Raw genomic sequence first — 57,671 nt, 5'->3', positions numbered from 1 at the left:
ACGTACTTGTTCTTTAGGGCTCAAATTCGCTTCCGGATAAAAATAAATCAATAGTGTTTTTTGACCCGATATTGCATTCATTTCTTCAACTAAAATAGGCAGGATTTTCTCAAGCCTCACTATTAATCGATCATAATCTTCACAAATTTCATAATGAAATTCCAATAATTTTATAAAGGCTTTAAAATCAAACTTTTTTATACAAATAGGCAATTCACTTTTAATCAATGACAAAACATCCTCGTGTAATGCATTGATAGAATTGAAATAACTACCAATTTCTATATGATTTCCTAAATTCCTTAAAATCTTTTTTGTTAAAATAGCATTACTAGCCAATCCATGTTCTCTTTCTACTAATTCGTGATTTAGTATCCAACTTTGATAGGAAGCATAAGACACCGTTTCTTGATTCATATCATCAAAGATAATGACTTCATTTTTATTAGAATTCCTCTTTTGAAAATAATCATTAATGACTTGAAGGATGTCCTCTTCTTTAGTGTCATGTTCATTATAAATTGAAGTATAATGACCGATATTTAAAGATACCCGGTCTAAATCATTACACTTAATGTCCCAAATCATTTCATTCATCGGTTCTGTCCTCCTAGAACAATATCGTCCGATTATCACCTAATAATGCGATGTTTTGATCCTCTTCACCTAATAATATTTGCATTTTTTCATATTGCTTTTCAGTAATGATTAAAACACGTACATGACCGTCTGATGGCAAAAACTGCTTTACTTGATTAACACTAAAATGTGCCGCATCTTTATTAGCAACACTCTTTATATATATTGAATACTGCATCATTAAAAAACCATTTTCGAGTAATCTTTTCCTGAACTTACTATAAATGCGCCTTTGTTGCTTAGTTTCCACTGGCAAATCGAACATCAAAATGACACGCATAAATCTATAACTCATAAAACTCGTATTTGCGAAGCTCAGGAAATTTAATTAAATGAGGTTGTCCTTCTCGAAAATATTCGATTATCGATTGAACCATGATATCAATCGCTCGTATAACTGTTTGCATTTTACCATCAATATACACACGAGCATGTAATAAATTCACTAAATTTAATCGATACTGTTTAGTCATAAAATCATCAGGTGGATTTTTTAATAAATATAAATCTACAATTGGTCGAAACGGTTCAATTAAGTCCGATGCTAAATTAAAATGATTACGTCCACCAATGTGGTGTATCCCCATAGCAGGCATTAATCCCTTAGCAACAATCGTACGTGCAATCGCTGAATTTAAAATAGTGTATCCATAATTTAATACAGCATTTTCCAATAAATCATCGTTATCTCTTGTAAAATTGGTAAAGAAGCTATTGAAGTAGTATTTAGCCGCCTGCCCCTCTATATTTTCACGATCAAATAATTTAACTGAAGATTTGAGTTGTAACATTTTTTCAGTTCTTTCTTTATCAATACCATTATGTTCCATACATGCAACTTGATTTTTGATCTTTTGTTGAACAATCATTTTCCATAAGGCATCTTTTTCAGATTGTCCCCATGATAGTTGCTCTTTCATTTGACCATACTGACTATAATGACCTGATATTGGTTGTAACATACATTCAGGTAAATGCTTTTGATTACATAAAATCACTAAAATATTGTAATCCGACAATTCGACTAACAACCTTGCTGTAAGTGTCACCGTTAAATCTTCAATCACCACTGCAAAAATATCACTCAAGGGGATTTTAACCTCCAAATCCCCTTTTGTGACTTTCAAACTATTTAAGTTCAAAGACATCTTACTAACATCTGAAGCATACACAATTCTCCACGACATTATTCCATACCTCGTTTAAAAATGAGTTGCGGCTTTTTAGGTGGAGCAGCTTTATACAAATTACCTAATATGTCAGTGGTATATTTTTCAATATGCGTCGTTGATTTACCGATGGTTTTGTATATAACACCAGTTTTTTTAATATTATTCAATTCCATATAATCTTTAATAGATATGTCAATCATATCAAGCTGAATTTTATTTTTTTCAGAATCATTTACACCAATCACTCTATACATTTCACCATTATAATTAATTATATCGTTTTTATAAAAACTTCCGATGAACTTGTAACTATCATCTATTTGTTTATCTTTCTTTTTTTGTTCATATTTTTCTCTCGAAATATAATAATAATTAGATTTTTGTTCTAAATCTATATAACTAATCGTAATCATTTTGTAATTATTTCCATATTGGTAAATATCAAATCTATAAGAATAAATTTTTAATTGGACAATTTTATTTCTACTATTTATATATTTATTTGTTACATCACAATGTCTACCTAATCTTTCTCTAAGGTATTTTATTTTATTAATGTAAGGGCCTTGACCCGTCTTAGAAAATTTTCTAATCTTCTCACCTGTCTCTTCATAGTATTTAGCAAATGGATTTTTTTCACTTTCATATTGTTTAAATACTTTTTCAAACTTCTCAAATGTTTGAGGATCGTTTCTGTACATTAAAAGTCTATGGGGATCTTTTTTGAATTTTGTTTTTACCTTATCATTATTAACAGAGTATATATCTTTAATACTTTCAACCACATATTCAATACCATCTATATTTCTTGTAGAGTATAAAGTATCTTTAATTAGTTGACGGTTAGGTTTCTTATCTACGCGATGAGAAAATTTACGAATTTCAAACTTTTTAATGGCCTGTGCCTTTTGAGTATCTTCAAACATTTGGTTATATTCATCTTCACTTTGCACAGTCACTCTTTTTTTGTCGATTTCTTTACTAGGAGCATCTAATACTTTATTAATGTTACGAAGCTTTTTGTTATGTTTAAACAGAAAATCCGCATTAGCAATGATCAATGCATCTTCTGCATGATGTTTATATCCTTTATTTCTATCTTTATCAAACTTCCACACTTTTCTTAAATAATTGGTAAAACTACCATTGATTGTTTTAACTTTAACATCCAAATTATTGGCACTAAAATATGCTTTTAAAAGACTTGTCAATTCTCTTGTCGCATAACGCGTATCTACTAAATTACGATTAATAAACTCTTTTTGCACATCATATTTATTAATGTCACGTTCTTCTAAAAGATACTCTCTTTTCTTTTTAGTAATACGATCTTTTGTTTTACTTAAATTTAAAATATGTTGCTTAAATTCATTATATGATAATGAAGATTCACTTGAATTTAAATACTGATACGGTGTTCTATTACCTTTTTTACTATTTTCTTCAGCTCTTACTAACACTTTATTATGCATAGAGTTATCAAAAGCTACCGAACGCGGTATGATATGATCGACCTCATAGTGATTAGGATTTTTTAATAAATCTTCAAGAGGAATATCTTTTAAAGTATATAAACACTTACCTTCTTGCATATTATGAAGTTTAATTTTTTGAACAATTCTTTTAGCATTATCATTACCATACTCTCTTAACACCTTTTCAACTTGTTTTCGGGTTTCTGCATTTTGTTTTTGAAGTTGATTTAAAAATTTTCTTCTATCATCACTGTTATTTTCTCTTGCAAGTTCTATAATTATATCTTCAGGTAATCCATACTTATCGATTATGGCATTTACGACTTGAATAGACTGAATGAAGGCACGTTTTACAACAGGAGATAAAATAAAATCATCTACAAGTTTTATAGGTATTTTATGTTGTTGGCTTAAGTCTATCTTTTTAGGTTTTAAATTCAACTTTGTAAAGAGTTCCATTTGATTTAAAGAACTTTCCCATAAATCATCTAAAAGCAGGTTGATACACTTCAAAGATAATCGGTGTGTGCCAGCATATCCAGAAAGCGCACTAATCTTTTCTTTTTCTTTTTCAGAAAGCAATTCCGGTAATAGATTAAGTTCTTTTATAATACTCTCTGGATCTTGGTATATAGTAATTATTTCAGCAATATTATCCATTAATTGTACGTCATTTAAGTACTTTGAATCTTCAAAAATATTTTTCAAATCATGATATAGCTTGAATTGAGTAAATTCGGGTTTACCCGATTTATTAACACGATATCCTTTAATATCCGTTTCACTTACACCAATTTCTTTAGCAATTTGTTTTAAATTCGGTGTTTTCTTTTGTTTAAAAACATTTTCAATAATCTGAAATTTTTCACCGTAATTAAGTTTGGCTTCTTCATCACGCGTGATTACTAAATTATTTAAATCATTTAACGCATTGAAAAGTTCTGCACTATATGCATATTTAACACTACGAAGTTCTTCAGGGAAATATGTACAGTGCCCCATCATTTGTTCAAACCACTTTTTAATATTACCTTCCCAACCAAACGGACTTCCCTTGCCAGGCCCTTCAAAATATTCACGTCTCGTTTCAACCAAATCAATATAACGCATTATAAATGTTTGATCAATCTCAAAAAACTTTGATTGTGTTTCTAAAAGTTTACGTGCTTCTCTAACGAAATCTTCTGTCTTAAACCTGTTTTTCTCACCACGGACTTTATAATCCTGTTCAAATCGTTCAAGTTGTAATTCACACACATATTTATCTGATAACGCTTTAGCATTCTTTTTTAATTGGTCTTTTGTGGACAGCTCGTTGCCACTATCATTATCATCCATCATTACATTGACATTATGGATACCACGACGCTTAGCAATATGTAATAATGCGATAACCAGTTCATCTTTACTTAGCTTTTCATTAAGACCTTTAACTCTTATTTTATAAGGATTCGTACTTTTAGGAATGTTTGTTAAATCCAATAAACTATATTCTGCGAGTAAATGTTTCACTCTATCAAGTCTATGAATTCGTCTTCTTTTTAATCGTCGCGCTCCCCTTTTACTACGTCTTCCTTCATTATTGTCTACATTCGCTTCTGGAAACAATCGTACCCCAGCATCTTTAATTTCACGCGTATCACTATCTACAATACCGTATCCCACTGAGGTAATACCTATATCGAGTCCTAGTATATAATTATTCATTTATACATTGCCCTCCCTTTTAAATACTATTATAAAAGAAGAACAAAAAAATTCCCACTAATAAATTAGTGGGATAAACACGACATATAGTCTTGTTTTAGTAGATTCTGTAATTTTAGGTATAAGCACAAATAAGTACTTGTAAATTTATTTTATCATAAGATCCATTTGAGTCAAGAATTTTCTGATATTTTTTATGGAGTGAGTGTTATAACTTCCACCTAAATAACATTTATTTCATTGAGTTAAACAATTTTATGAGGTTATCGCTAAAATAAATGGATCGCTTATATAGATATTTCATAAATAGCACATTTATAAAAACACCTAAAATTACAGAGTACTAAAACTGTACTGTGCCACGTGTTGCAAGGTTACCAGTTTCACTTATACCTAAAATTACAGAGTACTAAAACGTTGTGACAACATCTTTAATATACATAACTGTTTCACTTATACCTAAAATTACAGAGTACTAAAACCGGTACAATTGAATAGAGCGTGTACCTGAGTTTCACTTATACCTAAAATTACAGAGTACTAAAACAAGCTGTCGAATCATCTTTAATAGTGATTTGTTTCACTTATACCTAAAATTACAGAGTACTAAAACACATGCTCAACGACGACATGACGATGACATGTTTCACTTATACCTAAAATTACAGAGTACTAAAACAGAAAGGAACCTTAACTATGCACCGCACATGTTTCACTTATACCTAAAATTACAGAGTACTAAAACTGCGCGTGCAAGATACGGTTTTAATAACTCTGTTTCACTTATACCTAAAATTACAGAGTACTAAAACAGTAGTCAATATATCGGTAATACTCTTCGTGTTTCACTTATACCTAAAATTACAGAGTACTAAAACCTCTAGCTACAGTATACTATAACTTTTAAGTTTGTCTAATCCATTGATATCACTGATCTTTACGTATTTTGGATAAATTTTAATTTACACCAATCACAATACTTTGACCTTGACTATTTTTGACCTTTGTCATATAATAAGATTGTAAAGGATTAGATGTGACCTTTACCATTTCAGTTTCTTGATATTTGCGACATTCTAAAATATGAAGGAGCGATGCTTTATGGCATTCCAATTAAAACCATTTAATCATTCTATTTTTGATATGAATCCGAGTGATCTTTTTAAAGATTTTGGGCAAGGTTTAATGCAATCTCAAGCTTTTAAAACAGATATTTCTGAACGTGAAGATGCATATGTTGTAAGCGCTGAACTTCCAGGTATGGCAAAATCAGACATTCACGTTGATTTTGACCACAACATTTTAACTATAGCTGCAGCTCACACTGAAAATAATGAAAAAGAAAATGAAGATGGCGTTATTGTACATCGTGAACGACGTACTTCAAGTGTGAAACGTCAATTCACATTCAATAACGTTGAACGAGACAATATTCACGCATCTTATGACAATGGTGTGCTTGAAATTACGCTACCTAAAACGCAACATTCTGAGACATCACCGTCTCGAATTCCTATAAATTAATAGATACTTTTTCGCAGAAGCGCCCCCTCTTGCTTCTGCGTTTTTTATGTGTTTACATTAACATAACTTTAACGCACTTCATGCACTTTCTCAGGAACGATATGTACATTTTCAAATGCCCCTACTACGAGCGAACTGCCTAAAACAAATAAAGCTGTGCCAACTATCACTTTATGCATCCATTGAACCTGTTTCCCTTTTTTCATTTGTAAACTCCTTTTTATTAATTATCGCTATACTACCATTGATGTATGAACACGATGTGATTTTTATTTAAAGTTTTAATGAATTTTGTCAGAATTTTATATTTACGAATGGGGGTTAACTTTTGAATCTTATCTTGTTGATATGGGATACTGAAGATAATACAAAGATCGGGGTGACGTTATGCAAAAACATATTCATATTATTGGTGCTGGTTTAAGCGGACTAGTTGCTGCGACGGAGTTGTTAAAGCGTGGGCACCGTGTCACATTGATTGATCAAGAACCTCCTCAAGCAATGGGAGGACAAGCGTATTGGTCATTTGGTGGTCTTTTCTTAGTGAATTCTAAAGTTCAGCGACGTTTGGGCGTTAAAGATAGTTATGACTTAGCACTCAGTGATTGGTTAGGATCAGCAGGGTTTGATCGCTTACAGGAGGATGATTACTGGGCGTATCAGTGGGCTAAAGCTTATGTACATTTTGCGACTTATGAGAAAGAAACATATTTAAAAGACATGGGCATCACATTGACACCGATACTTGGTTGGGCGGAACGTGGTGGACATTCCGCTTCTGGTCATGGTAATTCTGTGCCACGTTTTCACATCACTTGGGGGACAGGACCAGGTCTGGTAAACCCTTTTATCGCGTTTGTTAAGAAATATGAAGCGTCTGGTCAGTTTACATTTTTACCGCGACATCAAGTGACCGACATTAAAATTGTAGGCGACGCTATTAAAAGTATCTCTGGCAATATACTCGAACAAAGCGATGTCCCAATTGGCGCGCCGTCTTCACGTAAAGTAGTCGATACTTTTCAATTTGAGGTGTCTTACCTCTTGATTACAACAGGTGGCATTGGCGCAAATGAAGCATTGATTCGACAAAATTGGCCACAACGCCTAGGTGCTGCCCCGAAAACAATGATACAAGGTGTTCCTGATTCGACCGATGGTAAGATGCTTGAAATTAGCGAAAATGCTGGTGTCAATCTCGTGAATAAAGATCGTATGTGGCATTATACTGAAGGCATTCAAAATCATAGTCCTATTTGGAATAAACACGGCATTCGTATTATTCCCGGCCCTTCCTCCATGTGGTTTACCGCGACAGGAATACGTATGGAAGCACCGGACTATCCTGGATTTGATACGTTGCACACGCTCGAAACCATTATGAAATCAGGCTATGATTATTCATGGTTTATCCTTACAGAAGATATTGTAAAAAAGGAATTTGTACTCTCCGGTTCAGAACAAAACCCTGATTTAACAAATAAATCGATTCAACACGTGATTAAAGAACGGCTCGGTAAAAAAGCAACCGGTCCTGTTCAAGCTTTTTTAAATAAAGGCGCTGATTTTGTGATGGCCGATGATTTAAAATCGTTAGTTGAAAAAATGAACGCTTTAACTGGAGAAAATTTAATCGATCACGATCATGTCAAACATGAAATTGAAGCACGTGACTTACAAATTAGAAATGTATTTAGCAAAGATCCACAAGTTACATTTATACGTAATGCTCGACACTTTCTAGGTGATAAATTGATTCGTACGGCGAAACCACATCCGATATTAAGTGGTAAAAACGGCAAACTAATCGCGGTGAAACTACATATTATTAGTCGTAAAACATTGGGTGGTATTCAAACCGACCTAGACGGTCAAGCGTTTAATCATCATCGTGAGCACATCAAAGGTCTATATGCGGCAGGTGAAGCATCAGGATTTGGTGGTGGCGGCGTTCACGGGTATCGTGCATTAGAGGGAACATTTTTAGGCGGCTGTATTTTTAGTGGTTTACGCGCGGCTGAAGGAATTCACAAAAGCACCCCAACATAATATAAATATGTTATAATAAGGCGAAATATATTTTAGGAGTTTACATCATGGGGACATTGTATAAATGTTTGGCCCTCTCATTCACGTTTATATCAACTTGTATGTGTATATGTACGCTCATTCTACCTACCACATTGGCTACATATGCATTATTGATTTGTGCTTGGATTTGCCTTTCATTCATCATTACACTTATTGGAATCATTAAATGCTATAAATATGATGTGCTATATGCGAGTTTAACTACCATTAATGTATGCGCATTAATTTACGCTTTCATATCTTTATTCCTAATATAATACTGTGAGCGATATTAAGATTCACAAAAATTGCCTTCAACGTCTTTTTTATAACGATGAAGGCTTTTTGAATACAATTTATTTTAACGAAACTAACACACTATGATCGTCTCATATCATTATTTTATGTTTCGTCTCTTGCAAATTTTCTTTGTTCAGCTTGACGCAATTCGATGCGACGAATTTTTCCAGAGTTCGTTTTTGGCAAAGTATCTACAAATTCTATAGCTCGTGGATATTTGTACGGTGCGACACTTTCTTTCACAAATTGTTGCATTTGTTGTATGAGGACATCATCTCCTTCAATCCCCTCTTGTAAAATGACAAACGCTTTTACGATATGTCCTCTATCAGCATGAGGACTTGCAACGACGGCACATTCTTTTACAGCTTCATGATGCGTAAGCGCATCTTCAACTTCAAATGGACCAATGGTATAGCCCGAACTAATGATAATGTCATCTTTTCGTCCTTCAAACCAAAAATACCCATCTTCGTCTTTCTGTGCCAAATCACCGGTAATATGATATCCCGCTAAACGCGCTTCCTCCGTTCGTTCATGGTCATTAAAATACCCCTTGAACAACGCTGGTAATGATAATGGTACGGCGATGTTGCCTTCTTCGTTGCTCCCCAGTTCATTTCCTTCATCATCAACAATCGTCACCCCTGTACCTGGAATAGCTTTACCCATTGCACCAGGGCGTTTAGGTGTATTTTCTAAAAAGCCGATAAGCAATGTACTTTCGGTTTGACCATAGCCATCGCGCACCGTCAAATTAAAGTGTGCTTCAAATTGATTAACCACATCTTTATTGAGCGGTTCGCCTGCAGAAACTGCACTTTTCAAATGAGACAAATCATAATCTGTTAAATTTTGTAGTTTTGCCATCATACGGTATTCGGTTGGTGTACAGCATAACACATTAATTTTGAAGTCTTGTAACAATTCCAAATAACGTGAAGCTTTAAATTTACCATTATATACAAAAGCGGTGGCACCAGATCCCATAATTGAAAGAAATGGACTCCATATCCATTTTTGCCACCCAGGGGCTGCTGTTGCCCATACGAGATCATCTTCCTCTATATTCAACCATTGTTTTGGCGCTAAACGCATATGCGCATACCCCCATCCATGTGTATGCATCACGGCTTTAGGGTTACCGGTCGTGCCTGATGTATACGACAAAATTGCCAAATCATCGCGATGTGTTGATTGTTTTTCAAAATATGTTGGATATTGAGGTTTCTCAGATGCAATAGATATCCATTGTGCATGTTGTCCTGTAACTAGCATTTTGATTAAGGTTTCATATTCCATTGCTTTTTCAAATTCTTGGATATAGTCGGGCATCGTAATCACTGCTTTAACGCTCGCGTGACTAATACGGTATTGCAAGTCTTTAGTACGTAGCATTTCAGAACTTGGGATAACCGTTAAACCCATTTTTAGCGCTGCGATGTATACTTCATATGTTTCAATCGCTCTTGGCAGCATGATGAGCACTCGGTCCCCTTTTTGCAACCCATATTGCTGCAATACATGCGCGACTTGATTCGCATGATGCATCAATGTTTCATATGTCACTTTCACTGGTGGATTAAAGCCATTTTCATAAATTAATGCGAGTTTATGCGCAGTTTGTGCATGTTTTTCAATTTCATCAACAATGTTGTAACGTTCTGGTGCAACAAGCTCTGTATTCTTCATATTCTAACTTCCTTTCTACTTACTGAACTTATGTTATCAAAGGGCTCAGGCCCACCAAAATATTTACACTTATAGCGTAAAAAGAGTTGACACCAGGTACTAGTTCATGTCCGATTACGTTGATAGGTCATAACGAAATAAAAAAGTTATCCGAAAAAGTAGAACATACGTTCGTATTATGTTAGTATACATTTAGACAGGTCAATGGTGTAGGATTAAAACAAAACGAGGTGATGCTTATAGAACACAAACAGAAAAGGGGTAAAATTTAATGACCGATTATCAAATGTTGATGATTGTATTCACCGTCATGAGTCTTGTACTTGTGACACAGCAAAAAAAATAACCATTCAACAATCGTTGAATGGTATGAACTGAATGGTAAGCCATGAATGGCCTGTCGGGTTGTATGTGACCGCATACAACCTTTTTTCAATTTAAATTCACTGATACTATACCAGTATCGACTGTATAAGTCAAAATATGCGCCACCAGATTTTCAACTTTTATCCTGCTATCGTAGCAATCATCAATGCTTTCAAGGTATGAAGTTTATTTTCAGTTTGCTCAAAAGATTTACACTGTTTACTTTTAAACACATCATCTGTCACTTCTAAAGCCGTTAGTCCAAATTTTTCATATATCATTTGACCAAATTCTGTTTCCGTATTATGAATCGCAGGTAGGCAATGAAAAAATATTGTATGGCGTTGACCCGTCTTCGACATTAATTCCTGATTAACTTGAAAATCTTTTAATAACGCAATTCGAGATGCAATTGCGCTTTCTTCACCTTTAGATGCCCACGTATCGGTATACAAGATGTCTGCACCTCTCACTGCTTCATCAATATTTGTAGTCACTTCTATCGACCCATTGGACTGCTTAGCACTTGCGATTGCTTGTTTTAAGACGTATGCATCTGGTTGCAATGTTTCGGGTGCACAAATGCGTATATGTAATCCACAAATTGCGCCAGACATCATTAATGAATGGGCCATATTATTACGACCATCTCCTAAATACGTTAATGTTACTCCTTCTATGTGTCCAAAGTGTTCTTTGATTGTCATAAAATCTGCCAACATTTGTGTAGGATGCCAGTCATCCGTCATACCATTCCACACAGGTACGTCCGCGTATTGAGCAAATGTTTCTATACGTTGTTGCGATGAATGACGATATTGAATGCCATCGAAATAACGGCTTAAAACAATCGCTGTATCTTCAATGGTGTCTTTTTCACCAATTTTAATATCCGAATCACTTAAAAACTCAGCATGTGCGCCAAGTTCTGTCGCTGCACATACAAACGCGGCACGTGTGCGCATTGAAGGTTTATCAAATAATAATGCGATATTTCTACCTTGTAGTTCATGATGCATGACACCTAACGCTTTATCTTTTTTTAATTTTATTGCATTGTCTATAAGTTCATTAAATAACGCTTGCGTAAAATCTGTATCTTTTATTAAAGATCGCCCTTTCAAATCCATCGTTTTCATCTCATTCAAAATATCATATCCCTCCATATTGACATCTTATTAAGATACACAAAACGCCGATATCATCCGTTGTCGGCATCTATACATAAACACATATACCCTATGTCTTTAAAGTTAAAGAAACATTACATATTTGCGTAAAAAAACATTAGTATGCATGTCAAAACAGCGGACAGTATGTCCTAATAGGCGTAATGAGATCAACATATTATACGTGCGACAGTCTAACCGCCCTCTCCCTTCAGACTCCCCACCCCTCTTAAATATTTTCGTTCCAAAGTTATATTAAATCCAGATTCAATACTTTTAACGCGTACTTAAATCATCTTAAGAATGATTAAATAAAAACAATTTTCAAAAAATTTATGATACAGTTAATACATCAAATAACTAGGAGTGATTCAAAATGAATCTTAATAAAATTATTTTATCTGCAGTTACAACAGGAGTTTTAGCCACTGGTATTTTTGCGGCAGTGCCACATCAGCAAGCGGAGGCATCTGTATTTTCTAAAGGCGGTATTGTATTACATGACGATTCACGCATTTTAGAACATGAAGTTGATTATGTTGGTGTCCTTTTAGACAAAAAAACTGACAAAAAAACAAAAGCTAGCATCAGAGCTTACTTCAAATTATTAGGATACAAATCTGCTAAAGATTTTCTCAAAGCTGCAAAAGCACAAGGATTAGATACATCTAAATACGATTATTTATTAAAAAAATAATCTAACCATATCAATATATGTCTAACTTCAAATCTGCGTCATGACCCTGTCATGGCGCTCTGTTTTGTTTATAATTATCTTTTTTTAAACCGATTACACCCAAACGCATCGGCCATTAGTCTGATTTATTACGAATTCGAAATTTATCATTGATATATTTTGTATACTTGGTACAATATGGGCTGTAGATAAAAACTCAAATGATAAAACAGAAAAGGAAGCGAACGAACAATGGCAAAATTATTATTTATTACAGCTCACCCTTTAGACGAGTTGGTCTCTAATTCTATGGCAGCAGGTCAAGCCTTTATTAAATCGTATGAAGCGCATCATCCAGATGATGAAATTGTGCATGTAGACCTATTCAAAGAGTATGTACCCTATATTGATGGTGATGTCTTCTCTGCATGGGGTAAGCTACAAAATGGCGACGTTTTAACTGCAGAAGAAGAAACAAAAGTGACACGTTTAAATGAGATATTAGAACAGTTTGTAAATGCTGATAAATACGTCTTTGTTACACCAATGTGGAACTTATCATTTCCACCAGTCGTAAAAGCATATATTGATGCTGTGGCTGTTGCTGGCCAAACATTTAAATACACATCTAATGGCCCTGTTGGACTATTAACAAATAAAAAAGCATTACACATTCAATCACGTGGTGGTTATTATACAGAAGCACCAGCGAATGCATTGGAACATGGCGACAGCTACATTAAAGCGATGATGGGATTCTTTGGCGTACCATCATATGATACGGTTATTATTGAAGGTCACAATAAAGATCCTGAACGTAGCGAAGAAATTAAAGCAGCTGCCATTTTAAAAGCACAATCATTGGGAGAAACATTCTAAAAACGCCTCTAAATTTAAGGCCAGCGATTGGTCAAAAAAGCCTTCAAAACTCAGTCTGTCATGAGTTCTGAAGGCTATAGTTATATTAGCTGTATACAACGTGACCTATTCAATACTTTTACATATTAGCATACGATCATTCATAGTTTAACTTGGTTAAATTAAAAGTGCTTCATCAAGTCGTCACATTAATATTGCAGTTGCGAAGTGACGATTTACGAAAAAAATAATAATCTTTATTTCAATTGAACAATTTTGTAATATATTGTGGAAGTAATCCAATACATAAATCCGTAAACAAGCACCACAATGAATGTGACACCGACATAACTACTTAAGAAGAGTGATAAGTCTTTAATACCTAAAATACCTAATAACTTATAAATAATTTTACCTGCAAAAAGTGTATGAATCAACGCGACTAGAATAGGTAATACAAAAACCCACATAATTTGTTGATGAATGGTTTGTTTGATTAAGCGATAATCTAAACCAACTTTTTGCATAATATCAAAATTCCGTTTATCCTCATAACCCTCAGATATTTGCTTGTTATATAACATTAAAAACGTCTCCACGAGTAGCACAATTGAAACGACAATCCCCATAAAGATGAGGCCACCATTTAATTCATAAAGAGATTTTCTAATGTCGTCTTTACTCATAATAGACACATCATGTTCCTTTTGTAAATGAGCCATGGCTTTAGCAAAACTCTTTTTATTGCCTTGGATATTAAAATCGATGTTTGTACCTCCAGTACTGTCTTGATGCGTAAATGGTTTTGTAATTGTCTTGAAGGTTTGATCATCTTTCACAATAATATACGCAGAATCTGCGGCGATTTGATTGCCTATTTCTTTATTATCAGTACGAATCACATTGTACGTTTTGCCGCTAATCTTAACATGTTTCATGCCATTAAACATAGCGGAATCGGAATCAATGATGATTTCATTGTCTTTTAAATGGACATGCGCATGACGCGCTTGATTGTAATCTTTTTGAGTGACAACCACCCCATATACTAGATCACTCATATATAAATTAAATCCTTCTTTTGGCACCTTAAAGGTATGATCTTTCAGTTGGAATGATATAAATTCATTCCCGAATATACGATATTGATCGACTGTCGCAAGGTGATCAATGTCTTTTTTAAGGGCTTCGACACGATTTGATGCTTTTTTTGAATAATTATAATTACCATCTAATGTAATTTGATAATCTTCTTTTAATGATTGTTCCACTTGGTCTTCTAAACCACGATAGGTGGTGACGGTCATGCCCATCGTCACAATTAAAAACGTACATAACATTGTGATACTTGCTAAACCAACAACATTTACCTTCATTCGTGATAGTAAACCTGCGATTGAAAAGAAATTTTTAGGTTTATAATAAATTTTAGGTATGCGTTGGAGCCATTGTAGTAAGAGTAAACTTAATGACATAAATAATGCATAGGTTCCAATCATCACAAAGAAAATCGCTGTAAAGATTGTTTGAAATGAGCTCACAATCGTTTTTGCTGACAGCGCCAAATAGTATCCATATCCTAAACATAACGCCCCAACGAAACATAAAGGAATGAGTATCCATTTTCGTGTTTTTTTCTCTCCTGCACGACTCTCATTCATTAACTTAATAGGGCTTTTCGTACTTGTATGAATGATATTGATCATTAATAAAACACTAAATAAAACTGCACTGATTGCTAACGTGATAAGCATCGCTTTAATACTAAATGGGTAATGCATTATGGATATCGACGTTTTACTAATCAATTTGTTTAATAATAAAAAGAGTAAATTTCCAAATAAATATCCGCCAACGATACTCAAAATATTCACGACGATAAACTGTACACTTAATTCTAAAAATGACACAATGTGTAAATGTTTTTTCTCCAAACCTAACACAATTTGTAGCGCGTACTCTTTTCGACGGCGTTTCATTATAAAGCTATTGGCATAGATAATGAAAATGACTGATAAAATCATAATAATCACATTGATATACATTAACAATTCTGGTAAATATTCATGACGGTGTGCAATGTAGTCATTATTTATGATTGATAATAAAATATATTCTAATCCTAACATCATGCTTGCTGTCAAAATAAACGGGATAAATAACGTTTTTAACGCAACAAAGTTTCGTTTAACAAGTTTGATTAAAAGCTTGAGGGTCATGTTAGACACCTCTTCCATTTAATAATGCTAAACTATCTGATATACGTTTTTGAAATGCTTGTTGTGTCTCATCTCCACGGTACAGTTCATGATATAACCCACCATCTTTGATAAATAAAATGCGATTTGCAAAAGAGGCATCCTGTATAGAGTGTGTCACCATTAAAATAGTTTGTTTGCGGTCGTTAATGTCTTTAAACATGGTCATAATTTCTTGAGATGTTTTAGAATCAAGTGCACCCGTCGGTTCGTCAGCGAGCAATAGTTGTGGCTTATTAATTAAAGCACGTGCAATCGCCACGCGTTGACGCTGTCCTCCTGACACTTGGTAAGGATATTTATCCAGTAGCGTTTGGATGCCAAGTTGTTCTGTTACTTGAATCAGTCTCTTTTGCATCGTATTCACGTTAATATTTGATAACACTAAAGGCATCAAAATATTATCTTTATTACTCATTGTGTCCAAAACATTAAAATCTTGAAATACAAATCCTAATTCATCTCGACGAAAACGTGAGATGGATTTATTTCGCAATTGCGCTACATCTTCTTGATTAATCGAAATCGACCCTTCAGTAGGACGATCAAATGTTGCAATAAGGTTGAGTAATGTTGATTTCCCCGAACCCGACTCTCCCATAACGGCTACAAATTCACCCTCTTGAATGTCAAAGCTCATCTCATTTAATGCTGTAACTTTATTAAGTCCTTTACCATATACTTTTTTAAGATGTCTTACTTTTAGTAACATCGTGGTTGCCTCCTTATTTCTTTGACTTCAGTGTAAAGGATAAAGAAAACAGCAACATTTATAATTCCTTACAAAAGTTGCTGCGAATCTTACATATTTGTAAGATGAGATGGTTTCGGAAACTGAATCGTAAATTCTGTATATATGCCAGGTTCTGATTGAACAGCTATAGGATGATGCAGTTTCTCTGAAATTTCTTTCACAATAAACAATCCTATTCCACTAGATTTGTCATTCAAACGACCATTCGTCCCGGAATACCCTTTTTCAAATATCTTTGGCAAATCGACCTTATTGATACCGATACCGTTATCTTTAATTGTGAGTGTGTGTTGTTGCGCATCGAATACAATCCAAATATCGCCACCTTTAGCGTATTTGAGTGCATTATTTAAAATTTGTTCAATCATAATCTTGATCCATTGGGCGTCTGTCGTCACCTCACAATTAAGGTGCTCTGTATGAATGCGTGTACGATGTTCAATAAAATGTAATGCATATCGTTGGATTAATGGTTTGACGATATCTTCAAGCGCCACTTTTTGGACCACCATGTCGGTTTCATGGCTTAACAATTTTAAGTAATTCAGTGCCAAATTAGTATAATTTTCAATTTCTGTGATTTCTTGACGTACGCGGTTCACCATCCCCGCTTCATTACGTTCTAATAAAAGTTTAGAGGCAGTAATTGGCGTTTTAATTTGATGCACCCACGTTAAAAAATAATGCTCTAAATCTCGTTGATAGTGACGATGTTTTGTTTTAACGTCTTGCAATTCATCTTCAAGGCGCGTATTGATTTGTTTTAATGTTTCTTGCTTTTTAAAATAAACCCATTTCACAGCGATATACAAGCTGAAAACAAATAGCGACACGCTTAAAATCAATATATATGCTTCTACTTCAAGACCATAGATGAATGATATAAATAAAAATAACATTAACATGAGCACGTATATGCATATATCACTAAAAATATGAGTATAAAAACGCAAGTGCCTCACCCTCTTTACACTTTGTATCCAACATTCTTTTTCGTTTGTATGAAATCCACTAACCCAATTTGTTTTAATTTTTTCCGTAAACGTGACATATTCACTGCTAACGTATTGTCATCGATGAAATTTTCAGATTGCCAACATTGTTCGATTAATGTATTACGACTGACATAATGGTCTTCATTTATAAATAATTGTTGTAAAATTTGGGGCTCTGTAAGTGTTAAAGACAGCGTTTGATCCTGATAAGTGAGCATCGCCTTGTCCACGATCAAATCGCATCCTTTTACATGCAACTGAGATTGTTCCACTTTAAAATCATAAGACCGTCTTAACAACGCTTGGATTTTCATAATGGTTAACTTTAAATTAAACGGTTTTTCTATAAAATCATCCGCTCCCATTTGCATCGCCATCATTTGATTCATATTATCAGATGCAGAACTAATAAACATAATCGGCACTTGAGAAGTTTGACGGATTTCCTGACACCAATGAAAACCATTAAGATGTGGTAGATTGATATCTAAAAGAACAAGGTGTGGCTGAAGCGAGTGGAATTTTTCAGTAATCGCATAATAGTCTTGAACATTGACCGCTTCATGATTCCATTTTTGAAGTTCTTTTACTAAGCTTTCAGCAATAGTAAAATCATCTTCCACAATCATAATTTTCATACAACCACTCTCCTTTTTTATCATAGTACCATAAGTTAACAAATGGATAAGATAACTTTATCAAAAAGATACAAATTTATACCACAATCTGAAATTTCACCAAATGTTCATGTCAAATATAAAAAAGCGCGCCCATCACAACATAGACGTCATGGCGCACTTATTTTTATCATGATGTACAATGTTTCACGTGACACATGAAGTATCCCGTTGCAATGTTAAGCGTATTTCAAACATCGGTGCATTAAATTGTAGCAAGGCATCCCCACTCTGACGTTGCATGAGTGTTTTCACAATGTATAAACCTACACCCGTTTGTTGGTGGGTCCGACTTTCATCAAGCGTATAAGACCGTTCAAACAACTGATGCAACTGCTCTGGCGAAGGTTCGTGGTCCGTATCATTTTGAAAGTTCACAGTGACATGCTCACTCTCATCTAGAATACTTATTTTGACACTACTTTTCGCATACCGCAGTGCATTTTGAATCACATTGTCTAAAACTCGTATCATCGATTCTTCATGTAAATAAGCGTAATGTGCTGTTGTTATTTCAAATGTCAGGTCGATATTTTTGAGCGTAAACTGATAATAATATGAAATCAATTGATCTTGAATAAACTCACTGATGTTCACGGAATGTAAATCAAGTTCATAATCGAGCGCATTGATATACGTGAGCTCATGGAAAAGATTCACACTATGAATTAAGTGTGTCGTCTTTTTATCAATAATCTGTGCATAGGATTGCATCTCATTTACGTTTTGTGTTTCTTGCATTAATTCTGTATATCCTTTGATTGCTGTTAATGGCGTGCGTAGGTCATGAGACACATTGTTAATTTCTTTATTAAGCATTAATTCCTTTTTTCTAAAAAATTGACGCTGCTCTTTTAAATGATGGATATACCGATTCAATTCACGTATGACGGGTTGACTTTGTTTCATATGCGACGCCGAACGAATGACTTGATTGGTATCAGTATCTTCATTTAAAATTTTCAACTGTCTTTCAATATTATTGACCTCATTAAGCAATCGCACGTATTGACTTCCTAGCACTACACTTATGACGACCAACACTACAACACAAATAAAGATCATTACGCTTCATCCTTCATTTAATACTCTAATTTTTTAAATTTAACATACCCTAAGATGAGACCTAAAATGCCAATACACAAACCAACAACCCAATATTGAATGCCTAAACTCACTTTTCCAGTCATATAAAGCTCTAATATATGATCAAATAAATATTGTGGTGTGAGTTTAAACAGGGGCTTGAAACCATCATTTAACAACGTTAAACCATACAAAATGCGATGCACACCGATTTGTAAACATAAAAGCACTGCAATAATAACACCTATCGCATTCATTCGCATACTAAATAATGCATGCGCAACAGCAAGTATCCCTACCACAAGTGGACACATATTAGTGATACTCAATGTAAAATCACTGATATACGTTTGTCCATCTTTAAATAGAAGCATTCCAAATACAATCATGATGATATAAGAGACTAAACATATAAATAAGAAATATCCAAAAATCATCATCAATTTTCCAAAATAAATGACTTTCAAAGGCACGTCATATGCGATACTCACTTTGTCATTGTATTGTCGTTCTTTAGAGTGGAAAAATTGCGTAATAATGATTCCTATAAAGATAATTAATCCACTAAATCCAACCACATTGACATAATAAAAACGCGCGTTGTCATAAGGGAAATACGAACCTTGTTTGCCCATTATATAAAGCGTTAGCGCGAAGAATATGATGAGGGTAAAACATACCAATGGCAATATATAAAACGCCTTACTTCTAAGCATGAGGTAGCGTTGACTTTTAAGATAATTAATCATACTTGCTGCCCCCTTCCCCTTGTAAGAAGTAGTTTTCTAAATTAAACACTTCTTCTTGAATCTGAGCGACACGGATACCGTTATCCCACATTAGAGCATTGAGTTGCGTGGTATCCATATGTGCGGTATGGATAACAATGGTGTTATCTTCAAGCACTTTATATTGTATAGCATTGTCCAATTCCTCTATGATTTGAACCGCTTTCGAAGGAAGGTCCACTTTTAACGAGATTGCTTTTTGTACTTTATTTAATAATGTATCCTTACTAATAGACTCAATAATGTGACCATTCTCAATAAAGACAAATTGAGTCGCAATTTGTTGTAATTCACTTAAAATGTGACTAGAAATTAAAATGGTCATTCCCAATTCTTTATTGAGTTGTGTAATGAATTGACGAAAATCTCTAATGCCTTCTACGTCTAAACCGTTAATAGGTTCATCTAAAATTAAAACATCCGGATGATTAAGCAATGCTAACGCAATACCTAGTCGTTGTTTCATTCCTAAAGAGAACGCTTTTACTTTCCTTGTTTCATTCTCTAAGCCGACTTGCTTTAAAATAGATTGAATATGTTGAATATCGACCTTTCCAGTTTGCATCGCAATATATTCCAAATTTTGGCGTGCTGTAAGGTGACGCATGAATACTGTTGTATCAATGAAAAAGCCGATGCGTTTACGCATTTCTTGACTCGAATCATCTAACGTTCCAAACAATTCTAATGTGCCCCCTGATGGTTGAATATGATTCGCCATCAATTTTATGAGCGTCGATTTACCTGCACCATTTTTCCCAATTAACGCGCAAATGTCTCCCTTTTTTAAAGAAAAATCAGTAGGATGTAGCGCATACTGTGTTCCATATTGTTTAAATAATTGATTGGTTTTGATTACATATGACACAAAAAAAACTCCTTCTATGATTTTACTATAGAATCAGAGGTCTCAAATTACTTTAAATAAAATATAAAGAAAGTATAAAGATTTAAACAAGCATAAATCCAATGCCCCACACCGTTTTAATATAAGGATCGTCAGAATAAAGGCTTAATTTTTTTCTTAAGTTCGAGATATGTACGTTAATTGTATTATCATCGCCGATATATAGCCCCTGTAATGTTTCATATAATTGACGCTTTGTAAATGGAGTTTCAGGCTGTGTTAACAATAATGCCAAAATATCGAATTCCGTATTTGTTAGTTCCAAATAATGTTCATTTATATAAACTGTACGTTTAGTAGGATTCAACTCAAGTGCTTTCCATTTTAAAACAGTAGGCATGGTGCTAGCCTGAATATTGCGCAATTGTACTTGAACACGTGCCATAAATTCAGCTTTCGAAAACGGTTTGGTGATATAGTCATCCGCACCAGATAATAATAATTCAACTTTTTCATTTACTTCGGATTTTGCCGAAACGACGATAATTTTAGCTGTGATGTTTTTTTTTAATTCTTTCATTAGCTCATTGCCAGTCTTTCCAGGAAGCATAAGGTCTAAAATGATTAAATCATAGGTGGACGATAACACTTTGGAAAGTCCATCATCACCTGTATAAGCGATGGTTGCATGTGTATCTAGACGAGCAAGATTCAAAGAAATAATATGCGCAATTTCAACATCATCTTCTATTATTAATGCTTTATATTTCATAGTCACACCTCTATGATGTTTCGTTTAAACTATATTATATCAAAACTTGATTTCCATGTTTGGCTCATTTCTTTAAATCATCCATCACGAGCACTCTTAGTCCTTTAATATTTTGTCCTTGACGTCAAAGGCATCCACCATGACTCCTTTCGTTTCAAACGGGTTAAAATGACATGGCACAATCATTTGAATCCACATTATAAAGACAAAATAAAAAAGGAACCTCAATGAGGCTCCTATTGTTATTAATATTTATATGGATTTTTTTGAATATCTTTAGAACGTTGTTCCTCTGCTTCAGAGCGGAAATGTTCATCGTCATGTTGTTGCGTATGATGAGATGTGTGCGCTTGTTCAGAGTGACTGTTTGCTGAACGTTGTTCACTGTGTCTTACAGGGTTATGGTTTTCAACATGTTGTGGCTCACTATGATTCACTGGTTGGTTATTGTTTTGCATTGATTGTGATGCATGTGGTTGCGCATGCGTTGGTGCTGGTTTTCTAACAAGCAACATAATACCTGCGACTAACCATAAAATTCCTGAGAGTGAAAAGAAAAAGCTGAGCACACCTGCAATAATAAGTAAAATTCCTGCAAGTTTCGTCTTTTTATTAATGAATACACCACCGACAATCGCAAGAATTAATGCAAGAATGCCGAATATTACAGCAAAATTGATAAAAAAGTTATATATCATAACTACAAATTGCGCTTCATCTACTGTATATGTACCGTCTTCAAGTAATGCTGTTTCAAATTCATTACTGTTTAAGCCAATCACTAATGCCAAAAATCCACAAAATAAAATAGCGATAGTTTGTATTCCAACACCTATCCATGTTAAAACTTTTTCAGCTGTTCGTTTGATCATAATTGTTATCTCCTTATTGTTTTCTATAATGTTAAATGAAATTAATACCTAGTTCAATACAAATATTAAAAAATTATCTCAAAAATATTTATTATGTTATATATCTTCATCTATGTCCAACGGTTTTGTAGATTGTTGTGCTGCAAACACTAAAATGATGGCTACTAATGAAAATAAAGCACCAATGTTCATTACAAAACTTTGAACAATGAATGTGGTGATGGTAATCATCTTCCAATTTTTACTACCTATTTTTTGATATAACATTATAAAACCGAGGACTATCGCAGAAATATATATAAATAAGGTTATTGGAGAGAACATATAAGTAATGATTTGTGGTGTATCTACGATAAAAAACCATCTTGCCCAAAATGATGGCAGTAATAAACTGTCAAAACTTGATAAATGCGCACTAATAATGGGTTGTTGTATTAAAATCATATATGGCGCGAACATACGTAAAATAGGTGAAACAGCAACTAAGATAACACTCATGATTAACAATCGCTTAACCCATTGCTTTACGTCCAATTGATGATGATACTTAGCGGCAATGACACACCATAAAATGCCTCCTAAAGGGTTCGTTATAAAACTTAAAAACCCTAAACCGCCCACAAATAGCGCATTCACTGTACCTGTTTTCAAGTACTTAAAAAAGACAAAACACCCTAAAATAAAAATAAGACAATTTAATATAAGACCTACGCTATAAAGGGACATGGAAGCATATACGTTCATTACACGTTCCCAAATATTCCATTTACTAATTTCGTCATAATAGAACATATTATAATCAAGATTGTTTAAATTAAAAAAATTAAAAAGGGCTATAGACAATTGTAAGATGAGCGCAAGACCCATCAGTAATTTTGTTAAATCTTTCTTTTTCAATATCAACACGCCTCTGTATCTATTAGTATTTTTAATTTTGTGAAATCTAATTAAACTACTTTTCCCTCCCTGTATTTTAAATGAGGGAAACTTTTTCATACTGCATATATCAATATCCAAGCTATAGACCTATAAGCTAAGATGCTCAATATACGATAAACTTTCAAAATCAATATAACCTAAATGGTGTTATAACGATAACACGATGATGTTGGATGCATTCATGTGTTTTACAGTTGCGATCATGTAAATGAATGCACGTACCGAATAATAAACCGTAACGATACTTACATAAAATAAAACAAATGTATGATTAATTGTACACCAAATTATCAACAACTACGTAATACAATGATACGTGCATCACTCAACATCTCGTTAACGCTATCAATAAACTTCGAATTGCTTTATTCGAGCCGTTTATTGTAACGCTAAGAAAAGTGTCACCATGACGTCACATAAAAAGCCATACAACATCATAGTGACACTATTTACACAAAAGACTTGTGATACTTTTATGCGTGTTTCATCGAACTGATGCTTTTACATCTGTGTCCCCTTAGTTATTTTAATATATTTTTAACTTTTAATTTTGACAAATATCCGACAAATTCATCTTTTTTACTCCGGATTTGAGATTTTTTCATATGCATTTGTTAATTCTTTCGTTTCTTGATTACGTCTCTCTATCACTAGTGATGTAAATAAAATGGCAGCGATATTAAATAATGCAGCTGAGTAGGACAATGTCATCGTTGCAACACATAAAAACTTAAGACTATCATGACATTTTTGAGTGTTTTGATGTACCATACCCGTACAGATAAAGGCATAAATCGCACCGATAAATGACATTAAAAGTACCAATAATATTAAAAACACGATAGATGCTCCCCCTGCTGAGTTCGCACTTGAAAATATCATAAATAGACTCGGCTCAAGTGCCCCTCCTTGTAAAGCATCATGTATACCTAAAATAAATACGATAGGTAATCCCAAGAACAGCCAAGCCAACAATATGATTCCAATGAAAATCGTACTTGTAACCGTTAAGGCGTTTAATACTTTTGTAGAAATAAGACGTGCACCTACGTAAATCCAACAAAATCCTGCTATAGGACTGTAATAAAGCACCAATACACCTAAAATCAAATATACAATACCTACAAATGGCTTAGAGAGACCGAATTTGAAATAAATAATCCCCAAAGCCACCATACAGATGTAAAGCGTCAATATGATATATATCGATATATGGGGATCACAAAGCGCGTAGCCAAACAGCGTTAGGGGACCTATATCTGAATGTTTCGATATTGAAGGTAAAGTTGCAGCGATATATGTATACAACAATATACAAATGACATTGACTATACTGCCGAACAGCAATAATTTTCGCAATTTGCGTTCATCTGACACCATAAACATTGCCCCCTTAATAGTTCATTAATATAAGAATAACATTTTCCGTTATCGATACAACATAATTTTTTAATTTAATATAAAATATTTTGAGTTGAACGAATCAATAACAAATCTTCCAGACCGATATCCATTGTTGAAAATTGTATTATTTTTTATCTAAAAAACTTTTATAAAAAAGCAAAATACAGCATACATTTTAGTTGAAATGCACTTTCTATTTATTTTCTTGCAATAATAAACGCGGCAGCCAATAAGCATTCCCCCTATTATTTGTAAGCGTTTACAACTACGTGGTGTCAATTGTACATTCAGTAATTCTTATATAAACTAAAATCGCGCATAATTTAACATATTATATTTATATATTGTCTCACGTGATTTTAACATTACATCTAAAAACATTTTTTCGAATTGTTGTTATTTTCAGATAATGGGTATAAAATACTCACATACATCAAAGTGTCGAATCAAAAGACATGAATTTTTCTTGTAAAAACAATGGGGAACAATCGCACACAAAGGGAGAATACTTCACTTCAAAGTGATGGGAGAGAACATTATGACAAATGAATTAAAAAGAGAATTGAGCAATCGTCATATTCAATTAATCGCAATCGGTGGCGCTATAGGAACCGGGTTGTTTTTTGGATCTGGTAATACCATTTCCAAGGCTGGTCCTTCCATTCTATTTACGTATATGATTGTAGGATTTTTTCTATTTATGTTTATGCGTGCGATGGGAGAGATTTTACTCGCAAAATCAAAATTCAAATCATTCCCAGAAATCGCGCATGAATATTTAGGACCATTCGCAGGATTTATTGTCGGTTGGTCTTATTGGATGTCTTGGGTGATCACAGTAATGGCAGACGTCACAGCCATCTCGCAATACATTAAATATTTTAACCCTAATATACCCACATGGTTAACTTGTTTTGCGATCATACTTTTATTACTTACACTCAATTTAACAAGTACAAAGTTATTTGGTGAACTAGAGTTTTGGTTTGCGATTATTAAAGTGGTGACGATTATCGCATTAATCGTTGTCGGTGCCGTAATGGTATTCTTAGCATTTAAGTCACCTTCAGGTAATACGGCAAGTGTAACAAACTTATGGAATCATGAGGGGATGTTTCCATTCGGTTTAGCCGGCTTTTTAACATCATTCCAAATGGCCGTATTTGCGTTTACAGGCATCGAATTTATAGGTATTACTGCTGGTGAAACGAAAAATCCTGAAAAAACATTACCACGCGCTATTAATAGCGTACCGTTACGTATTATTATTTTCTATGTTGGTGCACTAGCGGTCATTATGATGATCGTGCCTTGGAATCAAATTAATCCTGAAAACAGTCCATTTGTTGGTTTATTCGCATTAGCTGGTATTCCTTTTGCGGCAGGATTAATCAACTTCGTCGTTTTAACTGCGGCAGCATCATCAGCGAACAGTGGTATTTTCGCGAATAGTCGTGTGCTCTTTTCACTTGGGGATAAAAAACAAGCACCCGAAGCGATGCACCGTCTTTCAAGTCGTGGCGTCCCACGCAATGCATTGCTTGTTACATGTGGATTAATTTCAATTACAGTTATTCTTAACTTAATTATCCCTAATGCGGAGACGGTATTTGTGTATATTACTTCCGTAGCAACTTCAATTACTGTTGTCGTTTGGGCACTCATTGTTGTTGCGTATATTAGTTATCACCGTAAAGACCATGCGCTGCATAAAGCAAGTACCTTCAAATTACCAGGAGGCGTGTTCACTGCGTATGCGGTCCTCGCATTTTTCGCCTTTATATTAGTACTTTTATTAATAGAACCTGATACACGCATCGGATTTATTTTATCTCCAATTTGGTACGGTGCCCTCACATTTATTTATTGGCGTCACCGCGCAACTATTAAAAAACATGCAGATATCGCTAAACACGCTTAGACGTACAATACAACATTTCATACATCAAAAGCCTTCAAAAGTGGTTAAACACTTTCGAAGGCTTTTGATGTTTATCACATTTCCCCTTTTTATCCATCCTTTATATTCCCATGGATTAACTCAAATTAAAGCTATATTTAAGTTTAATTTAATGGTTTTATCCTTCGTCTCAATATACAATGTAACTACAATGCGATCCCGACGTGATACCCGTAGATGGCAACCAAGATCTCTCACCATTATCACGTTGGATTGCATTTTTTTATTCTAAAAAGAAAGAGATGACAAATAATGGTTTTAACATTGCTAGCCGCTTTTTTCGTTATCCGTTTGTACAGTTTATACATATCTATCAATAATGCTAAAGCACTCATTGCTGAAGGCGCCAAAGAATATGGTCAAGCAAATTCTAAAGGTTTAGCTGCGACTCATATTCTTATTTATGTTGGAGCCGCTTTTGAAGCATGGATGCATCACACAACATTAGGTACTATCAACGTGATCGGTCTTATCATACTTATTCTTAGTTACATTGTACTATTTCATGTTATCCGCACGTTAGGACGTATTTGGACATTAAAAATCTTTATTTTACCGCACCACCCTATTGTGAAATCAGGTCTTTATAAAATCACAAAACATCCAAACTATTTCTTAAATATTATTCCAGAACTACTTGGTGTATTATTACTAACAAGTGCGACTTATACATGGATTTTACTTTTACCTTACGCGCATTTTCTAGTTAAACGTATTATACAAGAAGAAAAATTAATGGAATCTTTCAATTAATACCGTATTTATCCCTAACTTTTTTAAGCTTATGCTAATGGTTATAACTAAATTTGAAAGGTGATAAATATGTCTAATCAGTCAGAACCTAGAAACATCATTGTAGTTGGTGCTGGTGTGCTTAGTACTACGTTTAGTTCAATGATTAAAGAACTTGAACCAAACTGGAACATTAAGTTATACGAACGCTTAGATCGTCCAGGTCTTGAAAGTTCTAATGAACGTCACAACGCTGGTACAGGTCATGCTGCACTATGTGAGTTGAACTATACGGTATTACAACCAGATGGTTCAATCGACATCGAGAAAGCGAAACACATTAACGAGGAGTTTGAAATCTCAAAACAATTCTGGGGCTTCCTAGTAAAAAATAAAAACATTTCAAACCCACGTGAATTTATCAATCCATTACCTCACATTAGTTTCGTACGTGGTGTAAACAATCGTAAGTTCTTAAAAGATCGTTACGAAGCAATGAAACAATCACCAATGTTCGATAACATTGAATATACTGAAGATATCGAAGTAATGCGTAAATGGATGCCATTAATGATGAAAGGCCGCGACGCGAGCGACATTATGGCTGCAAGTAAAATCGATGAAGGTACAGATGTTAACTTCGGTGAATTAACACGTAAAATGACTTCTAATATTGAGGCACATGACAATGCTGAAGTGAAATACAATCATGAAGTAATCGATTTCATGCAACGTGAAGACAAAAAATGGGAAGTTAAAATCCGTAACCGTAACAGCGGTAAAGTCTTCACTGAAATTGCACACCACGTCTTCATTGGCGCTGGCGGTGGTGCAATTCCATTACTTCAAAAAACAGGTATCCCTGAAAGTAAAAACTTAGGTGGATTCCCTATCACAGGTCAATTCTTAACATGTACAAACCCAGAAGTTGTTGAAGAACATGGGGTTAAAGTATATGGTAAAGAGCCACCAGGTACACCACCAATGACAGTACCTCACTTAGATACACGTTATATTAATGGTGAGAAAACGTTATTATTCGGTCCATTCGCAAGTGTTGGTCCTAAGTTCTTGAAAAACGGTTCTAACTTAGACTTATTCCGTTCTGTTAAGCCATACAACATTATGACTTTACTTGCATCAGCAGCGAAAAACTTACCTTTAATCAAATACTCATTCGACCAAATTTTAATGACAAAAGAAGGTTGTATGAATCACTTACGTACATTCTATCCAGAAGCACGTGATGAAGATTGGGAATTATATACTGCTGGTAAACGTGTTCAAGTGATTAAAGATACTGAAGAATACGGTAAAGGCTTCATTCAATTCGGTACAGAAGTGGTTAACTCTCAAGACCATACTGTTATCGCATTATTAGGTGAATCACCAGGAGCGTCTACATCTGTATCTGTTGCATTAGAAGTACTTGAAAAGAACTTCCCAGAATTAACTTCTGAATGGACGCCAAAAATTCAAAAAATGATTCCTTCATACGGTAAATCATTAATTGAAGATGAAGCGTTAATGCGTAAAACACGTAAACAAACTTCTAAAGATTTAGAATTACACTATTACGAATAAAAAGGAGTCGTTGCGACATGAAAGCACTTGTTACATTAACAGTCGTAGTTGGCGTCCTTGGCGGCGCATTTGCTGCTTTAAAACGTTACCAACAACACGTTAACAAAGCACCAAATATCGAATACTAAAGCCCAAAAAAGCACGTATCATGAACCTATGATACGTGCTTTTCATATTTATATAGATATCTTCTTAAAGCGCAGTGGTGTAATACGTATTGACCGTAATCAATAACAAAGTTAACCACTAACTTTTTGCCGCTTCTCATACATATAGTTCCCAATATTGAGCACAATACCGAGTAAAATAATCCCTCCTGAGATCATTGTAATGTGCGCATAAGGTAAACCATGTCCGAGCAATCCTGACCCGATCATTGCACCGATAAAATTCGCTAAATTAAATATAGAGCCCACCATGGTGCTGGCGAGTAGCGGGGCCTCACTTGCACCAAAAATGATTTTACTGTTAAGTAACGGCGTTGTTCCAAACGTCCCAAATCCAAACAAAAATACGATGATGAGCGCAAACAGCCCTATTGGTAAAGCGTACACGAGTAAAACAATGGTCACAAATAACAACAAATACGAGAAAAATAGCCCCATCGTTAATTTTTCCTCAGTCACATTTCCAGAGACGACGTTACCGATGACACCACCAAGGCCAAATAAAAATAGACACACTGTAATACCAGCTGTGTCAAATGGTGACAACGCTTTTAACATCGGTTCTACAAAGGTATACGTTGTAAACACACCAGAAAATCCAAATACAATCATCGCAATCGTAATTAAAATTTGTGGTTGTTTAAAGGCTCCGAGTTCTTTACGTAAGTTAGGTTCCGCACTCATCTCCACATCAGGTGTACATTTTAAAATACCTATCAATGTAATGATTGCAATGGCAACCATAATACCGAAAACAACACGCCAATTCGCTAAATCTCCTAAAAACGCCCCAAACGGTACACCAATCATAATCGCAATGGTTAATCCAGTTTGTACTAACGCGATGGCTTGCGTACGTTTCGCTGGCGACACAATGTTCGTTGCGACACTCATACTCACCCCAAAGAACGGCGCATGCATTGCTGCTGATAATAACCGTGACAACAATAATACATAAAAATGGGGTGCCAACATGCCTAATACATTACTAAAAATAAAAATACCTACAAAAACAGGCAATAAGATGCGTGCACGATATTTAAACGTTAAAATACGCATCACAGGCCCTATAAATGCGACGCTCAAAGCATACACACTGACAAGCAACCCTGCTGTAGATATCTGGATATGCATATCACCTGCGATTTGCGACAATAATCCAATGACAACATATTCAGACATGCCTATCGCAAAGGTGCCTAACATAAAAAAGAAAATGGTTATTTTAGTTGATTGATGCCTCACAATACTCCTCCAAACGCATTTCATATTGTCATACGCATGGTATGTTACCGAAAATCTCGTAAAAATGAAAGAGACGTGCTTAACCCTAGGCGACTTCATTTAACCTTAAACCGTGTCAAACCTTTGTTGTCACAACTTCGTAAAAATCCTTATGACCAAAGACTTTAGCACAGATTTTTAACATTTTTACACTAAAAATGAATACTAATATTTTTGATTTAATTTGAAGAACTGGTTAATAATATTTATTGATAGTTGATGTAAAAAGCTGTTGAAGGGCTATTTTAGGAGGTGCTAAAAATGAAACGCGAAGAAAGACAAAAATTTATCGAGATCATCGTACAACATAACTGTATAACATCGAAGCAAGATGTGATCGATATTATAGAAGCACGATTTGGCATTCATTTTAGCCTAACGACCATTGCGAACGATTTCTTACAGTTAAATATACATAAAGTCCCTTCTCAACATCACCCCTCACACTATCAACTGATATCCAATGACAAACCAAAATATCATCATATCTTAAAACGGTTGTATCAAGATGACATTCAACGTATCTCAGTTATTAACCAGTGTATTTTAATTCAATCCTCTCCAGGATTTGGTCAAACGATTAATTTTTATATCGATGCATTACAACTGAATGCCATTATCGGTACAGTAAGCGGTAATGATACGACAATGATTATGACACGCTCAAATGATGCAGCGCGACATGTCGTTACAGAACTCTTTCCAGACCATACGCTTTAGCATGTTTATGCATTAGAATGTATCAACGACAAATTGACACTTGATGTATACACAAATATACATTCATTATCCAATTCGTACCGCAATACAACACGTATGACATGTAAAAAAATAAATTTTTGTGCATAGACCTATCTTTAAAACAAGAAATATTCCTCTTTATATTTGTGAAATAAATCACGATGTAAGCGTTTTATAACCTTTATAGTGAAGACATCATCACATAAAGGAGGAAAATTAAAATGAAACGCACGATTAATGTTAATAGTGAAATCGGCCGTTTAAAAACCGTTTTACTTAAACGACCTGGTAAAGAATTAGAAAATCTTGTTCCTGATTATTTAGACGGCTTACTTTTTGATGACATTCCTTATTTAAAAGTCGCCCAACGCGAACATGACTACTTTGCAGAAGTTTTAAAAAACGAAGGTGTAGAAGTGTTATACCTTGAAAAATTAACTGCAGAAAGTTTAACAGAACCTCAAGTACGCGAACAATTTATCGATGAGATTTTAGCAGAATCACGTAAAACCGTTCTAGGCCACGAAGCAGAAATCAAAGCGCTGTTTTCAAAATTAGATAATCAAAGCTTAGTCGATAAAATAATGGCTGGCGTTCGAAAAGAAGAAATCAATTTAAAAACAACACATCTCGTTGAATATATGGATGACAAATATCCGTTTTATCTTGACCCAATGCCGAACCTTTATTTCACGCGTGATCCTCAAGCGTCCGTCGGTAACGGGGTTACAATTAATCGCATGTATTGGCGCGCACGTCGCCGTGAATCAATTTTCATGCAATATATTTTAAAACATCACCCTGACTTTAAAGACAGTGACATTCCAGTTTGGGTGGACCGAGATAGTCCGTTCAATATTGAAGGTGGCGATGAACTCGTCTTATCTAAAGAAGTGCTTGCGATTGGAATTTCAGAACGCACATCAGCACAAGCAATCGAACGTTTGGCACGTAGCATCTTTAGCAATCCTGTATCAACATTTAAGAAAATCATTGCGATTGAAATCCCTACAAGTCGTACGTTTATGCATTTAGATACGGTATTTACAATGATAGATTACGATAAGTTCACTATGCATGCTGCCATACTGAAATCTGAAGGTCATATGAATATCTTTACGATTGAACCATGTGTCGGCGATGACAACATTAAAATCACCCATTCTAACCAGTTGAAACAAACTTTAGAAGACGCGTTAAACATCGATAATATCGAATTCATTCCTACTGGTAATGGCGATACTATCGACGGACCACGTGAACAATGGAATGATGGATCAAACACACTATGTATCCGCCCGGGTGTGGTAGTGACATATGACAGAAACTATGTCTCTAACACGTTATTACGTGAAAAAGGCTTAAAAGTCATCGAAATCCCTGGAGGTGAACTTGTACGCGGTCGTGGAGGCCCACGTTGTATGAGTCAACCTTTATATCGTGAAGACATTTAAAAGACATTGAGGAGGAAAACGCATGATGGAATTACAAAAACCAGTTGCTTTAAAAGGACGTTCATTTTTAAAAGAAAACGATTTTACGAAAACAGAATTTGAAGCATTAATTGATTTCGCAATTACATTAAAGTCTTACAAACAAGATGGTATCAAACATCGTTATTTAGACGGTAAAAATATTGCATTACTCTTTGAAAAAACGTCAACACGTACACGTGCCGCATTCACAGTGGCATCTATAGATCTCGGAGCACACCCTGAATTTTTAGGCAAAAATGACATTCAATTGGGTAAAAAAGAATCGGTAGAAGATACCGCAAAAGTACTCGGACGTATGTTTGATGGCATAGAATTCCGAGGTTTCTCTCAAGACGTTGTTGAGCAACTCGCTGAACATTCAGGTGTACCGGTGTGGAACGGTTTGACAGATATTTGGCATCCGACTCAAATGCTTGCGGACTATATGACCGTTAAAGAAAATTTCGGTCACTTAAAAGGCATTAACCTCACATACATTGGTGATGGCCGTAACAATATGGCACACTCACTGATGGTCGCAGGTGCCATGCTCGGCGTAAATGTGCGTATATGTACGCCTAAAGCCCTCTTCCCGAACGAAACGTATGTTGATATGGCTAAAGCACGTGGTGTGCGTGATGGTGGCTCTGTCGTCGTTACAGATGATATAGACGAAGCGGTTAAAGGTGCGCACGTGATCTATACAGACGTTTGGGTATCTATGGGTGAAGAAAGTGAATTTGAGTCACGTATCCAATTATTAAAAGATTATCAGGTTAATCGTACATTAATGGAAAAAACAGGCCGTGATGACACGATTTTCTTACATTGTTTACCAGCATTCCATGATACAAATACGATGTATGGTAAAGACATCGAAGAGCAATTTGGCATAAGCGAAATGGAAGTCACTGATGACGTATTTAGAAGTCCGCAATCCAAAGTGTTTGACCAAGCAGAGAACCGTATGCATACGATTAAATCTGTGATGGCTTCAACACTGGCATAACTAAAGTGATGGGCTAGACGTAGCAAACAATTATATATGTATGAATCACGCACTAGCCCTTCCTTTTCATGATAAGGAGATGAAACACGTGGAAAATGAACACCAACAAAAATTAAACAAGTCTTCTCTCATTGGCCTTGTTATAGGCTCTATGATTGGAGGCGGTGCTTTTAATATCATCTCTGATATGGGAAGTCAGGCAGGCGGTCTTGCCCTCATGATCGGTTGGGGGATTACCGCAATCGGCATGATTGCATTAGCATTTGTATTTCAAACGTTAACGAATGCACGCCCCGATTTAGATGGCGGCATCTACAGTTACGCACAAGCAGGGTTTGGAGATTTTATTGGTTTTTGTAGTGCTTGGGGTTACTGGTTTGCAGCATTTTTAGGCAACGTGGCTTATGCTACATTGCTCATGTCTGCGGTTGGCAATTTCTTCCCGATTTTCCAAAAAGGTAATACGTTACCGAGTATCATTGTCGCCTCTATTTTACTTTGGGGAGTCCATTTCTTAATTTTAAAAGGTGTAGAAACCGCTGCGTTTATCAATAGTATTGTTACCGTCGCGAAATTAATTCCAATCTTTTTGGTCATCGTTTGTATGATGGTGGTGTTTAATTTCGATACGTTTCTCGCAGGGTTTAGCGGTGCCGCTTCAAATGAGATCGAATGGTCCTCTATTCTGTTACAAGTGAAAAGCATTATGCTTGTGACCGTTTGGATTTTCACAGGTATTGAAGGTGCAGTGGTCTTCTCAAGCCGCGCAAAACGCAAAAAAGATGTCGGAACAGCGACCGTGATAGGCCTTACTTCCGTACTCATTATTTACTTTTTAATGACCGTACTCGCGCAAGGTGTAATTCAACAAAATCATATTTCCGAATTAGGTAACCCTTCAATGTCACATGTGTTAGCACATATTGTTGGACCATGGGGTGCTGTATTTGTAAATATCGGGCTCATTATTTCCGTACTCGGCGCGTGGCTTGGATGGACGTTACTAGCCGGAGAATTACCTTATGTTGTTGCGAAAAACAACCTATTCCCTAAATGGTTTGCGAAAGAAAATCGCAACGGTGCACCAATCAATTCATTACTCATCACGAATATTTTAGTACAACTCTTTTTAATCAGTATGTTATTTACTGAGAGTGCTTACCAATTTGCATTTTCACTCGCGTCAAGTGCGATTCTAATCCCATATATGTTTAGCGCCTTTTACCTTGTAAAGTACAACTACTTACAACAAAATGCCTCAGTAACAAAATGGGCGATTGGATGTATTGCTTCTATTTATGCACTTTGGTTAATTTATGCAGCAGGTCTAGAATATTTATTACTGACAATGATTCTTTACATTCCAGGTGTCATTGTTTTTATCAAAGTTCAACACAATCTTAATAAAAAACCGAAAGCTATCGAATGGATTGTCATTGGTTTTATTTTAATCTTCGCACTCATTGGCATTGTCAAACTGATGACACACTCCATTACTGTGATATAAGTCAGGAGAGATATGTATGCCTAAAACGATTGTTATCGCCTTAGGAGGTAACGCAATTCAAAATAAAGAAGCAACCGCAATGAGTCAGCAAGGTGCGATTCGACAAACATTGGAAAAACTAAAACCTTTGTTTACTTCCGATGCATCTATCGTATTCTCACATGGTAACGGACCACAAATAGGCAATTTGTTAATTCAACAAGCAAAAGCCAGCAGTCCTGAAACACCTGCCATGCCTTTAGATGTATGTGGTGCCATGACACAAGGTATGATTGGATACTGGTTAGAAACGGAAACATCACGCGTCCTTCAAAACATAAAGAGTACGAAACACGTGGCGACTGTCGTTACACGTGTTGAAGTCGATGCACATGATCCACACCTCCTTCATCCATCAAAACCGATTGGACCGTTTTATACGAAAGAAGAAGCTGAAAAATTACAACGTTTAGATGCAAATAGTGTCTATAAAGAAGATGCTGGTCGCGGTTATCGAAAAGTGGTGCCATCCCCTATTCCTGTATCGATTTTAGAACATGAAATGATTAAAACATTACTCGACAACAACAATATCGTCATTGCATGTGGTGGGGGCGGTATTCCTGTTGTAAAAAAAGAAGATAGTTACGAAGGTATTGAAGCGGTGATTGATAAAGATTTCGCAAGTGAAACGCTAGCAGAACTGATTGAAGCGGATACCTTGATGATTTTAACAGCCGTTCCAAATGTATATATCAACTATCAAACACCTAATGAAACAATGTTAACCTCCGTTGACGTTGCGACTTTACAAACATACATTGATGAAGGCCAATTCGCAGAAGGCTCCATGTTACCTAAAATTGAAGCTGCGATTAAATTTATTGGACAACATCCACATAGAGAAGTCATCATAACAGACTTAGACAACGCTTACGAGGCTATTGACAGGGGAACAGGTACACACATCCATTTATAATTAAGTAAGGACGTTATCTAAAATGAATACGCATTATAAAACGATAGATATCAAAGACTTAAAAGTTGCGATCCAAACATTTGCGCATTATATTCATGTGTCACCCACGCAATTACAAATTTTTACGGATGATTTTATACTGCGTCATTACGATAAAAATCAAGTTATTTATTACGATACAACTGAAATGACACACATCAAGTTCATCATGCATGGTATCGTATTAAGAGAAGCCTATACTGATAATGGCGCGCATTACAAATGGCTGAATCAAGCGTATCATTGCTTTCCGCTCAACAAATTGTTTCGCACTCCTGCAATTGATGAATCATGTATCGCTTTAACAGATTGCGACATATTGAGCGTGCCCTTATTTTTAGTTGAAAAGCTATCAAAACATGATGCAGAGGTGCTGTCTCGATTTTACGAATTAGTTATTTTAAGCAAAGATCAACACATTCAGCATAATATGATTTTAAATTGTAAAAATGCGCGTGAAAAAGTCATTCATTTAATCCGTTTGCTATGCGAAAATGTAGGATCAAATCATGAATCCTATTATGAATTAACTCACGCCATTACGATACAATTGCTTGCCGATTTAATTGGTATGTCACGCGAACGCGTAAGTCATATTGTACATTCCTTAATGATAGAGAACTACATTTTTAAAGATAAACATACTTGGATGATTTGTAAAAAGCTATTTCAAACATAAATCATCATCCTCCATTACATTTTGACACTTATAAAACAAGAAGACATGATATTAAACATTCAAACTCTGATTGGTACCCTAGCCTCGCTTTTATAGGCGCGTTACCTTTAAATCTAGAGCGTTACAGAAACCTTTTTGATTTCATGTGATGCTGTAGCAATGAATGCGTAATTCATAGTTTAAATGGCAGAAAGCTGACTAAGCGCGTGCGTTTAGTCAGCTCTGCTTTTTATTTTTGAACACGCTCAAAAATTTCTAGTTCTCTTGCGCTCAAAATAAATTTTCGGTTTCGTCTAAGTGAGTTATTGTGACTACGCCAAATACATGTGGCCATTAATGCGCTACTTTTACGATAGTGTTATCAGGACATCCCACAATTTTAATAATCCAAACAATGCACATACGATACCTAATGATGTGGCCATTTGTTTGAGTACCAATTTCCCCGCTAACTTTCCACCAAGTTGACGCGCTATCATTGTCATTGTCACAGAACATGATGTCATAGTTGACGCTAGAAATACCACCATTAATAATTGTAACGGCGATAAACTTTGAATTAATGTACCATGACCTGTATTAAACAACAACATACCATCTTTACGTATGATAGAGAAAAAGATGCCTGTCGCAAATTCTGTTGGTAATTGTAAAAGTTGTAATATCGGGGCGAACACTTTCGCGAGCCAATCTAAAATTGTCGTCAATGATAATAAACTCACTGCAAAACATATACCTAGAAAAATCGGCAACGCTTGTGTCAAAAACATGCGTATACTTACGATGACTTGTTTCATAAATGCATACGTGAGTGGCGATCGCAATGATGCCTGACGATATGTTGGTGCAATGTTAAACGTTGGTTGGGCACGATACCATAAACGGTTATGGATGACGCCTCCTATAAATACGAGCAATAAATAAGGTACAAATAGCCAGCTTACATGCGCCGTATTAAAAATGGACAATGTTGCGCCAATTTGATAACTACAAGATGTTCCGAAGCCAATTAAACTCATGCATCGTGCTTGAGTACATTGACTGCACTGATGACCTGCTTCAGCCACCGCCGCAGCGTTACATCCAAAACCTTCAAGTACAGGCACAATATCTGTACCGTTTAATCCGATACGACGCATGGACGGTTCTATAGACCATACGACGTACTGCTTTAAACCTGAGTGATCTAAGAGCGCCGTGGAAATACTGATAAAGACAACGACAGGCAGTGCCCATACAAACGAATACGTACCAAGAGATAACATACCATAATCTCCAAATAGAATATGTTGAATCCACGCATGTTGCACCCACTGCGCACGACTCAACATGTCAATAAAAGGTGAAAATACTGTACTTTCTAACCACCCTGACAAATGATACGCAAGAAAAATGGGAATCGCAAACATGAGTACAATCACGCACCACCCGTAACACATTTGATGCCATTTGGGTGCACGTTGTTGTTTCTCTTTCATAAAGTGTTGGAGTTGTGCGACGACATGGTGCGTTGCTTCTGTTGTCGACAGTGTCGGTGTTTTCAAGCCAATTTCTAAACGTTTCGAAATGATAAATTGACGGAGTTTAGCCAGTTCATCACTAGTAAGCCGATGCGTCTGACTTAATTTCAAATGATGGGGTTCATCAGGAATAGTTGTCACTTCACCCGTGACAATATTAAACGTCACTTCTAACATGTACAGTCCACTTCACAACATGCATAGTCATCTAAATACATATTATTCTTCTTAAATGATTCAATGATGGTATCGTCTACCGGTATCGCTTCTCGCTTCATTACAATTTCGGCTAAAACAGCAAAACGTGCGCGAAACTTATAGATATAACATAATATCGCTTCTTCATGACGCACCGTTGCCCCAATTAAAAAGACGTTAGGATAGCGTGTAGATTCATCTAATTGAGACAATTTCACTTCACCTTCTTGAAGCGTAAACAATTGTTGCACAAGTGGATTTTGTGTCACATCAAAGCCTGTCGCTACAATCGGTATGTGAGGTGTTACGACAGTTTCACCATTCGCTAGTAAAATGTGATAACCATCGTCATCCTCTCGTGTATCGATGACTTCATGTCCCACGTGCATTTGAATATCATGCCCCGCTTCTACCACTTCTTTTAAGCGTTGATGCGTATACGGTGATAAACGGACGCTAGGATCCGCATCTTCTTCACCAAACCCAGTCGAAGTCGTGTACATTTCAACATGCGCACCATTTTTGGCAAGTTGAATTGCCGCATCAAAGCCACTTTCATTGCCACCAATGACGACATAATGTTCTCCTGTCAATGCTTTAAAATCCTCTATTTCACTATAATGACGGCCCACGGTAAACGGTTGATTTGGAAAGGCATAATCTCCCGTTGCTACAAAGATATAATCAGCAGTAAACAGACCTCTGGACGTCTCAATTTCATATATACCGTCCACCAATTGTACACCTTTAACAGTCGTCTCAGTTTCAACTTGAACGTCATAATGATCGGCTACAATTTCAAGATATTCTGCATACGTCTCACCTGACACATGCTCTTCATTAAAGGTAAAAGCTGGTGATGTATCTATAGAAATCGCATTCATATCTGGCATGCCAAAGCCATTTGATGTGAACGATGGTGTAATTGTTCGCGTTGATTTCGGCCACTGCGTAAACGAATGACCAATTGAATTTTTTTCAATGATACAGACATCTTCCATATTAAGCATCTTGAAAGTGACTGCCATCCCAATTCCCGCTGCACCTGCGCCAATAATTACAACACGGTGATGTTGGGTCATATATAAAACCTCACTTTATAAATCGTAATAATTACGATTTAATATTATAGACCTTCATGCACCGATTTGCAATGTTTATCAATTTGAAAAAAATGAAAATAAAACATGCGTTCATATACGGAAATCCGCCATGAACGCATTTATTTTATTCATCTTCAGTTGTAAACATTTCAATGATTGTTTTTATTGCTTTATCCCAATAGTCATAATTATGTTCACCCGCATTGGCAATCAAACGACTTGGTATATTATGTTTAGAAATATAGTCAAAAAATTGTGTATTACTTTCATATAACGGGTCTTCTGTCCCACACATCATAACAATCTCCGGAACTGCTTTCCCCTTTTTAATCGCTTCATCTACAAGGTGATAAGGGTCATATTCCGTACCAATAGGCAGATAGTCCTCGCCGGCAATTGCGGCTGGTTTAAAATCAGGGTACACAAATTCATACACTTGTGATACATCGATGGCAGATGAAAGTGGTGCCGCTTTAGAAAACCGTTCGCCCGCTGTCAATGCATAACGCAACGTACCATACCCACCCATTGAATGTCCTGCAATAAAATGATCTTTTCTTTCTTGAGACAATGGCAATACTTGATGCACATAATCCCATACTTCTAACACATAATCATAATAACTATGACCATACTTCATATTGGTATAAAAACTATGATCTCCACTCGGCATAATAATTGCTAATTGATGCGCATTCGCATAACGCTCAATGCTTGTATAACGCATATAAGATGCGTGATCGCTTGATATCCCATGTAACAATAACATTGATTTCAATAATTTAGGTTTGCTACTTGGATTAAAATAACTGTCATCTTCTGGCAAAATTACTGTGAATGATTGATGCATGCCAAGCGTTTTAGATTTATAATTCATTTCCATTAACGCCACGAAACGTCACTCCTTTTAACTTGATGTCATTGTATTTTTCGTTCGACGATTCAGAGGATCTAACTTCTTCTCTAGCATACGCAAAAGTATATCGACTATCAACACTATAAGTACAATGGGTAATGCACCGGCTAAAATAAAGAGCGTGCCATCGGTCGCATTCGTACCTCGTATAATTAAATCACCTAGTGTAGGTGCACCGATAAAAGACCCTACTGCAACGACACCGATAGCCACTACGAGCGCAATACGTAATCCCCCTATAATAACGGATAACGAAAGAGGTAACTCTATCATGCGAAGCACTTGATTGCGTGTCATCCCCATGCCTTTACCTGCATCTTTTATGTTAGCGTCAACACCTTGTATTCCTGTATACGTATTTTTAATTATCGGTAATAGTGCATATAAAAAGACGGCAAAAATCACGGTATTCATCCCTAATCCAATGCCTAACATTAATATTGCTAGCATCGCAATGACAGGAACCGTTTGAATCACATTCGCGAGTGTAATGACCGCAGTCGATAATTTCCCATAGCGCGCGATGATGATACCTAATGGGATACCTACAAGTGCTGCAAATAATACACCATAAATCGACATTAAAAGATGATTCATAAAAAGTTCCCATAAATAGCCAAAGTTCGTTTGATAATACGACCAAAGTTGTTGTAAAAGATGACCATTCATTATTTTTGGCCTCCTTTGTCATCATCAAAGTAATGATGTTTTTCTAAAAATTTTTGCGCCACAATGGCAGGTTCTTGACCTTGTCCATCTGCTTGATAATTCAAATGTTGCATTTCTTTAGTAGAAATTTTGCCTTCTAATTTTTTAATAATTGGTTTTAGTTCAGGGCGTTCTTTCAATAGTTGATCGGAAGCTAAAGGGCTTGCATCATATGGTGGGAAGAAACGTTTATCATCTTTTAACACCTTTAAATGATATGCCGCAATACGGCCATCTGTTGAGTACCCTACAGCCACATCTAAACTGCCATTTTGAAGCGCATCATAGACCAGTCCAATTTGCATTGGTCGGCTATCTCCAAATTTAAACCCATATTTACGTTGAAATGCAGGGTAGCCATCTACTTCACGATTTTGCCATGTTGTATCCATACCAAGCCTTAAATCTTTCGCATGTTTTTCAAGGTCAGACACCGTTTCTAAATGATATTTTTTAGCGGTTTCTTGTGTCACCATTAACGCAAATGTATTATCAAAGCCGTAAGAGTTAAAAAATGTTTGTTGGTATTTGTCTTTAAAACCCTTTTGCGTCGCGGCCATTGCCTTTTTCGAATCTATAATCGGCTTCATTTGGAGCGTCCCGGTTAAATCTGTACCGGTATAACGCGTCCCCGACATGTTCGCCTGACCATTCACGATGGCATTATGTTGAATCGTGCTTGAACCTAAGTTGTTAATAATTGTCGGTTTAATCTTACCTTTTGTATCATGTTCTATCAGTAGTCTCAACATATGAGACATAATTTGAGATTCTGACGTTGAAAGTGCTGTAATTTGAACTTCATCCGGTGCCGATGCATTTTTCAAACCTGGTAAACTGCATCCAGATAATACCATGAGGCACAGCACAACAACTGCTACATACTTGTGATAACGTGTCATCATATCCCCCTCCAATGTTTATCTAGACACCTTTAATCCTTTTGGTACAATCCACTTTTCAATACGTGACAAACAAAAATCGACTAGTAACGCGAGTGCGGTAATTAAGATTGTCGCCGTAATGATCATATTCGCATCATACAAGTTTAATCCGTTGAAAATGTAATCACCGAGACCGCCTGCACCTATAAAACTTGCAAGTGTTGCCCAACTGATTACATAGACAGATGACAAGCGAATACCACTTAAAATCATCGGTAATGCTAGTGGAAGTTCTACACCTTTCATGAGTTGAAATTCCGTCATTCCCATACTTTTACCAGCTTCACGTACATTTTTATCAATGCTTTCCACCCCAATGATTGTATTATTTAATATGGGTAATAACACATAGAAAAATAGCGCAACGATGGCTGGCACTTTTCCTACCCCAAATAACGGAATCATCAACGCTAACACGGCTAATGTCGGTATCGTTTGAAGGACACTGGCAATGGTTAATGAAACTTTTGCCAAACGTTTTGTACGTGTTAATAAAATACCGAGGGGCACTGAGAAAATGATGGCGAGTACGAGCGCAATCACAGAAATATACAAATGTTCCATCGTTTTATTGAATAAATCATTCGCATTATTCACGATAAAATCCATCATACGCGTTCAACTCCAGCCTTATCAGAAGGTACTGCGTCTTCTGTTTCTGTAGTTTCATCGTCAGATTCTCCCCATATGCTGTCGTAAACGATATCAACAAGATTTGCGCGCGTAATGAGACCTACAATATGATGACCTTCATCAACAACAGGCACATTACGTACATTTCTTTTTAAAATCGTGCGCACAGAATCTTGTAATTTACTATCAAGCGACACGGTATACACATCACGTTGAATCACATCAATTAATTCTGCATGTGCACGTAATCCTTGATTGATGTCTTCAATGTCTAAAAAGCCTAATAATTTATGTTGATGATTGACGACAAATAACGTATCTATACGTTTTTGACGCATTAACTCAACTGCATCATTTAAAGATTGATCCGCCGTTATCGTAATTGGCGTAATCATCGCATCTTCTACAGAACGCACATTAGGACGGTCTTGAATCAAGCGGTTTTGGCCAATGAAATCACGGACAAAATCATTTGCCGGATGTCTTAAAATATTGTCAGGTGTATCAAACTGAATCACTTTTCCATGAGACATGATGCAGATTTTATCAGCTAACTTAATCGCTTCGTCCATGTCATGTGTCACAAATATAAATGTTTTGCCTAATTGTTGTTGAAGCTTCTTCACTAAGTCTTGTAGCGTATCACGTGTAATCGGGTCTAACGCCCCAAACGGCTCATCCATTAAGATAATATCTTGTTCTGCAGCGAGCGCTCTAACAACACCGATACGTTGTTGTTGGCCACCAGACAATTCAGACGGATAACGATCCAAATACTCTTCCGGTAAATCTACAAGTTTAATGAGTTCACGTGCCTTCTCATCCTTTTTCTCTTGCGACCACTTTAACAACTTAGGTACAAGTACTATATTTTCTCTTACCGTCATATGTGGCATAAGCCCGATTTGTTGAATCACATATCCAATACTACGGCGCAATTCCACCGGATTCATTTGACGAACGTCTTTACCATTAATCATAATTTGACCTTCAGTCGCTTCAATCATACGGTTAATCATGCGGAGTGCCGTCGTTTTACCACTCCCACTTGTGCCAATAAAGGCGACAAACTCCCCTTGCTGAATGTCTATCGTCATATTGTCTACAGCCTTTTTACTCCCAGCATAGACTTTTGATAAGTTTTTAATACTTAACATATGTCCATTCCTTTCCCTTAATGAATTTAAAAATACAAAAAGGACCCCTTGTGAATGTCATACAAAGCGTACTAAGTAAAAACAAGGCACAACAAGTCCTCAATCGCTATTATTTACGTTCATTAAATGTGCACTATAAGTCATCTTAATACTTAGATGAAGGCAACCTGATGTCCATTTGATAACTGTTACGTACCCATCTTATGTAAACAGTTCACCTTTTTACTATACCAATCGGTCAGTTTCAATTCAAATGTTACACAAATATAAAACCAAATTATGCACATTTGCACAATTTGGCTTTATCAACACATATTTTTTAACCATTTAGATATTATCGTGATTAAATACTGTCTCACGTTGCGTATAGGCTTTTAAACGATTCAGTACCGCTTCTCGCATCGTTTCATCAATCGCACTAAATTCAAAAATTTCCGAGAGCCATAACCCATCAATTGCTAAACGCATAATGGTTGCATCTACAGGGTCAACACCTTCATTAATAATTGTAGATTGCCACTGCGCATAAGATGCCTTTAGCGACGCAAGGTGATCTTTATTGGTGCCATGTGCGGCTAATAAGCCAGAAGTAATCGGCGCATGTTCAGCACGATGTGTCCGCGTTGCTTCAATGAGTGCATTTAAATAACGCCCTTGAGAAAGCGACATATCTAGTGCATTTTCAACATTATCTTGATACAAATGATTGGCATATTGCACAAGTGCTTCAATTAAGCCATCTTTGGATTTAAAGTGGTACAGCAAGCCACCTTTACTGACACCCGCACGTTTACCCACTGCATCAAGTGTTAATGCATCAACGCCTTTCTCATACACAATCAATGCTGCCGCTTCTAAAATTTGAACGCGTTTTGACTTTCTCGCCACATCCATCACCTGCCTTATCATTTTATAATTGTGCCTACCGTCTACGATTACGGAAACAGCATTAGTTTAAGCAAAAATATCATAAATCGCAATGAATTCAGTCAATTTTGTGTGGATTTAATATCTATTTCTATTCTAGACGCCCTAACCTCTTAATGATATTCATCATCACCATAGTTTGTATCATCTAAATCTTGCATATTACGCCCATTTAAAAACATTACCGCGACTAACGAAACCATCGCAGTTACAATAATGTAGAGTGACACTGGTAAACTACTTCCATTGAACGTGGCCATCAAATATTCAGCAATCATAGGAGCCGTCCCTCCAGCAAGTGCTGCACCAATTTGATAGCCTAATGTGACACCCGTAAAGCGAACTTCTTTACTAAATGCTTCAGAAAACATTGTTCCAAGCGTTGCTGTGATAGGTGGCCAAATTAACGCTAATCCAATAAAAGTCGCCAATATAATCAGTAACTCATGATGCGTATTCACTAGAATAAAATATGGAAATGCATAAATTAGCATAATAGCCGTACCTATAAGATACATTTTTTTACGCCCAATTTTATCTGATAAAGCACCCATAAAAGGAATCATTACTGTAGTGACCACAGATACAACCATAATGGCGAGCATCATGAATTGAAATGACACATTTAACGTTGCCGTCGCATAACCAATGATAAAAGTAGTAAAAATATAAAAAGGTCCTGTTTCTACAAACTTTGCACAAATCGTCATGACTACTTCTTTAGGGTGTTGTTTAAACGTTTCAATAATTGGAATACGTTTAGATTGTGCATCACTTTGGGTTGCTTCTTCTTTTAACTGACGAAACGCTGGTGTATCATTTAAACTTTTACGAATCCATAAACCGAATACTACTAATAGCAAGCTAAAAATAAAAGGTATCCGCCATCCCCAAGCATGAAAGACATCTTCTGGTAAAACATGCGTCAGAGTAAAAAAGAAACTATACGCTAACACCAAACCAATCGTGACCCCCATTTGAGGCACACTGCCAAAAAATCCACGCTGGTGCCTTGGTGCATATTCAGTTGCTAATAATAAAGAGCCACCAAATTCTCCACCTAAACCTAGCCCTTGAATTAACCGGAATAAAAGTAATAGTAAAGGTGCAGCTAACCCTATTTGATCATAAGTAGGTAATAAACCTATCCCAGCCGTTGCAATACCCATTAATGATAATGTTAAAATCAATGTCAACTTTCGTCCTAATATATCCCCAACATGACCAAAAATGACACCACCTAGTGGCCGAATAAAGAATGATAATGCAAGGCCAAAATAAGCCAAAATTGTTGATAAAAATGCATCATTCGTAACGAAATATTGTGTATTAAAAATAATCGTTGCTACAGCTGCATAAAGAAAAAAATCAAACCATTCAATTGAAGCCCCAATCAAACTGGCGACAAGTACTTTTCGCCTTAATCTTTTATCCATTTTTAATGCTTCTCCCATATATGAAACCCCTTTCATACGTATTATACTTATGGTATTAAAACGTTATTGAAGCGTCAATATGAAGTTGAAGGTTTCTATATTGAGAAGAATTCATAATGGAAAGATGTATATGGTGAGGCATAAATTTACTCAGTTTGATTGCTTTTATAATCGTTAATCATCAATATCGATTTTACATTTAGAAAGAAACCAATTGTATGTTCATCCCTAGCGGTATTGTTTCGTATATTTCATTAGTAATAAAATGACGTCATAAACGCTAATGCTTAATTATTACCTATTTCAACTTTCTTAATAAAAGGAGACACTATGAAAAAAATTATCACCTTTCTTATATTTTTGTTAGTAAACTATATCGTGATATACCACTTAGCACCTTATTTTCAGTTTGATAATCAACCAATAATTATGTTCTTTATCGTATTAACCTTATTTTTAACTGGCATGTGGTTAGGTAAAAGGTTAAGCGATGATGAATGAACTTTAAAGAAAGCGGTGAAGAAAGATGCACAGAATTCGATTGTCATTATTGTTTAATCTAATGATTATTATTATTTCGATCATTTTAACAGCCATATTTATTTATAAAGATTTTGACGTATATCTATGTTTAATCCCATTATCTTTGTTGTTATGTGGCAGTATCAGTTTGATTGTAGATATAAAGAACAACAAGAAGTAATGATAACTCACATTCGTATCCTATTCATCTTAATGCATGCAATCGGTCACTTTATCACGCGTAACTTTATACATTACCTTAAATTCAATGTGTTTTCTTTTTTTAAATATAACTTCAATGATGGTGAAAACTAAAATATTACCTAACAATAAAATGATTAAACTGATAATGCGTTCATCGAATATAAAATAAACGGCTAATGCTGCTGCAATCAAAAACCATATCAATTTCACCCATAATTCCATCGTAACCACCCTCTGAATTATTTATTATCCTTACACTCTATAGTGATATGTGTCATAGTTTATCTTCTAAATGATTGTAAAGAAATAAAAAAGCTGAATTTCAAAATTCACCTTTTTTATTGGTAATATTGTCGTATTCTTAACAAGTAACCAAATGTATTATATGCAAAAAGAAGTATGAGTATGATTAAGCCAAATGTTTGATTCACACCACTTAATATTGAAAATATGCCAAGTAAAAAAATACCAATCATGAGTAAACAAAGGTTAATATAATAGATTTTAAACATTGAAATTAAAGTTATATGCCGTTCACCTTCATCCATAGGTGCCAACATTTTCTCAGTATAATGTTTTTCTCCTAATTTAGGCAATCGTGGGTCGTATTTACGTATAAAAAAGCTATAAGGTATTGTCCCAATTGATACCGTTAAAAACGCAATAATTGGATATAGGATAAAATCATCACTGACGTTCGCAACAACATAAATCAGTAACACTAAAAATGCAATGAGATACGCTAGATAAATCACCAGTGATACATTCATAAATTTTAACGACGCCTTCGTTTCAATTGTGTCTGCAATGTCCTCTTCAATGTGTGCATCTAATTGATTTTTATACTTTAACGCTTTCTTTTGTAAAAATAGAATATAAACAATTAATCCTAAAAGACATAAAATCGCACCTATACCTATTGTCTGTATTACGGTGTGAGATTCGAGATGATATTCGGTAATGAACCGTAAACCATTGGTCTCACCTAATAAACCGCCAATGATACCGCCTATTACTCCACCAACGAGTAAATATAATAAATATCTTCCTATTTTCATAGGTCTTCCTCCTCAATGATAAAAATATGTTCAACTGGCTCTTTAAATACACGCGCAATGCTTACGGCTGTTTTGATAGATGGTGTAAATTCATTTCGTTCTATGAGTGAAATGGTTTGTCTGGAAACGCCTGCTTTTTTGGCTAATTGCGTTTGATTGTACCCATCCCGCGCACGTAATTCTTTAAGTCGATTTCGCATGCTGATCAACTCCTCAACCATAATATATACTATCATTGTCATTTTGACAACTATATTAGTCAAAACACGCTTACAAAAGCGCCATCATCTAAGTGATGACAGCGTATATCATGGTTTAAAATGTTACATCAATCCTTTTAACATGCCATACCAATACAGTTTCGGTAAAATATCTTTTTTCAACACATACATACTGCGTCGTGGTTTGGCTTGGTTAAAAGGCATTGTTTCCTTCAGTTCATGATTGTAATCAAATTCTGCTAATATAAGTTGATTATACCCTGTTACGATTGGACAAGATGTGTAACCATCATAATGATGTGTTAACATATTACCTTTCATCGCTTGAAGCAAATTGGCTGCGACAACGGGAGCTTGTTTTCGAATAGCCGCACCCGTTTTAGATGTTGGCGCATTAGATGCATCACCTAACGCAAAGACATTGTTAAATTGGGTATGTTGTAATGTCGATGGATTAACATCGATCCAACCCGCTTCGTCCGTTAATCCACTTTCTTTCACAAAGTCTAACGGCCCCATTGGTGGCGTCACATGTAACATATCAAAATGGCGTGTATGACGCGCACCCGTCTTTATATTTTCGAAAGTTGCACGCTTTTCCTCTCCATTAACTTCAACCAAGTTCGATTGATATTCTACATGGATATCACGTTTCTCAACTATATCTTCAAGTACGTTTGAATATGTTTCAACATCAAATAAGACATCTTTTGACGTTTCAAAATACACGTTAGTCTCGGGTCTCACACCATGTTTTCTAAAATAATCTTCAGCTAAAAACATTATTTTCATTGGTGCTCCACCACATTTTATAGGTGTATTGGGGTGCGTAAATATAGCCGTACCACCTTTAAATTGAGAAATTTGACGCCACGTTTCGTTAACATATTGGGGCGCATAATTGGAACACACCCCATGTTTACCTATGGTTTCTGGTAATCCTTTAACGTAAGACCACTTCAATTGTAGTCCAGGACAGACGACTAAATTCGTATACGTGATGCTTTCATCATTTTGTAAATACACCATGTTATCATGCGGTGCGAGGTGTTTCACGGCTTGTTGTAGCCAGTTCGCTCCTTGAGGGATGACCGTGCCCATCGGTTTACGCGTTGATTCTAATTTAGACACACCCGCTCCCACTAACGTCCATAGCGGTTGATAATAATGATGGCTTGCTGGATCAATAATCGCAATTTTTCCTTTTAAACTTGGGTCTTGTCTGAGAATCTTAGATGTGACCATAATTCCTGCCGTTCCCCCACCGATTACAACGACTTCATAATGTTGGCTCATCATTTCACATCCTTATATAATTAATATCAATTAATATTAATCTTTTACCCTATTTAGAAATGAATGACACGTTAGAAGTCGGGTATATCTTGAATATCAAATGTGAAACTAGGAGGCTACGTAATGAATCATTGGGATGAAAAGTATCAAGAGGAACATTATATTTATGGTAAAGAAGCAAATGCCTATGTTAAATCAATTTTTGAAGATACTACCGATCTACCCAAAAAAATCGTATTATTTGCGGAAGGCGAAGGACGTAACGCGGTATATCTCGCAAAACTTGGTTATGACGTCACTACGTATGATACGTCTAACGTCGGTATTGAAAAACAACGCCGATTAGCGGCAGAACAACACGTTTACGTTGATGCTTTATACGGCGATATCACCGAAGCAAACGTCATACCTCATGATACATTTGACTATAGTATGAATATCTTTGGCCATGTCCCTAGTAAAGGAAAGCAAATGATGTTTCATAACCTTGTAAACGCGCTTGTTTCAGGTGGACATAGTTATTTTGAATTTTACGCAAAAAAACAACTTCAAATGGGCACAGGTGGCCCTAAAGATGTAGACATGTTATATGATAAGGCTGAAGTGCGCGCAATTTTAGCGCAATTACCTGTACGCATACATTTCTTGGTAGAGCGCAAAGTCATCCGTCATGAAGGTACAAAACATAAAGGCGCAGGCATCGTCATTCAAGGTCATATTGAAAAAGCGTAGCACGCCTTGTGCTACGCTTTTTCATCTTCACTCAATGATTTAAATACCGTCATCACACGTTCGCGGCTTGCTTTGTGATCAACGATGACATCTGGGTAATCTTCCCCAATTTTGATGTGGTACGTTTCATTTAATACTTCTCGATACGCTGATGGATGATGAACATATTGGGCCGGAACGTCGTCAAATAATGGAAATTCTGATTTGACAAAATAGCCCTGTGCATCAAAACGTTCACTTTGACGTATTGGGTTAAACATTCTGAAATACGGTACTGCATCCGTTCCTGTCGATGCAGACCATTGCCAACCATGAACGTTCGATGCATTGTCATAATCTATGAGCTGTTCTCGAAAATAAGCTTCTCCCCATGTCCAATTAATCAAAAGATGTTTTGTTAAAAATTGAGAAACCACCATACGCAATCGGTTGTGCATGCAACCAGTGCGACGTAACTTCTTCATCGCAGCATCCACTATAGGATAACCTGTTTCACCATTTTTCCACGCTTCAAAAGTCGCTTCATGTTTCGACCATGACAAGTCCCGATATTTTTCATTGAATGATTGGTGGGCAGTGTGTGGATATGCCACCATTAATACGTAATAAAATTCTCTAAATATGAGTTCTCGCATATACGCTTCATATTGCGAAGGTGACGTTTCATAACCTTCTAATAAATCACTTAACACTTCATGAATATCCATCAAGCCATACGCTAAAGACCGACTCATACCACTTACATAAGGTTGTGTGAGATCATGGGTCAATTCCTTATATTGCGTGATATCCTCACGTAGAAAATCTTCCCACTTAGCGCGTACCGTTGCTTCAACATCACACGCGTCATTAAATGTAAGATTTAATTGATTGTCACCTTTTTGAACGATAGAACTCAGTGTTTCTAATGTATAATTTGGTGTACGAATATGCGTTATTTTAGACCGATTTGCTTTATAAAAATGCGTAAATACTTTATATGGCTCACCTTGTTTATTAGTCGTTTGTCGGGGGTTAAAATAATGATTTGCTCGCAAACCAATGACATCAATATGATAATTTTGAAATGCACGTTGAATATGTGGAAAATCATACCGCTCATGGTGATAACTCATCGTATCACTCGCTAACAAAACATGTGTTAAACCTAGGGATTTTGATAAATCTCCGAGCGCTTCATATGTTACAATATGTGGCTCAATATCGTATTGTTTTAATTGATTTAAAAACCCTTTTACTACATTCATATAGTCATGATATTTAATTTCTGAGGCATCAGTCATCGCTTCGATGGGCACGATAAAATGAATCGCATCATAATGATGATGATGTTCACTCACATATTGAAATAAAGGATTCGCTTGCATGCGAAACACACGATTTAAAATCACACCTAACTTCATAGCACTCCTCCTTAGATGATACCAACGTTGCGCTTATGCTTTATTTAAGAGATAGTTTCCTGTCGCGAGATACGAAGCAAAGGCACACCAAGCGACATATGGAAACAACAAAACGCCCGCCACTTTATGTTTTTTGAAAAACTGCACAGTCGTTACAATCACCGCACCCAATAATAAAAAGCTATTTATCACCGCTATACCTCGCCATTTAAATTTAAAATAGATGATAGCCCATGCATAATTGAAAGCCAATTGTGTCATATACGTTATAGACATGAAACGTGAGGGCTTTTTATTGGACACGCACGCATGTGCGATTCCCATAGAAGTATACAGTACCGACCATACAATCGGAAAGACATATCCTGGCGGTGAATACGGTGGTGTTTTGGTTTCTTCATAATCGTCACGCGCATGACGTACAATCACCCTGCCAACAACTTGGCCACCTAGTAAAGGGCCTATGCCTCTTACAAATTGTTCAAACTTCTTACGTTTTGGCATAATCTTCTTCCTTTCATCATAAACATTTCCTAGGAAATACACCCCATTATGACGTTTTCGTCGCATGACTTTCACGCACTAAACGCGCTTCTAATCCATAGGAAAGTTTCAATTTCAGTTTAAAGGCATTCATCACGGCTTTATGCACTTTCGCTTGCGTAAATTTATAGAACCACCATGGTAATGTAGGTTGGTACTCTTGAAGGGCGATAATACAATCGTCAGAGTCAGGTAACCTTCTAAATTCCAAACGTGCATTCCCACCGTCATCCGCTAATGCAAAATCGCCTCCAACAATATGAAACACCACTTTATCTGCATGAGATACATGTTTATCTTTCTTTAAACGCAACAACGTCTTATTTAGAAACGGCACTTGAATGGTAAATAAATCATCTTCCAGACGACTGTGAACAAGGTAAAACGTAATCGTGTTTAAAAATTCTGCATAGGTTGTCGCGAGTGCATTCATGTCTACAGATTGTGGTAATGATACCCTTGAAATGGCGCGCACATCTTTTATTTTCAGCTGACCTGAATGTGATTTTTTTGATTTCGTTTTTTGAGCATCTTGTTCCTCATCTAATGCTTTACGGACACTTTCCTTAAAATCAATGGTACCGATTGAAATACCTTCAACAGTATGTTCCTCATTGCGTTTCATATCATGGACCAAACTATCCATTAATGGATACACCATTTCTTTCGGCACACCTGAAATGAGTTTCACCCAAAATTTACTTAACCAAATCGGAATGATGGGTAAATCAAACATCGGCAAGCGTTTGTCTAAGACTTCAGCGGTTTGACTAAACAAATCTTTATACGTCATATGTGAGGGACCACCGATATCAATCGCCTCATTAGTTTGAGGCTGACGTTTCACAAGTGCTTTTAAACCGTGAATCACGTCATCGATTGCAACAGGTAATGTGGTATGATACGCCCACTTCGGTAAAAGCAACCCTGGTAAACGTTCCACCAACGTTTTCAAAATCGGATACGAACTCCCTTTTGAGCCTATAATTAGACCTGCGCGCAGTGTACTCACAGGTACCCCATACGATCCTAAAATACGTTCGCACTCAAGACGGCTTCTTAAATGTGGCGATAACTTTTCATCTTCTGGAATGAGACCGCTCATATAGATGATATGTTTTACATTATTGGCACGTGCTGCTTGTGCAAAATTATCCGCTAACAACGCATCCATATCTTCGAAACTTGCTTGTGTCAGTTTGGCAGAAGGCATCATCGAATGTACTAAATAAATCGCAACATCGACATCTTCCATCACTTCAGTGATTTCTTTAATATCGAATAAATCTGCTGATTTCCAAGTCACATTCGCTTCATTTTCTTTATTCTCGATATGTCGTGAAATAGCTACAATTTCATAATCTTTTTTTAATTGTTTCATTAAATGGCCACCGATATACCCTGAGGCCCCAGTTAATAGCACTTTAGTCATTGCTTTCACCTACTTATATAGAGTAAAAAAAGTGAGTCGGACTTACGTCGTACTCACTTTAAATTTTTATAAATCTGTTTATATATATTATTCCGTACCCTTCAAATTAAAATACTAATCCTAGCATATACTAAAAAAGCCCAATGGACATTTTCTCCATTAAGCTTAACATCAAACCACTTTATTGCGCGTGTGGCGTATCAGTACTTTGCATCATACTTGCTGTACCACCATGGCCATATTCATTTGACGCATCGTTCCCTCTTGATGCCATGAGGACAAACGTATAAAATATCAGTCCGATTAATGCGATACCACCAATAAATCCAGTAATAATTAAAATACTTTCTGCAAATGGATTTGTGACAATACCAGTAGGCACTAACGCCACTAAGAATATAAGGAAATAAGCTAAATAACTACTCATGTTAAATAAAATCGCAAGAAACATCGTGCGATCAACATCGTGTAAACGACGTGTCATCACTGTTAAATTCGGAATAAAAATCAATAAACCAAAAATATAACTTGCACGCTCTGCTGCAAACAATGTCAACAGCGTCATAATGACTGCATTGATCCATAATGGATGCCAAAATTCTTTACGCGTCGAACGTCCCTTAATATCAAACAGACGCGTCCAAAACAACGTGTAACATGATAAAACAGTTTGTGGATGATTCATAATAACACTCCTCACTATATATAATTTTTTTATATATCTTATATATAGATTATCATGTCACGCAGCCAGGTCATATTAAGGCTATATTAATTAAAATTAAATCAATCTAAGCGATTTAGAGTGATAGTGACTATAAAAAATCTCAATGAATGACGCATGCACTACATTGAGATTTGTTAATTTATTATTCAGTTGTAGTTGTAGGATTCAATAAACGATATGTCCCACCATCACCATACTTGTTTGGCTTTTCATCACCTTTCATATACATCACCACAATTGCATAAAACGCCGTGAGTGAAAAAATAGTATAAATAATAAATACCAATAAAACGATGACAATCATCATTGAGTAATCTTTAACTGACATAATATCAAATACAACCGATAATAAATTTACAACGATTGCCAGTAAACCTATGACATGAATCACAACAGCTGACCACATTTTACGGTTTGTATCGTGTAAACGTCGTGTCATCACCGTTAGTGAAGGTATAATGATAATTAGCAAAAATATTTCATCTAACACGCCATAAATAAATCTACTCAATAAAAAGTGAATCACTAAATGAAAACTAAAGGGATACCAAAATTCCCCTCGAGTTGAACGTCCATGAATATCAAATGCACGTGTCCAAAAAAGCTTATAACAAGATAATACTGATTGAGTTTGATTCATCAAAGTGCCTCTTTCGCGTAACGCAATTATTTTTAAAAATAATAACATAACATTAATAAAATTAACACTGAAATGTATGATGACCTTACACATATTTGATTAATCATTTTAGCACTTCTAAAATGTAAACATAAAAGATGTTTACGGAGTGATTGTTGATGAATGATAAAGTAAACCAACTGAAACAAATGATAGATCAATCTCATAAGATTGTATTTTTTACAGGTGCCGGTATTTCCGTCGCAAGTGGTATTCCTGACTTTCGTTCAATCGGAGGTATTAATGATGCCATTGCGCAAAACGGCTATACCCCAGAATATATATTAAGTGCTGATTATTTAAGAGATGACCCTGGTGGATTTATCGATTTTTGTTACAAATATTTATTATTTGCGGATAAAAAACCGAATCGTGTACATCAATGGATTGCCGAGCTCGAAGCTGAAGGTCGTTCGCTTGGTGTGATTACACAAAATATTGATGGCCTTCATTCTGACGCAGGAAGTCAACGCGTTGATGAATTGCACGGCACGATGAATCGTTTTTATTGCACACATTGTGATGCCACGTTTACGAAATCTTATGTTTTAGCACATCAACTGCGCCACTGCGACCAATGTGGTGGGCATATTCGACCAGATATTGTGTTATATGGTGAGATGTTAGACCAAGAAACGTTAATGCGTGCCATGTATAAAATTCATGATGCTGATACGTTGATTGTGCTTGGGTCATCACTCGTGGTTCAACCTGCTGCTGGATTTGTATCTCAATTTAATCACGGCAACTTGATTATCATTAATCGCGAACCCACACCCTATGACCATTTGGCAGACCTTGTCATTCATGAAGATATGGTCAAAGTGATTGCGGCGCTTGAATCGAAAAAAACGCACTGATTCTATCAGCGCGTTTTTATTTTCCCCATAAAAATGAAATGATTTCATTGGCAACTTTTGGATTGTCGTGAATGTCGCTATGTTCCGCGTCAGCACCCTCATATTTCGATTCTTTGTAACTTTTAGGGCTATCACCAAGTAAATATTTTAATGATTTTGACGAGCTCATTGACACAATGCCATCTGAGTGTGTGCCATCTAAAATATCACCATATATATTTAACACTTCAATGTTTTTCCCTTTATACATAGGCTTTAATTTCATAAATCCTTCATACGGTGCGATCATTCGACTTGGTTTTCCTGCGTTATCTACGGATATTTCATTGACGTCTTCATTCATGCCTAATACACCATTGTACGTTCCTGCGATACTAACTTGATGTTTCAATTGTGGTAAAGATGTATCATTTCCATAATTTAGCATGTATTGCGCAAATGATGTGTTGCCCATAGAATGCCCAACAAAATTAAAATGTTTAAAATGTTGTTTTTGGTCAAGTGCCACAATCACATTTTTAATCCATGAGGCATTTTTGTTTAAATCCATATTGTCATTATCTTCTAATTCTATTTGTACAATTGGATTGCGTGCTTGTTGTGCTAGTGCGCCTTCAAACGTTACTGCACCGTCTTTAGACACATGTGCAATCATAACATCTTGTGTGACACCTCGGTCTTCAGCTTCGTTAATAATATATTTGAGTGAATTTAAATTCCCACTTGTTCCGTGTAAAAACAATGTCGGTGTGCGGTCATTGATATAATTTGCATGTGCAACTGTGCTTTGTTTATGTTGCGAATACATGATACTCGCCCCAGCAATGATTGCGATTGCGATAAGTACGACGGCGCTACTTAACCATATTTTCTTCTTTTTCACACACTTACCTCGATTCTATCCCATAACTTATAGTTCTCTTTTGTAATACCCATTTTTATAAATATAAAATACACGAGATAAGAAGTCACGACTTTTAAGTCTATTCTTACCTCGTGTATATTTTAGCTTATTTTAAATCTTTTAAATAACTGCGACCATACTCTGGTGCTTTGACACCAAAGTTATCCGCAATCGTGGCGCCAATAGAACTGAACGTTGTATCAGTTTCTAATGCGCGGCCTTCTTTAAATTTCGGACTATACCATAACACTGGAATATATTCGCGTGTATGGTCTGTCCCTTCTGCCGTTGGGTCATTTCCATGGTCTGCTGTAATGATGAGTAAATCATCTTCACGCATGTGGCCAAATAATTCAGGTAAGCGTTCATCAAA

Annotated in this window: 54 protein-coding genes, 1 pseudogene and 1 CRISPR repeat array (1 of these 56 running past the window's edge); of the genes and pseudogenes, 16 read left to right on the top strand and 39 right to left on the bottom strand. The window is 35.8% G+C overall.

The annotated features are described in order from the left end of the window. The 4 genes in view from G8Y85_RS11300 to cas9 are tightly spaced (at most 13 nt apart) and all read right to left on the bottom strand, a layout consistent with a single transcriptional unit that may run on beyond the window. Nucleotides 1-597 carry the 5' portion of a hypothetical protein gene (locus G8Y85_RS11300; protein WP_107368969.1) on the bottom strand. The gene continues 405 nt to the left of window position 1, outside the view, so only the first 597 of its 1,002 coding nucleotides appear in the window; its start codon is at nt 595-597; its stop codon lies beyond the left edge, outside the window. 13 nt (nt 598-610) lie between these two features. Continuing rightward, complete coding sequence (gene cas2 / locus G8Y85_RS11295) at nt 611-934, bottom strand: CRISPR-associated endonuclease Cas2 (RefSeq protein WP_060552030.1); 324 nt, start codon at nt 932-934, stop codon at nt 611-613. Next, nucleotides 924-1,826: a type II CRISPR-associated endonuclease Cas1 gene (gene cas1, locus G8Y85_RS11290; protein ID WP_060552031.1), complete on the bottom strand. Its 903-nt coding sequence runs from the start codon at nt 1,824-1,826 to the stop codon at nt 924-926. Before cas1 ends, cas2 begins: the two co-directional genes overlap by 11 nt. Continuing rightward, nucleotides 1,826-4,993: a type II CRISPR RNA-guided endonuclease Cas9 gene (cas9, locus tag G8Y85_RS11285; RefSeq protein WP_165805849.1), complete on the bottom strand. Its 3,168-nt coding sequence runs from the start codon at nt 4,991-4,993 to the stop codon at nt 1,826-1,828. The genes cas1 and cas9 overlap by 1 nt, the downstream gene beginning before the upstream one ends. A gap of 314 nt (nt 4,994-5,307) precedes the next feature. Continuing rightward, a CRISPR array of direct repeats spans nt 5,308-5,871; the repeat unit is 36 nt; unit sequence GTTTCACTTATACCTAAAATTACAGAGTACTAAAAC. A 223-nt stretch (nt 5,872-6,094) separates the two neighbouring features. Between cas9 and G8Y85_RS11280 the strand changes: the two genes are divergently transcribed. Continuing rightward, nucleotides 6,095-6,517 carry an Hsp20/alpha crystallin family protein gene (locus G8Y85_RS11280; RefSeq protein ID WP_060552033.1) on the top strand — a complete coding sequence of 141 codons (423 nt, stop codon included), beginning with the start codon at nt 6,095-6,097 and terminating at the stop codon, nt 6,515-6,517. 68 nt (nt 6,518-6,585) lie between these two features. Here G8Y85_RS11280 and G8Y85_RS11275 read toward each other — a convergent pair whose 3' ends face one another. After that, the gene (locus tag G8Y85_RS11275) at nt 6,586-6,723 is read right to left on the bottom strand and encodes a hypothetical protein (protein ID WP_156407416.1); all 138 of its coding nucleotides are present in this window, start codon (nt 6,721-6,723) and stop codon (nt 6,586-6,588) included. Nucleotides 6,724-6,904: 181 nt separating this feature from the next. Between G8Y85_RS11275 and G8Y85_RS11270 the strand changes: the two genes are divergently transcribed. Further along, complete coding sequence (locus G8Y85_RS11270) at nt 6,905-8,566, top strand: FAD-binding dehydrogenase (protein ID WP_165805848.1); 1,662 nt, start codon at nt 6,905-6,907, stop codon at nt 8,564-8,566. A gap of 423 nt (nt 8,567-8,989) precedes the next feature. On the opposite strand, the gene mbcS is transcribed toward G8Y85_RS11270, so the two are convergent. Then, on the bottom strand, nt 8,990-10,579 hold the full coding sequence (gene mbcS / locus G8Y85_RS11265; RefSeq protein ID WP_060552035.1) for an acyl-CoA synthetase MbcS: 1,590 nt from the start codon (nt 10,577-10,579) through the stop codon (nt 8,990-8,992). Nucleotides 10,580-11,085: 506 nt separating this feature from the next. Then, nucleotides 11,086-12,096: an ornithine carbamoyltransferase gene (argF, locus tag G8Y85_RS11260; protein WP_425338446.1), complete on the bottom strand. Its 1,011-nt coding sequence runs from the start codon at nt 12,094-12,096 to the stop codon at nt 11,086-11,088. A gap of 394 nt (nt 12,097-12,490) precedes the next feature. Here argF (G8Y85_RS11260) and spn point away from each other — a divergent pair, with 394 nt between their 5' ends. Beyond that, nucleotides 12,491-12,811 carry an SPIN family peroxidase inhibitor gene (gene spn, locus G8Y85_RS11255; RefSeq protein WP_060552037.1) on the top strand — a complete coding sequence of 107 codons (321 nt, stop codon included), beginning with the start codon at nt 12,491-12,493 and terminating at the stop codon, nt 12,809-12,811. A 231-nt stretch (nt 12,812-13,042) separates the two neighbouring features. Further along, nucleotides 13,043-13,669: an FMN-dependent NADH-azoreductase gene (locus tag G8Y85_RS11250; RefSeq protein ID WP_107368540.1), complete on the top strand. Its 627-nt coding sequence runs from the start codon at nt 13,043-13,045 to the stop codon at nt 13,667-13,669. 236 nt (nt 13,670-13,905) lie between these two features. Here the strand turns inward: G8Y85_RS11250 and G8Y85_RS11245 are convergent, their stop codons facing one another. The 11 genes from G8Y85_RS11245 to G8Y85_RS11195 form a co-directional block, all read right to left on the bottom strand. Beyond that, nucleotides 13,906-15,867, bottom strand: a complete 1,962-nt coding sequence (locus G8Y85_RS11245; RefSeq protein ID WP_165805846.1) for an ABC transporter permease — start codon at nt 15,865-15,867, stop codon at nt 13,906-13,908. Between the two features lies 1 nt (nt 15,868). After that, nucleotides 15,869-16,618 carry an ABC transporter ATP-binding protein gene (locus G8Y85_RS11240; protein ID WP_165805845.1) on the bottom strand — a complete coding sequence of 250 codons (750 nt, stop codon included), beginning with the start codon at nt 16,616-16,618 and terminating at the stop codon, nt 15,869-15,871. A gap of 89 nt (nt 16,619-16,707) precedes the next feature. Then, on the bottom strand, nt 16,708-17,622 hold the full coding sequence (locus G8Y85_RS11235) for a sensor histidine kinase (RefSeq protein ID WP_171509147.1): 915 nt from the start codon (nt 17,620-17,622) through the stop codon (nt 16,708-16,710). Nucleotides 17,623-17,627: 5 nt separating this feature from the next. Beyond that, nucleotides 17,628-18,293 (bottom strand): response regulator transcription factor, encoded by a 666-nt coding sequence (locus tag G8Y85_RS11230; protein ID WP_165805844.1) that lies wholly within the window; start codon nt 18,291-18,293, stop codon nt 17,628-17,630. 186 nt (nt 18,294-18,479) lie between these two features. Beyond that, nucleotides 18,480-19,397 (bottom strand): sensor histidine kinase, encoded by a 918-nt coding sequence (locus G8Y85_RS11225; protein WP_165805843.1) that lies wholly within the window; start codon nt 19,395-19,397, stop codon nt 18,480-18,482. A gap of 17 nt (nt 19,398-19,414) precedes the next feature. Beyond that, the gene (locus G8Y85_RS11220) at nt 19,415-20,053 is read right to left on the bottom strand and encodes an ABC-2 family transporter permease (RefSeq protein WP_165805842.1); all 639 of its coding nucleotides are present in this window, start codon (nt 20,051-20,053) and stop codon (nt 19,415-19,417) included. A gap of 106 nt (nt 20,054-20,159) precedes the next feature. Beyond that, nucleotides 20,160-21,074, bottom strand: coding sequence for an ABC transporter ATP-binding protein (locus G8Y85_RS11215; RefSeq protein ID WP_107370709.1), 915 nt, complete (start codon nt 21,072-21,074; stop codon nt 20,160-20,162). Nucleotides 21,075-21,156: 82 nt separating this feature from the next. Continuing rightward, complete coding sequence (locus G8Y85_RS11210; protein ID WP_165805841.1) at nt 21,157-21,825, bottom strand: response regulator transcription factor; 669 nt, start codon at nt 21,823-21,825, stop codon at nt 21,157-21,159. Between the two features lie 245 nt (nt 21,826-22,070). Continuing rightward, nucleotides 22,071-22,697: a DUF4064 domain-containing protein gene (locus G8Y85_RS11205; RefSeq protein WP_165805840.1), complete on the bottom strand. Its 627-nt coding sequence runs from the start codon at nt 22,695-22,697 to the stop codon at nt 22,071-22,073. A gap of 96 nt (nt 22,698-22,793) precedes the next feature. After that, nucleotides 22,794-23,594, bottom strand: a complete 801-nt coding sequence (locus G8Y85_RS11200) for a hypothetical protein (RefSeq protein ID WP_165805839.1) — start codon at nt 23,592-23,594, stop codon at nt 22,794-22,796. Between the two features lie 621 nt (nt 23,595-24,215). After that, on the bottom strand, nt 24,216-25,016 hold the full coding sequence (locus G8Y85_RS11195; RefSeq protein WP_085622614.1) for a hypothetical protein: 801 nt from the start codon (nt 25,014-25,016) through the stop codon (nt 24,216-24,218). A gap of 562 nt (nt 25,017-25,578) precedes the next feature. Between G8Y85_RS11195 and G8Y85_RS11190 the strand changes: the two genes are divergently transcribed. The 4 genes from G8Y85_RS11190 (at nt 25,579) to G8Y85_RS11175 (ending at nt 29,444) form a co-directional block, all read left to right on the top strand. After that, a complete protein-coding gene (locus G8Y85_RS11190; RefSeq protein WP_060552049.1) occupies nt 25,579-26,961 on the top strand; it encodes an amino acid permease in 1,383 nt (460 codons plus the stop codon). 291 nt (nt 26,962-27,252) lie between these two features. Next, nucleotides 27,253-27,753 (top strand): isoprenylcysteine carboxyl methyltransferase family protein, encoded by a 501-nt coding sequence (locus G8Y85_RS11185; protein ID WP_107370706.1) that lies wholly within the window; start codon nt 27,253-27,255, stop codon nt 27,751-27,753. Between the two features lie 69 nt (nt 27,754-27,822). Continuing rightward, complete coding sequence (gene lqo, locus G8Y85_RS11180) at nt 27,823-29,316, top strand: L-lactate dehydrogenase (quinone) (RefSeq protein ID WP_037565663.1); 1,494 nt, start codon at nt 27,823-27,825, stop codon at nt 29,314-29,316. A 17-nt stretch (nt 29,317-29,333) separates the two neighbouring features. Next, entirely contained in the window at nt 29,334-29,444 is a 111-nt protein-coding gene (locus G8Y85_RS11175; protein WP_081858189.1) for an SE2200 family small protein, read from the top strand. Nucleotides 29,445-29,555: 111 nt separating this feature from the next. Here G8Y85_RS11175 and G8Y85_RS11170 read toward each other — a convergent pair whose 3' ends face one another. Next, a complete protein-coding gene (locus G8Y85_RS11170) occupies nt 29,556-30,689 on the bottom strand; it encodes an MFS transporter (protein WP_240928903.1) in 1,134 nt (377 codons plus the stop codon). A gap of 339 nt (nt 30,690-31,028) precedes the next feature. On the opposite strand from G8Y85_RS11170, the gene G8Y85_RS11165 reads away from it, so the two are divergent. The 6 genes from G8Y85_RS11165 to G8Y85_RS11140 all read left to right on the top strand — a co-directional run bounded on the left by G8Y85_RS11165 (nt 31,029) and on the right by G8Y85_RS11140 (nt 37,175). Beyond that, nucleotides 31,029-31,487 carry an arginine repressor gene (locus tag G8Y85_RS11165; RefSeq protein WP_060552052.1) on the top strand — a complete coding sequence of 153 codons (459 nt, stop codon included), beginning with the start codon at nt 31,029-31,031 and terminating at the stop codon, nt 31,485-31,487. A gap of 242 nt (nt 31,488-31,729) precedes the next feature. Beyond that, nucleotides 31,730-32,962: an arginine deiminase gene (arcA, locus tag G8Y85_RS11160; protein WP_060552053.1), complete on the top strand. Its 1,233-nt coding sequence runs from the start codon at nt 31,730-31,732 to the stop codon at nt 32,960-32,962. A gap of 22 nt (nt 32,963-32,984) precedes the next feature. Next, nucleotides 32,985-33,992 (top strand): ornithine carbamoyltransferase, encoded by a 1,008-nt coding sequence (gene argF, locus G8Y85_RS11155; RefSeq protein WP_165805838.1) that lies wholly within the window; start codon nt 32,985-32,987, stop codon nt 33,990-33,992. Between the two features lie 151 nt (nt 33,993-34,143). Then, nucleotides 34,144-35,499: an arginine-ornithine antiporter gene (gene arcD, locus G8Y85_RS11150; protein ID WP_241955021.1), complete on the top strand. Its 1,356-nt coding sequence runs from the start codon at nt 34,144-34,146 to the stop codon at nt 35,497-35,499. A 16-nt stretch (nt 35,500-35,515) separates the two neighbouring features. Further along, nucleotides 35,516-36,457, top strand: coding sequence for a carbamate kinase (gene arcC, locus G8Y85_RS11145; RefSeq protein WP_107370702.1), 942 nt, complete (start codon nt 35,516-35,518; stop codon nt 36,455-36,457). A gap of 22 nt (nt 36,458-36,479) precedes the next feature. Further along, nucleotides 36,480-37,175, top strand: a complete 696-nt coding sequence (locus G8Y85_RS11140; RefSeq protein WP_107370701.1) for a Crp/Fnr family transcriptional regulator — start codon at nt 36,480-36,482, stop codon at nt 37,173-37,175. A gap of 347 nt (nt 37,176-37,522) precedes the next feature. On the opposite strand, the gene G8Y85_RS11135 is transcribed toward G8Y85_RS11140, so the two are convergent. From G8Y85_RS11135 to G8Y85_RS11075, 13 genes are all read right to left on the bottom strand, one after another. Continuing rightward, a complete protein-coding gene (locus tag G8Y85_RS11135; RefSeq protein WP_165805837.1) occupies nt 37,523-38,872 on the bottom strand; it encodes a ferrous iron transporter B in 1,350 nt (449 codons plus the stop codon). Then, nucleotides 38,866-39,975 (bottom strand): NAD(P)/FAD-dependent oxidoreductase, encoded by a 1,110-nt coding sequence (locus G8Y85_RS11130; protein ID WP_103345453.1) that lies wholly within the window; start codon nt 39,973-39,975, stop codon nt 38,866-38,868. The genes G8Y85_RS11135 and G8Y85_RS11130 overlap by 7 nt, the downstream gene beginning before the upstream one ends. A 145-nt stretch (nt 39,976-40,120) precedes the next feature. Beyond that, nucleotides 40,121-40,888: an alpha/beta hydrolase-fold protein gene (locus G8Y85_RS11125; protein ID WP_165805836.1), complete on the bottom strand. Its 768-nt coding sequence runs from the start codon at nt 40,886-40,888 to the stop codon at nt 40,121-40,123. A 15-nt stretch (nt 40,889-40,903) separates the two neighbouring features. After that, nucleotides 40,904-41,581, bottom strand: coding sequence for an ABC transporter permease (locus G8Y85_RS11120; RefSeq protein ID WP_039643636.1), 678 nt, complete (start codon nt 41,579-41,581; stop codon nt 40,904-40,906). Then, nucleotides 41,581-42,522: an osmoprotectant ABC transporter substrate-binding protein gene (locus tag G8Y85_RS11115; protein ID WP_037565652.1), complete on the bottom strand. Its 942-nt coding sequence runs from the start codon at nt 42,520-42,522 to the stop codon at nt 41,581-41,583. The genes G8Y85_RS11120 and G8Y85_RS11115 overlap by 1 nt, the downstream gene beginning before the upstream one ends. Nucleotides 42,523-42,540: 18 nt before the next feature. Then, nucleotides 42,541-43,176, bottom strand: a complete 636-nt coding sequence (locus G8Y85_RS11110) for an ABC transporter permease (protein WP_060552061.1) — start codon at nt 43,174-43,176, stop codon at nt 42,541-42,543. Next, complete coding sequence (locus G8Y85_RS11105) at nt 43,173-44,354, bottom strand: betaine/proline/choline family ABC transporter ATP-binding protein (protein ID WP_165805835.1); 1,182 nt, start codon at nt 44,352-44,354, stop codon at nt 43,173-43,175. Before G8Y85_RS11105 ends, G8Y85_RS11110 begins: the two co-directional genes overlap by 4 nt. A 327-nt stretch (nt 44,355-44,681) precedes the next feature. Next, nucleotides 44,682-45,242 carry a TetR family transcriptional regulator gene (locus G8Y85_RS11100; RefSeq protein ID WP_165805834.1) on the bottom strand — a complete coding sequence of 187 codons (561 nt, stop codon included), beginning with the start codon at nt 45,240-45,242 and terminating at the stop codon, nt 44,682-44,684. Nucleotides 45,243-45,394: 152 nt separating this feature from the next. Then, nucleotides 45,395-46,735 carry an MFS transporter gene (locus G8Y85_RS11095; RefSeq protein ID WP_245203071.1) on the bottom strand — a complete coding sequence of 447 codons (1,341 nt, stop codon included), beginning with the start codon at nt 46,733-46,735 and terminating at the stop codon, nt 45,395-45,397. 714 nt (nt 46,736-47,449) lie between these two features. Next, a complete protein-coding gene (locus G8Y85_RS11090; protein WP_165805833.1) occupies nt 47,450-47,665 on the bottom strand; it encodes a hypothetical protein in 216 nt (71 codons plus the stop codon). 116 nt (nt 47,666-47,781) lie between these two features. Next, nucleotides 47,782-48,501 (bottom strand): DUF3169 family protein, encoded by a 720-nt coding sequence (locus G8Y85_RS11085; RefSeq protein ID WP_060552065.1) that lies wholly within the window; start codon nt 48,499-48,501, stop codon nt 47,782-47,784. Beyond that, nucleotides 48,498-48,701, bottom strand: coding sequence for a helix-turn-helix transcriptional regulator (locus G8Y85_RS11080; protein ID WP_037565645.1), 204 nt, complete (start codon nt 48,699-48,701; stop codon nt 48,498-48,500). The genes G8Y85_RS11085 and G8Y85_RS11080 overlap by 4 nt, the downstream gene beginning before the upstream one ends. A 123-nt stretch (nt 48,702-48,824) precedes the next feature. After that, nucleotides 48,825-50,018, bottom strand: a complete 1,194-nt coding sequence (locus G8Y85_RS11075; RefSeq protein ID WP_060552066.1) for an NAD(P)/FAD-dependent oxidoreductase — start codon at nt 50,016-50,018, stop codon at nt 48,825-48,827. A gap of 123 nt (nt 50,019-50,141) precedes the next feature. Here G8Y85_RS11075 and G8Y85_RS11070 point away from each other — a divergent pair, with 123 nt between their 5' ends. Further along, nucleotides 50,142-50,750, top strand: coding sequence for a class I SAM-dependent methyltransferase (locus G8Y85_RS11070; RefSeq protein WP_107401279.1), 609 nt, complete (start codon nt 50,142-50,144; stop codon nt 50,748-50,750). An 11-nt stretch (nt 50,751-50,761) separates the two neighbouring features. Here the strand turns inward: G8Y85_RS11070 and G8Y85_RS11065 are convergent, their stop codons facing one another. From G8Y85_RS11065 to G8Y85_RS11045, 5 genes are all read right to left on the bottom strand, one after another. Then, nucleotides 50,762-52,153: a cryptochrome/photolyase family protein gene (locus G8Y85_RS11065; protein WP_107401280.1), complete on the bottom strand. Its 1,392-nt coding sequence runs from the start codon at nt 52,151-52,153 to the stop codon at nt 50,762-50,764. Between the two features lie 33 nt (nt 52,154-52,186). Then, nucleotides 52,187-52,657 carry a TspO/MBR family protein gene (locus tag G8Y85_RS11060; protein ID WP_107401281.1) on the bottom strand — a complete coding sequence of 157 codons (471 nt, stop codon included), beginning with the start codon at nt 52,655-52,657 and terminating at the stop codon, nt 52,187-52,189. Between the two features lie 46 nt (nt 52,658-52,703). After that, nucleotides 52,704-54,128: an NAD(P)H-binding protein gene (locus G8Y85_RS11055; protein WP_165805832.1), complete on the bottom strand. Its 1,425-nt coding sequence runs from the start codon at nt 54,126-54,128 to the stop codon at nt 52,704-52,706. A 181-nt stretch (nt 54,129-54,309) separates the two neighbouring features. Beyond that, nucleotides 54,310-54,813, bottom strand: a complete 504-nt coding sequence (locus G8Y85_RS11050) for a DUF805 domain-containing protein (protein ID WP_165805831.1) — start codon at nt 54,811-54,813, stop codon at nt 54,310-54,312. Nucleotides 54,814-54,997: 184 nt separating this feature from the next. Continuing rightward, on the bottom strand, nt 54,998-55,495 hold the full coding sequence (locus G8Y85_RS11045) for a DUF805 domain-containing protein (RefSeq protein WP_060552069.1): 498 nt from the start codon (nt 55,493-55,495) through the stop codon (nt 54,998-55,000). A gap of 158 nt (nt 55,496-55,653) precedes the next feature. Here G8Y85_RS11045 and G8Y85_RS11040 point away from each other — a divergent pair, with 158 nt between their 5' ends. Further along, nucleotides 55,654-56,394 carry an NAD-dependent protein deacylase gene (locus tag G8Y85_RS11040; protein WP_145050681.1) on the top strand — a complete coding sequence of 247 codons (741 nt, stop codon included), beginning with the start codon at nt 55,654-55,656 and terminating at the stop codon, nt 56,392-56,394. Between the two features lie 16 nt (nt 56,395-56,410). Here G8Y85_RS11040 and G8Y85_RS11035 read toward each other — a convergent pair whose 3' ends face one another. Together G8Y85_RS11035 and G8Y85_RS11030 are read right to left on the bottom strand one after the other, a co-directional pair. Next, the gene (locus tag G8Y85_RS11035; RefSeq protein ID WP_060552071.1) at nt 56,411-57,277 is read right to left on the bottom strand and encodes an alpha/beta hydrolase; all 867 of its coding nucleotides are present in this window, start codon (nt 57,275-57,277) and stop codon (nt 56,411-56,413) included. Between the two features lie 127 nt (nt 57,278-57,404). Further along, a pseudogene (locus G8Y85_RS11030) lies at nt 57,405-57,671 on the bottom strand (phosphopentomutase); the annotation flags it as partial.

Origin of the sequence: Staphylococcus sp. 11007852 (assembly GCF_011394325.1) — a bacterium.
In the GTDB taxonomy this organism is placed as follows: domain Bacteria; phylum Bacillota; class Bacilli; order Staphylococcales; family Staphylococcaceae; genus Staphylococcus; species Staphylococcus agnetis.
Note: the sequence above shows the minus strand (reverse complement) of the source record. Positions and strands in the feature narration are given on the sequence as shown.

What these genes read in the sequence shown, in the direction of transcription:
- cas2 (WP_060552030.1), bottom strand. Translation starts at nt 934, where the DNA reads ATGAGTTATAGATTTATGCGTGTCATTTTGATGTTCGATTTGCCAGTG.
- cas1 (WP_060552031.1), bottom strand. Translation starts at nt 1,826, where the DNA reads ATGTCGTGGAGAATTGTGTATGCTTCAGATGTTAGTAAGATGTCTTTG.
- cas9 (WP_165805849.1), bottom strand. Translation starts at nt 4,993, where the DNA reads ATGAATAATTATATACTAGGACTCGATATAGGTATTACCTCAGTGGGA.
- G8Y85_RS11280 (WP_060552033.1), top strand. Translation starts at nt 6,095, where the DNA reads ATGGCATTCCAATTAAAACCATTTAATCATTCTATTTTTGATATGAAT.
- G8Y85_RS11275 (WP_156407416.1), bottom strand. Translation starts at nt 6,723, where the DNA reads ATGAAAAAAGGGAAACAGGTTCAATGGATGCATAAAGTGATAGTTGGC.
- G8Y85_RS11270 (WP_165805848.1), top strand. Translation starts at nt 6,905, where the DNA reads ATGCAAAAACATATTCATATTATTGGTGCTGGTTTAAGCGGACTAGTT.
- mbcS (WP_060552035.1), bottom strand. Translation starts at nt 10,579, where the DNA reads ATGAAGAATACAGAGCTTGTTGCACCAGAACGTTACAACATTGTTGAT.
- spn (WP_060552037.1), top strand. Translation starts at nt 12,491, where the DNA reads ATGAATCTTAATAAAATTATTTTATCTGCAGTTACAACAGGAGTTTTA.
- G8Y85_RS11250 (WP_107368540.1), top strand. Translation starts at nt 13,043, where the DNA reads ATGGCAAAATTATTATTTATTACAGCTCACCCTTTAGACGAGTTGGTC.
- G8Y85_RS11245 (WP_165805846.1), bottom strand. Translation starts at nt 15,867, where the DNA reads ATGACCCTCAAGCTTTTAATCAAACTTGTTAAACGAAACTTTGTTGCG.
- G8Y85_RS11240 (WP_165805845.1), bottom strand. Translation starts at nt 16,618, where the DNA reads ATGTTACTAAAAGTAAGACATCTTAAAAAAGTATATGGTAAAGGACTT.
- G8Y85_RS11230 (WP_165805844.1), bottom strand. Translation starts at nt 18,293, where the DNA reads ATGAAAATTATGATTGTGGAAGATGATTTTACTATTGCTGAAAGCTTA.
- G8Y85_RS11225 (WP_165805843.1), bottom strand. Translation starts at nt 19,397, where the DNA reads ATGATCTTTATTTGTGTTGTAGTGTTGGTCGTCATAAGTGTAGTGCTA.
- G8Y85_RS11220 (WP_165805842.1), bottom strand. Translation starts at nt 20,053, where the DNA reads ATGGGCAAACAAGGTTCGTATTTCCCTTATGACAACGCGCGTTTTTAT.
- G8Y85_RS11210 (WP_165805841.1), bottom strand. Translation starts at nt 21,825, where the DNA reads ATGAAATATAAAGCATTAATAATAGAAGATGATGTTGAAATTGCGCAT.
- G8Y85_RS11205 (WP_165805840.1), bottom strand. Translation starts at nt 22,697, where the DNA reads ATGATCAAACGAACAGCTGAAAAAGTTTTAACATGGATAGGTGTTGGA.
- G8Y85_RS11195 (WP_085622614.1), bottom strand. Translation starts at nt 25,016, where the DNA reads ATGGTGTCAGATGAACGCAAATTGCGAAAATTATTGCTGTTCGGCAGT.
- G8Y85_RS11190 (WP_060552049.1), top strand. Translation starts at nt 25,579, where the DNA reads ATGACAAATGAATTAAAAAGAGAATTGAGCAATCGTCATATTCAATTA.
- G8Y85_RS11185 (WP_107370706.1), top strand. Translation starts at nt 27,253, where the DNA reads ATGGTTTTAACATTGCTAGCCGCTTTTTTCGTTATCCGTTTGTACAGT.
- lqo (WP_037565663.1), top strand. Translation starts at nt 27,823, where the DNA reads ATGTCTAATCAGTCAGAACCTAGAAACATCATTGTAGTTGGTGCTGGT.
- G8Y85_RS11175 (WP_081858189.1), top strand. Translation starts at nt 29,334, where the DNA reads ATGAAAGCACTTGTTACATTAACAGTCGTAGTTGGCGTCCTTGGCGGC.
- G8Y85_RS11170 (WP_240928903.1), bottom strand. Translation starts at nt 30,689, where the DNA reads ATGTTAGGCACCTTTGCGATAGGCATGTCTGAATATGTTGTCATTGGA.
- G8Y85_RS11165 (WP_060552052.1), top strand. Translation starts at nt 31,029, where the DNA reads ATGAAACGCGAAGAAAGACAAAAATTTATCGAGATCATCGTACAACAT.
- arcA (WP_060552053.1), top strand. Translation starts at nt 31,730, where the DNA reads ATGAAACGCACGATTAATGTTAATAGTGAAATCGGCCGTTTAAAAACC.
- argF (WP_165805838.1), top strand. Translation starts at nt 32,985, where the DNA reads ATGATGGAATTACAAAAACCAGTTGCTTTAAAAGGACGTTCATTTTTA.
- arcD (WP_241955021.1), top strand. Translation starts at nt 34,144, where the DNA reads ATGATTGGAGGCGGTGCTTTTAATATCATCTCTGATATGGGAAGTCAG.
- arcC (WP_107370702.1), top strand. Translation starts at nt 35,516, where the DNA reads ATGCCTAAAACGATTGTTATCGCCTTAGGAGGTAACGCAATTCAAAAT.
- G8Y85_RS11140 (WP_107370701.1), top strand. Translation starts at nt 36,480, where the DNA reads ATGAATACGCATTATAAAACGATAGATATCAAAGACTTAAAAGTTGCG.
- G8Y85_RS11135 (WP_165805837.1), bottom strand. Translation starts at nt 38,872, where the DNA reads ATGTTAGAAGTGACGTTTAATATTGTCACGGGTGAAGTGACAACTATT.
- G8Y85_RS11130 (WP_103345453.1), bottom strand. Translation starts at nt 39,975, where the DNA reads ATGACCCAACATCACCGTGTTGTAATTATTGGCGCAGGTGCAGCGGGA.
- G8Y85_RS11120 (WP_039643636.1), bottom strand. Translation starts at nt 41,581, where the DNA reads ATGAATGGTCATCTTTTACAACAACTTTGGTCGTATTATCAAACGAAC.
- G8Y85_RS11115 (WP_037565652.1), bottom strand. Translation starts at nt 42,522, where the DNA reads ATGACACGTTATCACAAGTATGTAGCAGTTGTTGTGCTGTGCCTCATG.
- G8Y85_RS11110 (WP_060552061.1), bottom strand. Translation starts at nt 43,176, where the DNA reads ATGATGGATTTTATCGTGAATAATGCGAATGATTTATTCAATAAAACG.
- G8Y85_RS11105 (WP_165805835.1), bottom strand. Translation starts at nt 44,354, where the DNA reads ATGTTAAGTATTAAAAACTTATCAAAAGTCTATGCTGGGAGTAAAAAG.
- G8Y85_RS11095 (WP_245203071.1), bottom strand. Translation starts at nt 46,735, where the DNA reads ATGGGAGAAGCATTAAAAATGGATAAAAGATTAAGGCGAAAAGTACTT.
- G8Y85_RS11090 (WP_165805833.1), bottom strand. Translation starts at nt 47,665, where the DNA reads ATGGAATTATGGGTGAAATTGATATGGTTTTTGATTGCAGCAGCATTA.
- G8Y85_RS11085 (WP_060552065.1), bottom strand. Translation starts at nt 48,501, where the DNA reads ATGAAAATAGGAAGATATTTATTATATTTACTCGTTGGTGGAGTAATA.
- G8Y85_RS11080 (WP_037565645.1), bottom strand. Translation starts at nt 48,701, where the DNA reads ATGCGAAATCGACTTAAAGAATTACGTGCGCGGGATGGGTACAATCAA.
- G8Y85_RS11075 (WP_060552066.1), bottom strand. Translation starts at nt 50,018, where the DNA reads ATGAGCCAACATTATGAAGTCGTTGTAATCGGTGGGGGAACGGCAGGA.
- G8Y85_RS11070 (WP_107401279.1), top strand. Translation starts at nt 50,142, where the DNA reads ATGAATCATTGGGATGAAAAGTATCAAGAGGAACATTATATTTATGGT.
- G8Y85_RS11065 (WP_107401280.1), bottom strand. Translation starts at nt 52,153, where the DNA reads ATGAAGTTAGGTGTGATTTTAAATCGTGTGTTTCGCATGCAAGCGAAT.
- G8Y85_RS11060 (WP_107401281.1), bottom strand. Translation starts at nt 52,657, where the DNA reads ATGCCAAAACGTAAGAAGTTTGAACAATTTGTAAGAGGCATAGGCCCT.
- G8Y85_RS11055 (WP_165805832.1), bottom strand. Translation starts at nt 54,128, where the DNA reads ATGACTAAAGTGCTATTAACTGGGGCCTCAGGGTATATCGGTGGCCAT.
- G8Y85_RS11050 (WP_165805831.1), bottom strand. Translation starts at nt 54,813, where the DNA reads ATGAATCATCCACAAACTGTTTTATCATGTTACACGTTGTTTTGGACG.
- G8Y85_RS11045 (WP_060552069.1), bottom strand. Translation starts at nt 55,495, where the DNA reads ATGAATCAAACTCAATCAGTATTATCTTGTTATAAGCTTTTTTGGACA.
- G8Y85_RS11040 (WP_145050681.1), top strand. Translation starts at nt 55,654, where the DNA reads ATGAATGATAAAGTAAACCAACTGAAACAAATGATAGATCAATCTCAT.